Raw genomic sequence first — 57,345 nt, 5'->3', positions numbered from 1 at the left:
TTTCTGCTGCCCGGTCGAGATACGCGAATCCGATACGGCGCTGTCCAGATACAGCCAGACCGGGCGCGAGAATTCGGCCTGCTTGCGATCCAGCCTGATCACGTCGGGATTGTAGCGCGCGAACTGCATGGCGCGATCGTAGGTCCCCGCCGAAATGCCCGAGGACAATGCGCGGGACCGGAAAGACTGGACGAAACGCTGCAATCCGGCCTCGTCTCCCGGCGCGGCGGCAGGGATCGGGTCGGGCGTGACCGATCCGCCCGAACTGCCCGAATTGCTGGCATAGGGGCCGGCACAGGAAGCTATGGCGGAGATCATGGCCGCGGAAAGGATGAACCGTGAAAATGTCATGTCGTTTGCCTGTTCGTGACTGCTGCTGTTCTTATTGTGATCGAGTGTAACGAAACTGTGGTCAGTTGGATAGAGGCCGAAAGCGAATCGGCGGAATCCGTTCACTCATCGGCATTGCTGCCGTCACATCCTTTGAAAAACGGCTGCATCTGCGCGATGATCACCGCATTCTCCTGCAATGCGCGATCCATCAGGGCGCGTTCCTCCTCGTCGATCTCGTGCCCTTCGTCCAGCCGTTCCTGAAGCGTGCCGTATCCGGTGACGTCCAGCGGGGCCATCTCGGCCTGTTTCAGGATCGCGACGGTTTCGCGCACAGCCTCGGCCTCATCCTTGCCCGAGGCATAGCACATCAGTGCCGCGCCGGTCGAACCATCGGGAAGGCCGTCGCCCTTGCTGCGCCCGACCTCGACAAGCAGCGTGAAGACTTCCATCAGGGCTGTTCCTTCCATTTGGCGCGGGATAACCTTGACCGCAATTGACTACAGGAGGGACGGATGAGCAAGAGTTTGGCCCGCGTCAAGGCCGCGCTCGATACGGCGGGGGAAGCGGTCGAGATCGTGGAAATGGGAGAATCCACCCGTACCGCTGCCGAGGCCGCCGCGGCGGCGGGATGCGAGATCGACCAGATCGCCAAATCGATCATTTTCCGCGGCGAAATCACCGGGCATGTCGTCCTGTTCCTGACCGCGGGCGGAAATCGTGTCGATCCTGCCAAGGCAGCCCGGGTTGCCGGACAGCCTTTGGGCAAGGCCGACGCGGCTCTGATCCGGGCGGAAACGGGTTTCGCGATCGGCGGCGTGGCACCGGTTGGACATCTCAGACCTGTCGAGGCATGGTACGATCCGCGCCTGTCGGAATTCGACAGGGTCTGGGCGGCGGCGGGCACGCCACGCCATATCTTTGCAATTGCGCCGCAGCGGCTTGTGACGCTGGCCGGCGCGAAAGAGGCGGATTTCGTCGCCTGACAAGCGATTTCCGGATATCGAAGAAGGAATGCGAGATGCAGCAACCCATGATGACGCTGAATGACGGGCGGAAGATGCCTCAACTGGGATTGGGGGTCTGGAAGATCCCGGCGGAGGAAACCGCCGGTGTCGTGGCCGAGGCGTTCGGGAACGGTTACCGGCTGATCGACGGCGCCAAGCTTTACGGCAATGAAGAAGGGCTTGGGCAGGCGGTTCGCGACACCGATATCCCGCGCGAAGAGATCTTCGTCACCTCGAAGCTCTGGGCCGATCATCACGGGCGCGACAAGGCGTTGCGGGGCTTCGATGCCACGATGGAACGTCTTGGGCTGGAATATCTGGATCTCTATCTGATCCATTGGCCGGTGCCTGCACAAGATCTGTATGTCGAGACATGGCGGGCCTTGGTCGAATTGCGCGATTCCGGGCGCGTGAAATCCATCGGCGTCGCGAATTTCCACGAGCCGCATCTGCGCCGTCTGGTCGACGAAACCGGCACCGTGCCAGCGGTGAACCAGATCGAACTGCACCCGGCATTCGCCCAGACCCATCTGCGCGGGGTGAATAAAAACCTTGGCATCATTACCCAAAGCTGGGCGCCGCTGGGCCGGGGCGCGGATTTCGACGCCGTGTCCGGTATTGCCCGGCGGCTGGAGGCCACGCCCGGGCAGGTCATCATCGCCTGGCATCTGGCGCATGGCCTGTCGGTGATCCCGAAATCCAGCAATCCCGAACGTCAAAGGCAGAATTTCGCGGCGCTGGAATTGCGGTTGAGCGATGCGGATATCGCGGCCATCGACGCGCTCGACCGGGATAACCGCACCGGCCCGAATCCCGACGAATTCACCGGTTAGCGCAAGCCTCGCCCGCTCTGGAAACTGCCCTTTCTTCTTCTTTGTCCAAAGACCTCGGGGGTCGCCGGCGGGTCGCGCCGCTGGTTCAAGAGACCAGCCGGCGACGGGGCTGACCCCCTGCCTGTCGCCTGGATCAGCCCAGCAACCTGCATGTCAGCGGGCTGTTCGGCCGGGTAAGCGCCTCGATCACGTCGTAATGGTGGCGGCCCGGATCGATGACGCAGTCGGTGGCCGCGCCCAACCCGGCCCATATATCCGCCAAAAGCCGCGCCTGCCGCAGGAATTCGGGCCGCTCGGCGCCGCCGACCCATGTCGTGACCGGAATATCCGGGCATGGCGTCAGCAATGCGGGGCTCTCGCTTCGTGCCTCGGCCATGTCGATGGCCAGGACATCATTCATCGCGGTCCGCATCATCGCGCGCAGATCGGCAAGCGGAGAAATCGGCACGCATGCGGAAATGCGGGCCGCCACCCCGCCGGGCAGGGTGCCGTCATCGCAGATCATCCGCGCGGCCAGATGTCCCCCGGCGGAATGCCCGGTCAATGCGACAGGCCCGGCGATCCGTCCGGCCGCGTCGGAAATGACCGATGCGACCTGCCGGGTCATCTGCGCGATGCGCGCGCCGGGGGCAAGCGTGTAGCCGGGCATCAGCACCGCCCAACCCCGTGCCACCGGCCCGGCGGCCAGATGCGACCAGATCGCGGGACCGGTTTTCATCCAGAAACCGCCATGAATGAATACCGCCAGCCCCTTCGCCGTGTTCTCAGGCAGGAACAGATCGCCGCCGTCGATATTTTCCTGGCGCGCCGTCTTGCGAAAGGCGGCGGCCTCGGCCTCCCACCTTGCCGGGTAGTCGTTTCCGCCGGGAATATGCGCGGCATTCGCATAGGCGTCGTCCCAATCTTCAACCTGATACAGCATCCGCAGCCTCTTTCCGTTTCCGTTGAGTGTTGCCATTGTTATCACCCATATCAAGCCGGGCGAAATGGGGGCCGGTTTCGGTCATGGGCGGATTTCCGATGCCGGACCCATGACATGCGATGGATGGACCCGCCCGAGTCTTTCGGAACACAAGCCGGGATCTGCCCAATTTTGCAAAAAACCGATATGACGTTGCGACAAGGGACTTTCCATTAGCGAGTTCCCAAAGCAAGAATACGTGGTTAACGGGGCACTGCCATGATCAACAGATATCTTGCGCCAATCCTGATTGCATTTCTGCCGGTGTCCATCGGCTGGGCCGAAACGGACAATCTGCGGGTCGAATTCGTGACCGCCGAGAAAAAACCCCTGCTGCTCGATTTGCGGCTTTCGGGGACGATGGAAGCAAGTGACAGCGTCGATCTGGGATTCCGCCAAAGCGGGCGTATTACCGAAGTGCTGGTCGAAGAGGGGGATCATGTCGCGCAGGGCGATCCGCTGGCCCGGCTTGATTCGGTGCAGCAGGAACAGGGGCTGAACGTGGCCGAGGCCAGTCTTGCCGCCGCCCGTGCGACTTACGAACAGGCAAAACAGGCTGCCGACCGGGCAAACGCCATGCTGGAACGCGGTGTGGGAACGCGCGCGGCCCGCGATCAGGCGGCGCAGGCATTATCCGAGGCGGCAGGGGCGGTCGAGCGTGCCGAAAGCAGCGTCGATCAGGCGCGCCGGGCTTTGGACGAGGCGGTGCTGCGTGCGCCGGACGATTCGGTGGTGACGGGGCGCGATATGTCGCCGGGGCAGGTCGTGGGTGCGGCGCAGCCGGTGGTGTCGCTGGCCAGCGTGGGCGGACTTGAGGCGGTGTTCAACTCTCCGGATCATCCATTGCTGGACAGCGCGATGGGGGCCGAGGTCAGCCTGACCACGATCGACGTCGAAGGTCCGGAAATGACCGCGACCGTGACCGAAATCGCGCCGCTCGTCGATCCGGCCACCGGCACGGTCACGGTCCGCGCGAGGATCGAGAACGGCCCGGAAGGCGTGGCTCTTCTGGGTGCGGCTGTCCGCGGGCAATTGCGGGTGCATAGCGATAGCGGCATCGTGGTGCCCTGGACGGCACTGACCCGGCAGGGGAAGACGGCGGCGGTCTGGATCGTGGACGAGCAGGGAGAGGTCAGCCTTGCCCCGGTCGAAATCAGTCATTTCTCGGATCATGGCGTGTATCTGTCAGCCGGGCTCGAGCCTGGGCAGATCGTGGTCGGCGCGGGCTCGCAATTGCTTTACCCGGGACGCGTCGTGGAAGCCGCGGGGGGACAGCCATGATACGGATGACGGTACTGGCCTGCGCGGCGATGGTGGCGGCGTTTCCGGCCGCGGGGTTCGAATTGCCCGACTGGCTGGGCTTTCGCGGCGAGGCTGCGACCGAGCAGCCGCCGCGCCCGGTCGTCACCGAGATCGTCGAGGATCGCGGTGACGATGCCCGTTCGCTTCCCGGAACCATTGCCTCCAAGACTCAGGTGACGATGGCGTTTCAGACCCTTGGCCGGATGATATCGCGTCATGTGGAGCTTGGCGATGCCGTCGAGCAAGGCGCGCTTCTGGCGGAATTGGCGACCGAGGATCTGGCGGCCACCACCCGCGCCGCCACTGCCGCGGTCGATGCCGCAGAGGTGCAGCTTTCCACCGCCCGGACCACGCTGGAGCGGACACAGGCGCTGGCCGGGCGTGGTGTTGCGTCGGACGCGCAGCTTGAACAGGCGCAGCGGGCCATGGCCGCCGCGCAGGCCACAGCCGATCAGGCGAATTCGGAGCTGATCCAGGCGCAGGATGCCGAGGGCTTTGCCAGAATGACCGCGCCCTTCGCCGGAGTGGTCAGTGCGGTTTACGAGGCGCCGGGTGCGGTGGTCGACGCAGGTGGCCCGATCCTCCAATTATCGGCGGAAGACGGGCGCGAGGCATTGCTTGACCTGCCTGAATCCGCGCTTGCGGCATTGCCGGACAATGCCGTGTTCACCATCTGGCAACGCAGCGCGCCGGAACGGACCGTCACCGCGACGCTGGACCGGATCGAGCCGCTGGCGGATATCGCGACCCGCACCAGAAGGCTGCATCTGACATTGCCGGCGGATGCGCCTTTCCGGCTGGGCACGCTGATCCGGGCGCGGGTCGGCACACCGGGCGAGCCTGCACTGACGCTGCCCGACGCGGCGATCTTTCAGCAGGACGGTCAGCCGCATGTCTGGCGGGTCAGCCGTAAAGGAGAGATCGGGCAGGTTCAACCGGTGCCGGTGGGCATCGGACTCAGTTATCGTGGCCGGGTTCTGGTCACGGATGGGCTTGCCATCGGCGATGAGGTGGTCATCCGCGGCGTGAATTCGCTGGAACCCGATCAGAAGGTGGGACGGAGGGTCGAACCGTGAGCCGCTTCAATCTTTCGGACTGGGCGCTGCGTCACCGCAGCTTCGTGTGGTTCCTGCTGGTTCTGTCGCTGCTTGCCGGGGCGATCAGCTATATGAATCTGGGCCGCGAGGAAGATCCGAATTTCACCATCAAGACCATGGTGATCTCGGCCGCGCTGCCGGGAGCGAATATCGAGGATACCCTGAAGCAGGTCACTTCGCGTATCGAAACCAAGCTGGAGGAGCTGGACGAACTGGATTTCACCCGCTCGGTCACGATGCCGGGGCAGGCGGTGGTCTATGTCGAATTGCTGCCGACCACGCGCGGCCCCGAAGTGCCCGAGATCTGGCAGCGCGTGCGCCAGATGATGTCCGATATCCAGTCGGAATTTCCGCAGGAATTTCAGGGCTTTCAGTTCAATGACGATTTCGGCGACGTTTTCGGCAATATCTATGCGTTCACGAGTGACGGCTTCACGCTGCGCGAAATGCGCGACCGGGTCGAGACGATCCGCAAGCGCGTCGCGGCGCTTCCGGCTGCCGGCAAGACCGAGCTTCTGGGCGTGCAGGACGAACGGATATATCTTGAATTCTCGACCGCGCGGCTGGCGGCGCTTGGCCTGAATCAGCAGCAGGTCATGGAGACGCTGGCCAATCAGAACGCGATCGCCCCTTCGGGCGTCGTGCAGGACGGCCCCGAGCGGGTCCTGGTCCGTGTCGGCGGGCAGTTCGATGACGCCGATTCCATCTCTGCCGTCAATCTTCGCGTCGGCGAGCGGTTCTTCAATCTGGGCGATGTGGCGACGATTACCCGGGGCTATGAGGACCCGCCCGAAGCTCTGTTCCGCTACAAGGGACAGTCCGCGATAGGTTTGCAGATCGGGATGCGCGAGGGCGAGAATATCCTTGAATTCGGCAAGGAGCTTGATCTTCTGATGGACGGTGTGGCCCGCGACCTGCCGGTGGGGATCGAAATGGCAAAGGTCGCCGATCAGCCGCATGTCGTCGACGAGGCCGTAGGTCATTTCGTGCAGGCCCTGGCCGAGGCGGTGATCATCGTCCTGATCGTCAGCTTCGTCAGTCTTGGTTTCCGGGCCGGGTTCGTCGTGACGCTGACCATTCCGCTGGTTCTGGCGATCACCTTTGTCATACTTGAGCTCTACGGCATCACCCTTCAGCGGATCTCGCTGGGCGCTCTGATCATCGCGTTGGGCTTGCTGGTCGATGATGCGATGATCGCGATCGAAACCATGATCTCGCGGCTTGAGGTCGGGGAATCCCTTTCCAGGGCGGCAAGCTATGCATGGACCTCGATCGCCTTCCCCATGCTGACCGGCACTCTGGTCACGGTGGCGGGGTTCATTCCGATCGGCCTGAACAATTCGGCGGCGGGTGAGTTCACCTTTTCGCTGTTCGTGGTCATCGCGGTATCGCTTCTGATCTCGTGGATCGTGGCGGTGCTTTTCGCGCCGCTGCTGGGCGTGACCTTCCTGAAGGAAAATCTCGCGCATCATCAGGAACGGAAGGGCTGGCTGCGCCGGGGGTTCCACCGGCTCCTGCGGGCGGGAATGCGGTTCAAATGGGTGACCATCGCTGTCACTCTGGCGATATTCGGGATCTCGCTATGGGGCATGCAATTCGTCGAACAGCAGTTCTTCCCCGATTCCGACCGCACCGAAGTGCTGGTCGATATCGGCGAGCGGCAGAACGCCTCGATCACCAAGACCCGCGAGGATATGGATCGTCTGGAAGCGCATCTTGCCGATAATGAGGACGTGCTGTTCTGGACCTCCTATGTCGGGCGGGGCGCGCCGCGCTTCATCCTGTCGATGGATGTGCCCACGCCGGGGCCGCATATGGGCCAGATCGTCATTCAGACCCCCAGCGCCGCCGCCCGCGACAGGGTCAAGAACATGCTGAACGACCTTGCTGTCACGGATTTCCCGGGCGTCGATATCTATGTGAAGAATCTCGAGATCGGGCCGCCGGTGGGCAAGCCGGTGCAATATCGCGTCAGTGCCCCCGGTACGGATCAGGCCCGCGATGCCGCGCGGGGACTTGCCGCCGTGCTGGCATCCGAGCCGCGCCTGCGCGATATCGCGCTGGACTGGAACGAGCCCGCCCGCGTGATCCGGCTCGAGGTCGATCAGGATCAGGCGCGCAAGCTTGGCGTGTCGGGGCAGGATATCTCCGAGGCGCTTTCGGCGGTGTTCTCGGGCAAGACGATAACGCAGTTGCGGGACGATATCTTCCTGATCAATGTCGTGGCGCGCGGCGTCGATACGGACCGGCAATCGCTGGATTCGATCCGCAACCTTCAGCTTCAGACGGGATCGGCCGGAAATATTCCGCTGATGTCGGTCGCCAGCCTCGAATACGATACCGAGCAGCCCCTGATCATGCAGCGCAACGGTCTGCCGACGGTGACCGTCAAGGCGGCGATCAATGGTGCCGATCAGCCCGCGACGCTGGTGCAGGCATTGGATGGCGCGGTGTCGGATTATGCGGCCACGCTGCCCGAAGCGGTCAATATCGAAATAGGAGGCTCGGTCGAGACCTCGGGCGACAGTCAGGAGCCGATCGCGGCGGTCGTGCCGGTCATGCTGCTGATCATGGCGCTGCTGGTCATGGCGCAGATGCAAAGCATCCGCCTGTCGCTGATCGTCTTTGCCGCCGCGCCTCTGGGGCTGATCGGCGTCGTCGCCGTATTGGTGCCCTTCGGCGTGCCGATGGGTTTCGTCGCGATCCTTGGGATATTGGCGCTTATCGGCATCCTGATCCGCAATTCGGTCATCCTCGTTCACGAGATTCAGGTGCTTCTGGAAAAAGGCAGGTCGAAATGGGATGCGGTATTCGAGGCATCGGACAGCCGCGCCCGGCCCATCCTGCTGACAGCGGCGGCGGCTTCGCTGGCGCTGATTCCGATCGCCCGGCAGGTGTTCTGGGGACCGATGGCATTCGCCATGATGGGCGGCATCATCGCGGGTACGCTGGTGACGCTGATCTTCGTTCCGGCGCTTTACTGCGCCGTGTTCGGAGTGCGCCAGCCAGAGGCAGAGGCCAAGTGATCGCCACCAGCCTTCTTCTTCACCCAAATATCCCGGGGGCGGGTGGTACGCCACTGGTTCGAAAACCACCCGGCGACGAGACAGCGCCCCCAACCATTAGCGGGCCGCAGATAATTCGGTGGCTGCGGTCACGCCGGGGATGCTCTAGCCAGATCCCGGGCGCTTGTCGGAAAGGCGGATAATGGTGCTTTGAAGCCTTTGGGCCAGCGGGGTCAGTACGCGGCGGCGCAGGCTCAGCAAGTAATAGGGCGAGACGCGGATGTCATGCGGCGTCCGCAGCACCGAGAAACCCGCATTGATGGGCGGATGGGTCAGCATCCGGGCCAGTTCTTCGGATAGCGGCGAAACCGCGTCGCTATTTGACAGATAGGCGATCGTGAACAGCAGCGACGCGCTGTTCACGACCCGTGTGGGTTCCGGGATCCCGACGCCTGCAAATGCCGCCAGAGTGGCCTCGCGTATCGGGGCGCCGCGGGTCTGCATGATCCATTCATATTCCAGAAGCTGCGTCAGCGTGACCGGGTCATGCCGTGTCATCGGATGACCTGCCCGGACCAGAAACCGGACCCTTTCGCCCGACATTTCACGAATGTTGAAATCCTTGCTGTCGAATTCGGGCAGGATGCGGGCAAGCGCCAGATCCATTTCGCCCGCGGCCAGATATGTCAGCAATTCGCGCGACGGCTGCACGTCGACGGTGATTTCGGCCTTGGGTGATGTCGCCTTCACCTCGCGGATGGCCGAGACCACGATGTCGACGGCCGGGCCGGTCACCGCGCCGATCCGGACCGATCCCGCCTCGCCGCCTTTCATTTCCCGGATATCGCTGGCCATGCTGCCATATTCCCGCAGGATGGCCTGCGCGCGTCGCAGGACCGAAAGCCCGATCTCGGTCGGCTCCATGCCCTTGGGTTGCCGCAGGAACAGTCTGGCGCCGATCTTCTGCTCGATACCCGCAAGCATGCGCGAGGCCGCCGGCTGGGTCATGCCACAGGCTTCAGAGGCCATCTGAAGCTGTCCGTGCTGCGCGATCTCTTGAATCAGGCGCAGCTGGACAGGTTTCAGGAGTGAGTGGGTGTTGGGATATGACATATCAAACAAGGTATGTGGATTGCAGGTTTTGGCATTTTACAGTCAAGACGACGTTTTGGTAAAGCAATCCGTGTACCGCGATTTCCGGCGGTCATTTTGTCAGATAAAGAAGTCTGCCAATCAGGGAGGTTACCATGAAATTCAAGATCGCAGCGGTTGCGCTGTCGCTTGGCATGTCCGGGTTTGCGTTCGGGGCCATGGCTGAAACAATCGGCATCGCCATGCCCACCAAGTCATCCGCGCGCTGGATCGACGATGGAAACAACATGGTCAAGCAGTTCCAGGAGGCCGGATACGAGACCGACCTGCAATATGCCGAGGACGATATTCCGAATCAGCTTGCCCAGGTCGAGAACATGATCACCAAGGGCGTCGACGTGCTGGTCATCGCCGCCATCGACGGCACCACGCTGTCGAACGCATTGGCGAATGCGGCGGCCGCCGATATCAAGGTGATCGCCTATGACCGCCTGATCCGCGATACGCCCGATGTCGACTATTACGCGACCTTCGACAATTTTCAGGTCGGCGTGCAACAGGCCAACACGGTGGTGCAGGGCCTCAAGGAACGTTTTCCCGATGTGAAGCCGTGGAATGTCGAATTGTTCGGCGGAAGCCCGGACGACAACAATGCCTATTTCTTCTATGATGGCGCGATGTCGGTATTGCAGCCGATGATCGACTCGGGCGAGATCGTCATTCCGTCCGGTCAGATGGGCATGGACACGGTGGGGACGCTTCGCTGGGATCCGGCGACCGCGCAGTCGCGGATGGATAACCTGCTGTCGGCCAACTATACCGACAAGGAAGTGCATGGCGTGCTGTCGCCTTATGACGGCCTGTCCATCGGTATCCTGTCCTCGCTGAAAGGCGTCGGCTACGGTTCGGGCGATCTGCCGATGCCGATCGTCAGCGGTCAGGATTCCGAGGTGCAGTCGGTCAAGTCGATCATCGCGGGCGAGCAATATGCGACGATCTTCAAGGATACCCGCAAGCTGGCCGAAGTCACCGTCGACATGGTGAATGCGATGCTGGAGGGTGAAGAGCCCGAGATCAACGACACCGAGACCTATGACAACGGCGTCAAGGTCGTGCCTTCCTATCTGCTGGAGCCGGTGGCAGTGGATGGATCGAACTGGGAAGAGGTCCTGATCGGTTCGGGCTATTACACCGAAGACCAGCTGAAATAATCCCGATCTGCGGAAAGAAGCCATTGCAGGCCGCCCCCTTTCCGGGCGGGCGGCCTGCGCAGGTACAGCCAGCACCGGAGTGAAGGCATGACCGCGCTTTTGGAAATGCGCAACATCACCAAGACCTTTCCGGGCGTCAGGGCATTGGACAATGTCAGTCTGACCGTCCGCGAAGGAGAGATACACGCGATCTGCGGCGAAAACGGCGCAGGAAAATCAACGCTGATGAAGGTGCTTTCCGGGGTCTATCCGGCCGGCAGCTATGACGGCGAGATCAGCTATGACGGCAAGCCCGCCGAATTTCGCGATATCCGCGAAAGCGAGGAACTGGGCATCATCATCATCCATCAGGAGCTGGCACTGGTTCCGCTTCTGTCGATCGCCGAGAATATCTTTCTGGGCAATGAGCGCGCGGCGAATGGCGTCGTCAACTGGCGCGAGACGTTCCGGCAGACCGAGGGGCTTCTGGCCAAGGTCGGCCTGCGCGAGCCTCCGGGCGTGAAGGTGGACAGTCTCGGCGTGGGCAAGCAGCAGCTTGTCGAGATCGCCAAGGCCCTGTCCAAAAATGTGCGCCTGCTGATCCTGGACGAGCCGACAGCCGCGCTGTCGGAATCGGACAGTCAGGCGCTGCTGGATCTTCTGCTGGAACTGAAGGGGCAGGGCGTCACCTCGATCATCATCAGCCACAAGCTGAACGAGGTACGCAAGATCGCCGACAGTGTCACCGTGATCCGCGACGGCGCGACGATTTCGACCATCGATGCCCGGCAGGGCGATTTGACCGAGGACAGGATCGTCCGCGATATGGTCGGGCGCGACATGGCGAACCGTTATCCCGATCGCGAGCGACGCGCGGGCGAGATCGTGCTTGAACTGAAGGACTGGAACGTCTTTCACCCACTTCATGCCGACCGTCAGATGATCCGGGATCTGTCAATGGAGGTCAGGGCCGGAGAGGTGGTCGGCATTGCCGGGCTGATGGGTGCAGGCCGGACCGAGCTTGCGATGAGCGTATTCGGGCGCAGCTATGGGCGGAATATTTCCGGGCAGGCGCTCATGCATGGAAAGCCGGTGGACCTGTCCACTGTGGACAAGGCGATCGCCGCCGGGCTCGCCTATGTGACCGAGGATCGCAAGACGCTTGGCCTGATCCTCGAGGAAACCATCCGCCGCAATACCATCCTTGCAAATCTGGACGGGGTTGCGAATGGCGGCATCGTCGATGAGAACCGCGAAACCGCAGTCGCCGAGAAATATCGTGCCGCGTTGAACATCCGCACGCCGGGTGTGTTCCAGAAGGTCATGAACCTGTCGGGCGGAAATCAGCAGAAGGTCGTCCTGGCCAAATGGCTGTTCACCGAGCCGGAACTGCTGATCCTGGACGAGCCGACGCGGGGGATCGATGTCGGCGCGAAATATGAAATCTACAATATTATCAACGATCTGAGCGCTGCGGGCAAAGCCGTGATCATGATCTCGTCGGAAATGCCCGAACTGCTGGGCATGTGCGACCGGATCTATGTCATGAACGAGGGCAGATTCGTGGGCGAACTGCATGCAGAAGACGCCTCGCAAGAGCGGATCATGTCGCTGATCGTCAGGGAGTAGGAAATATGGAACAGGCCAGCAAGGCGCCGGGGATCGGCAGTTACATTTCCAGGCATATCCGCGAATACGGGCTGCTCTTTGCCCTGATCGCGATCATGCTGTTCTTCGAAATCGTGACCGGGGGCACATTGCTGCGGCCGGTCAATATCACCAACCTGTTCCTGCAGAACAGCTATATCATCATCATGGCGCTGGGCATGCTTCTGGTGATCGTGGGCGGCAATATCGACCTGTCGGTCGGGTCGGTCATGGGCTTCATCGGTGCATTGGCCGCTGTCATGGTGGTCAGCATGAAGCTGCCCGTGGGTGTGGCGATGATCGTCTGCCTTGCGGTGGGTGCCGCGATTGGCGCGGTGCAGGGCTATTTCGTCGCCTATTGGAAAATTCCGTCATTCATCGTGACGCTGGCGGGGATGCTGGTTTTCCGGGGATTGTCCCTGTGGCTGCTTGCCGGGCAATCCATCGGCCCCTTCCCGCGTAATTTCCAGATGATCTCGACCGGGTTCATTCCCGATCTTTTCGGCCCGGACAAGCCCAATATCCTTGCCATTGCGGTTGGTGTGACGACCGTTCTCGTGCTGATCTGGCTTGCGCTGCGCAACCGCGCCCGCAATGCGCGCTATGGGATCGAGGATGAGCCTTGGGGATTGTTCCTCCTGCGTAACGCGATCATCTCTTTCGCGCTGCTTTTCGTGACCTGGAAACTGGCCTGGTTCCGGGGCCTGCCGAATGTGCTGATGCTGATGGTGGTCCTGACGGTCATCTATGTTTTCCTGTCGGAACGCACGACCATGGGGCGGCGCATCTATGCCGTGGGCGGCAATGCGAAGGCCGCGAAACTGTCGGGGATACGGACCGAGCGGCTGACCTTCCTGACCTTCGTCAATATGGGATTGCTGGCGGCGCTTGCAGGGCTGGTCTATGCCGCGCGGCTGAATACGGCCACGCCCAAGGCGGGCTTCGCCGTCGAACTCGACGTGATCGCCGCGGTCTTTATCGGCGGCGCCTCCATGGCGGGCGGTTCGGGCAAGATCGTCGGCGCGGTGGTCGGGGCGTTTATTATGGGTGTCATGAATAACGGCATGTCGATCCTTGGCATCGGCATCGATTATCAGCAGGTGATCAAGGGGCTGGTGCTTCTCGCCGCGGTATTCTTCGACGTCTACAACAAGAACAAAGAGGGCTGAAACATGCACCTGTCCCAGATCCGCCTGAACGATGGAACACGCGCAGTCGTTCTGCGCGAGGGCGAGAGGGCGCATGTCGTCCGGGATACGGCCAGCACCTATGACCTCGCGCTGGCGGCAATCGCCGCTGGTCACGCGCTAAGCGAGGAAATCGCCGCGCGTGGCCTGGGCGGGCCGGTCGATCTTGCCGCCGCCTTGTCCGAGGGGCGCGTGCTTCTGCCGCTGGATCATCCCGATCCCACCCATATGCATCTGACCGGGACGGGGCTGACCCATACCGGCTCTGCCTCGGCGCGGGATTCGATGCATCATGGCGTCGATCCGGACGCATTGACCGACAGCATGAAGATGTTCCGCATGGGCGTGGAGGGTGGAAAACCCGCCAATGGCGTGGCCGGTGTGCAGCCCGAATGGTTCTACAAGGGCAATGGTCATGCGGCGACCGCGCCCGGGGCGGCGCTGCTTTCTCCGGAATTCGCGTTGGACGCCGGCGAAGAGCCCGAGCTTGCAGGGCTTTATATCGTCGCGCCCGACGGCCGGCCGTTCCGGCTGGGCTTTGCGCTTGCGAACGAGTTTTCCGACCATGTGACCGAGCGTGGCAATTATCTGTGGCTGGCGCATTCCAAGCTGCGCCCGGCAAGTTTCGGCCCCGAAATCCTGATCGGCGATCTGCCTGATCATATCGATGGCGAGTGCCGGGTTCTGCGTGACGGCGCGGCGATCTGGGAAAAACCGTTCCTGTCGGGCGAGGCGAATATGTCGCACAGTATCGCCAATCTGGAGCATCATCACTTCAAATACGATCTGTTCCGGCAACCGGGCGACGTGCATGTGCATTTCTTCGGAACCGCGACGATTTCCTTTGCGGATGGCATATCGGCCCAGCCCGGCGACATATTCGAGATCAGCAGTGCGCCTTTCGGCCTGCCGCTTCGCAATCCGCTGCAAATTTCCGCCGCCGGTCCTGTCCATATCGAAACGCTTTAAGGGCCTGTCATGAGCTTTAACCCCGCATCCTGGCCCCGCAGACTGCGTTCGCAGGAGTGGTATGGCGGCAATAGCCGCGATACGATCTATCACCGCGGCTGGCTGAAAAATCAGGGCTATCCGCATGATCTGTTCGACGGGCGTCCGATCATCGGCATCCTGAATACATGGTCGGACCTGACGCCCTGCAACGGGCATCTGCGCGAACTGGCCGAGAAGGTGAAGGCGGGTGTCTGGGAAGCCGGCGGTTTCCCGGTCGAGGTGCCGGTTTTCTCGGCCTCGGAAAACACATTCCGTCCTACGGCAATGATGTTCCGCAATCTGGCCGCCCTTGCTATCGAGGAAACCATTCGCGGTCAGCCGATGGATGGCGCGGTGCTGCTTGTCGGTTGCGACAAGACCACGCCAAGCCTGATGATGGCGGCGGCCTCGACTGATATTCCGTCCATTGTCGTGACCGGCGGGCCGATGCTGAACGGCTATTTCCGGGGCGAGCGAGTGGGTTCGGGCACCCATCTGTGGAAATTCTCGGAAGCCGTGAAGGCGGGCGAGATGACGCAGGAAGAGTTTCTGGAGGCCGAGCAATCCATGTCTCGGTCATCCGGCACCTGCAACACGATGGGCACGGCCTCGACCATGGCCAGCATGGCCGAGGCACTGGGAATGGCGCTTTCGGGTAATGCGGCGATCCCGGCCGTGGATAGCCGCCGCCGTGTCATGGCGCAGCTTTCCGGGCGACGGATCGTGCAGATGGTCAAGGACGATCTGAAGCCCTCGGATATCCTGACCAAACAGGCATTCGAGAACGCGATCCGCACCAATGGCGCAATCGGTGGATCGACCAATGCGGTTGTGCATCTGCTGGCGCTTGCGGGACGGGTCGGCGCGGATGTGACGCTGGATGACTGGGATCGTTGCGGGCGCGATGTGCCGACCATCGTGAATCTGATGCCATCTGGCGAATATCTGATGGAGGAATTCTTCTATGCCGGGGGTCTGCCGGTCGTCATCAAGCGGCTGGGCGAGGCGGGTCTGCTGCACAAGGATGCCCTGACCGTCTCGGGGTTGACGATGTGGGACGAGGTGAAGGATGTCGTCAACCATAACGAAGACGTCATTCTGCCCGCTGAAAGAGCCCTGACGCCACAGGGCGGCATTGCGGTTCTGCGTGGAAATCTTGCTCCGTCAGGGGCGGTACTGAAACCCTCGGCGGCCAGTCCGCATCTGCTGAACCATCGGGGGCGCGCTGTCGTGTTTGAGGATATCGACGATTACAAGGCGAAGATAAACGACGACGGCCTCGATATCGACGAAACCTGCATCATGGTGCTGAAGAATTGCGGGCCGAAAGGCTATCCGGGCATGGCCGAGGTCGGGAATATGGGCCTGCCGCCCAAGGTGCTGAAAAAAGGCATCACCGATATGGTGCGGATATCCGATGCACGCATGTCGGGCACCGCCTATGGCACCGTGGTTCTGCATACCAGCCCCGAGGCGGCGGCGGGCGGCGCTTTGGCCGTCGTGCGGGATGGTGACATGATCGAACTGGACGTGCCGAACCGCCGCCTGCATCTCGAGATCAGCGATGATGAATTGGCCGCGCGACTGGCGGAATGGCAGCCCATGCATGAACGGCCCGCCAGCGGCTATGAATGGCTGCATCAGCAGCATGTCACCGGCGCGGATACCGGCGCCGATCTTGATTTCCTGAAAGGATGCAGGGGCAATCCGGTCGGAAAGGACAGTCATTGATGAAAATCGCTCTGGTCGGTATCGGCAAGATCGCTGTGGATCAGCATGTGCCCGCAATCGCCGCCAGCCCCGATTGGGAACTGACGGCGACCGTCTCGCGCAGCGGCAGGGTTAATGGCATCGAGGCGTTCACCGGGATTTCGGAAATGCTGGCCGCGCGCCCGGATATCGAAACCGTCAGCCTTTGTCTTCCTCCGGTTCCCCGCTTTGCCGTGGCGCAAGAGGTGCTGCGGGCTGGACGGCATCTGATGCTGGAAAAGCCACCCGGTGCAACTTTGTCCGAGGTGCATGCGCTTGAGCGATTGGCGCAGGCGCAGGGTGTCAGCCTGTTTGCGACATGGCATTCCCGCATGGCTTACGGCGTGGCCGGGGCGAAGGCATGGCTTGCCGGGAAACAGCTGCACCGGGGCCGTATCATCTGGCGCGAGGATGTGCGGAAATGGCATCCCGGGCAGGACTGGATATTCGAGGCCGGGGGTATGGGCGTGTTCGATCCGGGCATCAATGCCCTGTCCATCCTGACCGAGATCCTGCCGACACCCCTGCATCTGACCGGCGCCGAGATGGATTTTCCCGCGAACCGTCAGGCTCCCATCGCCGCGCGACTGGATTTTGCCCAGAATATTCAGGCCGATTTCGACTTCCGGCAGGAAGGTCCGCAGACATGGGACATGGAGTTCGAGACAAGCGGCGGCCATCTGGCCCTGCGCATGGGCGGCAATATGCTTGAGATCGACGGCAAGGAAACCGCAGGTGAAAGCGATATCATGGGCGAGTATCCCGCGCTTTACGCCTGCATGACGGAACTGGTGCGGGATCGGCGCAGTGATGTGGATCTGTCGCCGATGATGCTGGTCGCCGACGCGTTCACCCTTGGCCGCCGCAATATCGTTGACGCGTTCGAGTTCTGAAAGGAAGCGCATGGCAGAAATCCATGATGAGCGCATCTGCGAATTGGGCGAGGGACCGCTATGGCATCCCGAGCGCGGGCAATATTTCTGGTTCGACATTCTCGGCTGCAGATTGTTGTCACGAGATCAGGGGTTTGCGCGGGAATGGCGGTTCGGGCAGATGGCCTCGGCTGCGGGCTGGGTGGATCGCGATCATCTGCTGATCGCGCATGAGCAGGGGCTGGGTCTGCTGGATCTTACCAGCGGCGAATTGGAGCCGGCCGCCGCGATCGAGGCGGATTGCCCTGAAACCCGCTCGAATGACGGGCGCGCGGATCGGCAGGGCGGCTTCTGGTTCGGCACGATGGGCAAAGGAGCGGAACCGGGCGCGGGGGCGGTTTACCGGTATTACCGGGGGGAAATCCGCCGCGTGGTCGACCGGATCACGATCCCCAATGCGATCTGTTTTTCTCCGGCCGGGGAAACCGCCTATTTCGCCGACACGAAAGAGCAGAAAATCTGGACCCAGCCGCTGGATCCGCAGGGTTGGCCCAGGGACGAACGCAGGCTTTTCCTTGATTGCGGCCCGCTTGGTCTTAGCCCGGATGGCGCGGTCACCGACTGTGAAGGCGCGCTTTGGGTTGCATGCTGGGGCGCGGGGGCGGTCATTCGCTTCGGGCCGGATGGGCGGCAGAAGGACAGGCTTGGGGTCGGCGGCAGGCATTCCAGTTGCCCGGCATTCGGCGGCGCGGAGCTGGACGAGATGCTTGTCACCACTGCACGCGAGGGGATTGAGCATCCCGACGCCGCGCAGGGCGTGACCTATCTGGTCCGGCCCTCCGTGAAAGGGCTGCCGGAACCACGAGTGATATTGTGAGCGTCCGGACTGTCTGCACACTGCCGGACGGGCGCGATATAGAAACCATCGAGATCGAGGCGGGCGGGCTAAGCGCCCGGGTCCTGACGCTTGGGGCGATCGTGCAGGATTTGCGGCTGGACGGTGTGGATCATCCGCTTGTCCTCGGCTCTCCCTGCGTTGAGGATTACCTTGGCCCTACGCGCTATTTCGGCGCGATCGCGGGGCGTTTCGCCAACCGTATCGGGGGCGGCAGATTTCATCTGGACGGCAAGGAGTACAGTACCGACCGGAATTTCATCGGGCGTCACACGCTGCATGGTGGGCATGACGGCGCGGCTCTTCAGAACTGGCGGATCGCCTCGGTCGCGCCGGACAAGGTCAGCCTGCGGCTGCATCTGCCCGATGGTCATATGGGATTTCCGGGAAACCTGCATGTGCAAGCCGATATCGGGTTGACCGTGGATTCCCTGATTATCGGGATCACGGCCGAAACGGATGCCGCGACGCCGTGCAGTTTCGCCCATCACGGCTATTTCGACCTTGATGGCGGCGGTGATATCCGTAAGCATTCGCTGATGATTCACGCCGAGACCTATCTTCCCACCGATGACGAGCTTATCCCGACGGGCAGGATCGCCCCGGTCGCGGAAACGCCTTTTGATTTCCGCGATCTGCGCAGGATCGGCAGCGCGGGCTACGACCATAATTTTTGTCTGTCCGACCGGCAGCAGCCGCTTCGCCCGGTTGCGCTTCTGGTTGGCGAAAGCGGGCTTGGGATGCAGGTCGAGACGACAGCCTGCGGCTTGCAGCTTTATGACGGCGCCGGGATCAAAAGCGTTGCGGGACTCGAGGGGCGCATATATGGGCCTTGGGCCGGAGTCGCGCTTGAAACGCAGCATTGGCCCGACGCGCCGAACCGGCCTGGTTTCCCGCCCGCGATTCTGAGACCGGAAGACCGGTATTCCGAAACCACCATTTACAGGTTCATCCAATGACTGCCCGATTGATCGCCATCGACTGGGGCACCAGCTCTTTCCGGGCGTGGCTGCTGGGCGATGATGGCGGAGTCATTGAGGAAATTCCCTCGGGGCCGGGCATCATGGCGGTCGCGGAGGGAGGTTTCGAGGATTGCTTCTCGACGCTGCTTTCCCCTTGGCTTTCGCGCTGGCCGGATCTGCCGGCCATTGCCTCGGGGATGATTACCAGTCGCAATGGCTGGGTCGAGACGCCTTATCTGCCACTGCCGCTTGATGCAAACGGGCTGGCCGCCTCGCTGCTGCGCCATGTCACGCAGGATGGGCACGAAGTTCATTTCACCGCTGGTGCCGTGAAAAACCCGGATCACGGCGTGCCGGATGTCATGCGCGGCGAAGAGGTCGAAATCTTCGGTCATCTGGCCGGGCAAGAGCATGCGGATGGCCTGTTCATCCTGCCGGGCACGCATAACAAATGGGTTCATGTCGAGAATGGCGTGCTGTCCGATTTCCAGACCTGCATGACCGGAGAGATTTTTGCCCTGCTTTACAAGGACTCGATCCTTGGGCGACTGGCCACGGATGATCCGGCCGACCCGGCTGCGTTCGGGCGCGGAGTTGCGGCTGGCCTGTCCCGGGGCTCGCTGATGTCGCGGCTGTTTTCCGCCCGTTCGCTGGCCCTGATGGGGCGTCTGGAGGGCGGGGATGTCGGCGATTACCTCTCGGGTCTGCTGATCGGGGATGAACTGGCGGTCCGGCTGCCGCTTCCCGATGAGCCTGTGACGATCATTGGTCGTGGCGATCTGGCGCAACGATATGCTCACGCCATGGCACAGGCCGGAGCTACGGCGGTCGTGGCGCCGCCCGGCATGGCGCGGGCCGGGCTATGGGAAATCGCGAAACTGGCAGGATTGGTTGAATGATGGATTGGAACAAGGCTTTTACGAGTTGCCCGCTGGTGGCGATCCTGCGCGGCATCAGGCCGGAAGAGGTCGAAGATGTGGCCGAAGCCCTGATCGGTGCCGGCTTTACCCAGATCGAGGTTCCGCTGAATTCTCCCCGTCCGTTCGAGAGCATCTCGCGTTTTGTCCAATATTGTGGCGACAGGGCTGTGATAGGTGCGGGCACCGTTCTGACGCCCGGGCAGGTGAGCCAGGTCGAAGAGGCGGGGGGACGCCTGATCATCGCGCCCAATTTCAACCCAGATGTGGCTGTGGCCGCTGCGGATCGGGGACTGATCTATGGTCCCGGCGTGGGAACGGCGAGCGAGGCGTTTTCGGCGATTGCGGCCGGGGCGGCGTTTCTGAAGCTGTTTCCGGCAGAGATGATCCCTCCGGCTGCCGTCAAGGCATTGCGGGCGGTTCTGCCGCAGGAATCCCGTTTGCTGCCGGTCGGGGGCATAAATCCCGATACGATGGCCCCATACCGACAGGCCGGTGCCGATGGGTTCGGCCTGGGTTCTGCGTTGTATAAACCGGGGATGCCCACGGCAGAGATCGGCGAACGGGCGGCAAAATTTATTGCGGTGTGGTCATCGGATGGATCGGCCTGACCCCACCCGGAACAGGTCACGCCGAATCGGAAATGCCGGTTATTTGCGTCCCGCGATGGCCGGGGGCGCTGCCCCCGGACCCCCGAGGTATTTACCGCAAAGAAGAAGGGGAGGAGGGGAAGTGAAGCCGGGCAGGCGCGACATGCTCTAATCCTGAAGCGTGCAACCTTGAATCTCGGTGGCGCCGTCCGGGGAGATTACCGTAATCAGAAGGTGCGAGGGATCAAGATCGAATGGTTTGCCGGATGGCGGCACGAAATCGGCTGTCGCGCGGGTGCCCTTGGCCTCTGGTTCAAGCTGTGCCGACGATACCCAGACATCCGGCCGCTCCTGCAACTCCATGGCTGCGAGTTCGATCCGGGCAACTGGCAGCAATACGCTAAGCTGGGTGCCATCCTCGATATTGCGGGTTGTACAGACCGGCCTGACAGAAGATGGGCGCGGCATTTTCTCGAGCGCATGGGTGATTTCGGGCGTGGGCGTTTCGCCGGGGGCAGGGGCCTGCAGTTCAAGATAGGCAGGCACGCAGATTTTCTCGCATACACCGAATTCGACAGCGGCGGTCAGTTCGACCGGGCTGGCGGGATCCTTCGGCCGGGCAGTGAAGGGCAGCACCAGCAAATCGTGATAGCCAAGCGTCGTTTCATCGCCCGAGATTATAGCCTCGGGCGCGGGCCAGTGCAGCGTGATTGCGGCCAGATTCGTGGATTCCTGCCAGTCGAATTCGGGCGGCAGCCCGCTATCCCCCGGCTTGCGCCAATAGGTCTTCCAGCCCGGTTCAAGTTGCAATTCAAAGGCAGAGATGCGGTTGCCGTCATTATCCGTCCAGCCGGGCAAGAGCCGTGCAGAACGGATCCCGGGCGGAAATTCGTCGGCGGAGGCGGTGATGCCGGTCAGAATCAGGCAAAGGGAAAGCAGGGAAAATCGGATCATGTGACTGAACTAGCGGCGATTGCGGCACAAATGAAGTCACAATAACGCGGGGGCTTGCATCCATGACACAGAGTGCTGATCTTATAAGGGATAAGGAGGCAAAATGACGAATAGCCCCGAACAGGATCCGCAGGCAAACCTGACAGGCAAGGTTCTTATTGCCATGCCGGGCATGAGCGATGCGCGGTTTCACCGCTCGGTCGTGTTGATCTGCGCACATTCCGCCGAAGGAGCAATGGGCCTGGTGCTTAACCGGCCCTTGCCCGAGATCGATTTTGACGATCTGATGCAGCAACTGGATATCAAAAGTGATGATGCGGCCCGCAGGATAGAGGTGCGCTTCGGCGGCCCGGTCGAACCGGGGAGGGGCTTTGTCCTGCACAAGGTGCCCGAACATGGCGAGGATCCCGATGGCCGTATGCGGATTGCGGGCGGGCTGGCGATGACGACGACCCGAGATATTCTGGAAGAGCTCGCGCATGGCAAGGGTCCGGAACCTGCCGTGCTTGCCTTGGGCTATGCCGGCTGGGGGCCGGGGCAGCTTGAGGATGAAATGCTGCGCAATGGCTGGCTGCTGGGAGAGTCCGCCGATGATCTGATCTTCGGCGTGGATCATGATGACAAATGGCCGGCTGCTTTGCGGGTTCAGGGCATCGATCCGTCGCTGCTTTCCGCTTCGGCGGGGCGTGCCTAGGGCCGCGCGCTACTGTAGGTTGTGCCGGTAGAATCCTGATATCATTAAAACTGAACCTCCATTCTCTGCTTCGTATCTGCATAGGCGCTGGCGCTAGCCGGTTTCGCAGGGCCGTGCGCTGCGTTCCGGAATCAATACGCAATGTTACCTATCGTTCTGTGCTTGCCAATCGATCGTCACAAAGGCATTAATCGGCTTTATGGCGTTTTGTTGACCGCTTTGTGTAAACAGTAAGGTTTTTGAGATATGGCGTTTTACGAGTTATTCTTCAGCAACGGTCAGCTTGGTGATTTCAATACAGTCGATCCGTGGAGGGTAGTGCTCGATCCCGAGGGTGATCAGACATTGCGAATCAACGACAACCATCCGGGCGACCGGCTGGTGGATGCCGGCGCGATCGGTAATCTCGACGAGATCACCGGCTGGAAGCTGACCGTTCAGGGCGACGAAGGCCATCTGACCCCGGACACTACTGGAAACGATGTGATTCCAAGCTCACCCGTTATCGTCGAATATTCGACCGATGGCGGAGCGACATGGAACAGCTATACCGCTGGAATCGGTCATCCCGAGGTCACCTATTCCGCCCGGCAGGACGAAGAGCAATGGATGGCGCTGACCGCAGCGACCGACAACCAGGGCGATGGGCAGTTCGGCTTCATCGTTGCCGATGGTGGGGTGACGCCGGGACAGGAATTCACCACCGACGAGACCGCATTCGAGGCGCAGACCGGGGAATATGCATTGCCCTGTTTCACCGATGGGGTCATGATCTCGACTGCGGGCGGTACGGTCCGGGCCGGTGATATTGCCGTCGGCGACGAGGTTCTGACGCTTGATAACGGGCTGCAGCGGGTTCGCTGGAAGTCATCCCGAAATCTGACGGCGGAAGATCTGGCGGCGAATCCGAAGCTGCGCCCTATTCGGATCAAGGCTGGGACCCTTGGCAATCAGACCCCGGCATCGGACCTGCTAGTGTCGCCACAGCACCGGATTCTGGTCCGGTCGCGGATCGCGATGCGCATGTTCGAGACCGATGAGGTGCTGGTAGCGGCCAAGCAATTGCTTGCGATCGACGGGATCGAGATCGCCGATGATATCGAAACCGTTACCTATGTGCATTTCCTGTTCGACGAACATCAGGTTCTGTTCTCGAACGGAGCCTGGAGTGAATCGCTTTATACCGGACCCGAGGCGTTGAAGGCCGTCGGTCCTGCCGCGCTGGAAGAGATTTACACGCTGTTCCCCGAGCTGCGCGAGGGCGTATCCTGGCCCGCCGCGCGTCCGCTGCCGAATGGGCGTTTTGTCCGGCAACTGGCCAGTCGCCACGCCGAGAACAGCAAGCCGCTGGTTGCCTGATCCCTTGAAACGAAGCGCCGCGCCGGATCAGGCGCGGCGCATATTCTGAATTCCCATGACACGCGCCCGTTTGCGCGGATCGCTATCGAACAGGGAGGCAAGCTGTTCGGTGATTGCGCCCGCAAGCTGTTCGGCATCCGTGATCGTCACGGCGCGCGCGTAATAGCGGGTCACGTCATGGCCGATGCCGATTGCCAGCAGTTCGACGAGTTTCTTGCGCTCGACCATGGCGATCACGTCGCGCAGATGCTTTTCCAGATAATTCGCCGGATTTACCGATAGCGTGGAATCGTCGACCGGCGCACCATCCGAGATCACCATCAGGATTTTTCGCGCCTCGGTGCGCTTGACCAGCCGTTTATGCGCCCATTCAAGCGCCTCGCCATCGATATTCTCTTTCAGCAGCCCCTCTTTCATCATCAGCCCAAGATTGGGCCGCACCCGCCGCCATGGCGCATCGGCAGGCTTGTAGATGATGTGACGCAGGTCGTTCAGGCGTCCGGGATTGGCAGGGCGGTTCGCTTGCAGCCACGCCTCGCGCGCCTGCCCGCCCTTCCAGGCGCGGGTGGTGAAGCCCAGGATCTCGACCTTGACGCTGCAGCGTTCCAGCGTCTGCGCAAGAACATCCGCACAGATCGCCGCGATAGAGATCGGGCGTCCGCGCATCGAGCCGGAATTGTCCAGAAGCAAGGTCACGACGGTATCGCGGAACTCCATGTCCTTCTCGACCTTGAAGCTTAGCGGTGTGGTCGGATTGGCGACGACGCGGGCCAGACGCCCGGCATCCAGAACGCCCTCTTCCTTGTCGAATTCCCAGCTTCGGTTCTGTTGCGCCTGCAAGCGCCGCTGCAATTTATTCGCCAACCGGCTAACCGCGCCGCGCAGGGGTTCAAGCTGCTTGTCCAGATAGGCGCGCAGCCGTTCCAGTTCGGCGGGTTCTGCCAGTTCCTCGGCGCGGATATCCTCGTCCCATTGCTGGGTGAAGACCTTGTAATCGGGTGACGCCTCGCTGACTGGAGAGGGCAGGTCGGGGGGCGTTTCTGCCTCGGGCATCTCGGCTTCGTCGGTCAGTTGCTCTTCGGACTGGTCGTCCATGCTGACCTGAGCCTGCCGTTCGTCCTGCTGTTGTTCCTGACTGCGTTCGGGCGAGCTTTCGGCATCCTCGCCATCGTCCTGATCGCGGGACTGGTTGTCGCCGGATTCCTCGTCCTGCTCGGCGTTTTCGTCGGGATCGTCTTCTTCGGGCGCGTCCGGATCCTCACCCAGCTGATCGCCATAACCCAGATCGCTGATGACCCGGCGCGACAGCCGTGCAAAGGCTGCCTGATCGGCCAGAACCTCCTGCACATCGGCCAGCGTATCGCCCGCCTGCTGTTCCACGAATGGCCGCCACAGATCGGCGACATTTTGCGCGCCCCGGGGCAGGGCACGCCCCGTCGCCGCCTGCCGCAGGATATATCCCGCAGCCACTGACAGCGGCGCATCGGACGGGGCCTTGATATTCGCATAGCCCTTTTTCTCGGCATCGGCGCCGATCTTGTGATCGATATTGGACAATGCGCCGGGCATGTCGCGCGCGCCCAGCGCCTCGCAACGGGCGGTTTCCAGCGCTTCGTAGAGTTCCTTGGCCATCGGTCCGGCAGGGGCGAATTTCGAATGGGTTGCGGTGTCGTGATGACGCATCCGCATCGCAAGCGCATCCGCCGCGCCCCGCGCCAGAAGGATCTCGTCGCGCCCCATCCGGCGGCTGATCTGAGGCAGCCGCATCGTATCGCCCGAAACCCCTGCGGGATCGGCACTGAAGGTCACGTTCAACTCACGCTCATCCGCGAGGGCGCGGGTGGCCTCGGTCAGAGCTTTCTTGAACGGATCGGCGGGGTTGTCGGAGTTTTTCATCCGGTGTCCTAACGATATCTGGCCAGTTCCGGCAGTGTAGCGGGCAAGCGCCCGCCCGCACACCGCTTTATCAAAATCCTGCGCGTCACCCCGCCTGCGTCACCACACTCTCGGGCAATTCCTCGTCGAACAGGCGCTGGTAGAATTCGGCCACGGTCTGCCGTTCCAGCTCGTCGCATTTGTTCAGGAAGGTCAGGCGGAACGCATAGCCGACATTGTCGAAGATCCGTGCATTCTGCGCCCATGTGATCACCGTGCGCGGCGACATCACGGTCGACAGGTCGCCCTGCATGAAGGCTGTCCGGGTCAGATCGGCGAGTGTCACCATCTGGCCGATCACCTTGCGGCCCTTTTCATTATTGTAATTCGGGTTCTTGGCCAGCACGATCGCCGCCTCGGCATCATGGCTGAGATAGTTCAGCGTCGAGACCAGCGACCAGCGGTCCATCTGACCCTGGTTGATCTGCTGCGTGCCGTGATACAGGCCGGTGGTGTCGCCCAAACCCACGGTGTTCGAGGTCGCGAACAGCCGGAAATAGGGGTTCGGCGTGATCACTTCGTTCTGGTCCAGAAGGGTCAGTTTGCCGTCAGCCTCCAGCACGCGCTGGATCACGAACATCACATCGGCGCGCCCGGCGTCATATTCGTCAAAGACAATCGCGGTCGGGTTGCGCAGAGCCCAGGGCAGGATGCCCTCGTGGAAAACCGTGACCTGCTTGCCATCGACCAGTTTGATCGCATCCTTGCCGATCAGGTCGATCCGGCTGACATGGCTGTCCAGATTTACCCGTACGCATGGCCAGTTCAGACGCGCGGCGATCTGTTCGATATGAGTCGATTTGCCGGTGCCGTGATAGCCCTGCACCATTACCCGGCGATTATAGGCAAATCCCGCCAGAATCGCGAGCGTGGTGTCCGGGTCGAATTTATAGGTGCTGTCGATATCGGGCACGCGTTCGCTGCGGTCCGCAAAACCCTTGACCTTCATGTCGCTGTCCAGACCGAATACCTCGCGCAGGTCGATCTCTTCTGTGGGTTTGGCATTCATATCCAGCATCGCATTGGCCCTTTTCCTCGCATCCGCGCCTTGATTGCGCATTCCCCCGGCTTGTGCAAGCCGGGGATCGCCGGTGAAGCGCTTTGATTTTCCCAATGTCGCGCCGGAAAACCGGGAAGGCAAGATGTGCGGGCCTGGCGTCCGTCCGGTCCGGCGCGGGCTATCGGGCAAGCGCGGGCAGGGGATTGGGGGCAACAAAAAACCCGCCAGGCGCGATCATGCGCCTGACGGGCCGGGAAGCGTGGAAGATACAATGCGTCGGAGATATATTATGGAGCTATATATTCCCCGCGCAACTTGTTAAGTTTTTGTCAGAAATTATGGGTCAGGCTATCCGGAGCATTCAGGAACTCCGCCTGCGCAGTCATACCAGACAGGAATGAAAGCCCTAAGCCCAACGCCGTCACGGCAGCGAACAGGCCGCCGCGCCAATAGCCCGTGCCAAACAGCCGTGCGATGACATGCTGTTGACCGGCGCATTCGGACGTTGCGCCGACGGGCCAGCCGATGACATGCCTGTCGCCAAGGTTGATTTCGACCTGGCCGTCAGCGTGACGGCGAACGAATGTACCCTGAGCGAGTGCATGGGTACCGGTCTTAACGGTGCGATACATCGGGACCTCCTCTTCTGACCCCAAGTGAGTTCATGTCGGAGGGGCGGGACGGACCAGACGGCAGGGTGTGAAGGAAGCCCTTGCCGCCAACTCTCGTGTGACGCCTTCTGACACGAGAATTACAACAAAGTTTGTCGTGTTTTACAAGAAAAAAATCACGCCCATTTTAATCGTGATTGTTTTATATTATTTTCAGTTAGTTAATTGTTGTCCTGAAGCGTTTTCAGCAAATTTCCATGGTTTTTCCGTCGCCAAAGTAGGTGATTCGATCTGGTGTCGGGCCGGAATCGAAATCGCGCGGCATTCCAGGACCACTGTTTCCGGAGGGGCTTGTTACAAAAATGTCATAAAATCGTCGTGAAACGGTCATTGTCAGGGTCTAGGTCCGGGATCGCTAGAATTCATACCAATACAGGAAGCTGCCACATGAAACCCTTTGGTCTTACGGCAACGGCGTTGTCCGTAGTCGCATTGTCCGCAACCGCCGCCGCCGCCCGCGACCAGATCCAGATCGCGGGCTCTTCGACGGTGCTGCCTTATGCCACGATCGTCGCAGAAGCTTTCGGTGAGAATACCGATTTCCCGACCCCGGTCGTGGAATCCGGTGGTTCGTCCGCAGGCCTCAAGAAATTCTGCGAAGGCGTGGGCGAGAATACCGTCGATATCGCCAATGCCAGCCGCCCCATCAAGGAGAGCGAGATCGAAGCCTGTACCGCCAATGGCGTGACCGACATCATGGAAGTCCGCATCGGCTATGACGGGATCGTCTTCGCGAACCAGTCCAGCGGCCCCGATTTCGCCTTTACCCCGGCTGATTGGTTCAACGCCCTGTCGGCCAAGGTCGTCAAGGATGGCGCGATCGTCGACAATACCGCCGCCAACTGGAATGAAGTGAACCCGGAACTGCCGGAGCAGGCCATCCTTGCTTTCGTGCCCGGCACCAAGCACGGCACCCGCGAAGTCTTCGAAGAAAAGGTCATCCTTGCCGGTTGTGAGGAATCGGGCGCAATGGAAGTCTTTGCCGCCGAAATGGGCGATGAAGACAAGGCCGAGGAAGCCTGCATGACGCTGCGCACCGACGGCAAATCGGTTGATATCGACGGCGACTATACCGAGACCCTTGCCCGTATCGAAAGCGATCCCAACGGGATCGGCGTGTTCGGTTTGTCCTTCTATGAAAACAACACCGACAAGCTGAAAGTGGCGACGATGTCGGGTGTCACACCCTCCACCGAAACCATCGCTTCGGGTGAATATCCGGTTTCGCGCCCGCTGTTCTTCTATGTCAAGAAAGCGCATATCGGCGAGATTCCCGGCCTGAAGGAATATGCGGAGTTCTTCGTCGCTGATGAGCTGGCCGGGCCGGAAGGTCCTCTGGCGCAATACGGTCTGGTCGCCGATCCCGAATTGGCATCGGTCCAGGAAGCCGTGGCGAACGAAACCACGCTGTCCGAGTAATGAGTATCGCGGCGGCGCGGAACATTTCGCGCCGCCCGCTTTCTCCCTTACCCCTGACGCAAGGAAGATCAGATGCCGCTTTCATGGGCATTGCTTGTCAGTCTGGCCTTGGCCGTCGCCGGTTATGTCATCGGGCGCAGCCGGGCATTTGCCTCTGCCGGCACGGATATCCGCAAGCTGCATAGCCGGCCAGGCTATCACGGCGCCAGCGTTGCACTGACCACGCTGACCCCGGCCATCGTCGTGTTGATGCTCGCATCGGTTCTGCGCATGGCGAAGGTATTTCCCCCGGAGGCGACCGGTTTCGCCGGGCTGCTTGCGCTGGCGGCTTCGGTTGCCGGGCTTGGCTGGGGCGTGACGCGCATCAATACCGATTTTCGCGCCCGCAACGTGGTCGAAAAGATCGTGCAGGGCTTTTTGATATTCTGCTCGTCCATCGCAATTCTGACCACCGCCGGGATTGTGCTGTCGCTGATCTTCGAGACCGGACATTTCTTTCAGAAATACAGCTGGACCGAATTCTTCTTTGGCCTCAACTGGACCCCCCGCTTTCAGGGCAATTCCAATCTGGGCATCCTGCCTTTGCTGTGGGGCACGCTGTATATCAGTTTCATCGCGCTTGTGGTTGCGGTGCCGATCGGGATGTTCGCGGCCATTTACATGTCGGAATATGCCAGCAAACGCGTACGCGGCATCGCAAAACCCGCCATCGAGATTCTCGCCGGTATCCCGACCATCGTTTACGGCCTTTTCGCATTGATCACCGTAGGCCCGATGCTGCGCGATTACTTCGCGCAACCATTGGGGCTGGGAAGTTCCGGCTCTTCCGTGCTGACCGCCGGGCTGGTCATGGGCATCATGCTGATCCCCTTTGTCAGTTCGCTGTCGGATGACATTATCAATGCCGTGCCGCAATCCATGCGCGACGGGGCGCTTGGACTTGGCTCGACCCCGTCCGAGACGATCAAGCAGGTGGTCCTGCCCGCAGCACTTCCCGGTGTCGTGGGCGCGGTTCTTCTGGCCGCCAGCCGCGCCATCGGGGAAACCATGATCGTGGTGTTGGGTGCCGGGGCTGCCGCCAGACTGGGGCTTAACCCGTTCGAGGCGATGACGACGATCACCGTCAAGATCGTCAGCCAGTTGACCGGAGACAACGATTTCGCAGCGCCGGAGACCCTGGTTGCCTTCGCGCTGGGTCTGACGCTGTTCGTGATCACTCTGGGGCTGAACGTTGTCGCGCTTTACATCGTGCGCAAATACCGGGAGCAGTACGAATGACCGATATTCCCATGTCTTCCGAAGCTCAGCCGCGCAGCAATTCGCTGCTGTCGCAGGATGCCCGCACCCGGAAACGCAACGCTACCGAAAAGCGCTTTCGCATGTATGGCGTGATTGCCATCGGGATCGCGATGGCCGCGCTTGTCATCTTGCTGACCTCCATCGTTTCGGATGGAGCAGGCGCCTTCCGGCAAAGTTACCTGTCGATCCCGGTCGCGCTTGATGCCGAAACGCTGGATCCGAACGGTAACCGCGATCCGGCCGAAATGTCCAAGGTTCTGACCCTGTCCTATGGCAAGGTTCTGGACAAGGCGGTTGAAACCGCGGTTGCCGATAGCGGCATCGCAATCGAGGGACTGACGAGCTCGGATACCAGCAACCTGATCTCGAAAGAGGCCTCGGCCCAGCTTCGCAATCACGTGCTGGCGAACCCCGAGCAGGTTGGCCAGACAGTGGATTTCAACGTTCTGGTGAATGGCCGGGTGGATGGCTATTTCAAGGGGCGCGTCTCGATGGAAAGCGCTGCGAGGGATGCCAACACCTCGCCCCAGCAGCTTCAGCTTGCCGACGCACTGAAGGAGCAGGGCGAGTTGGTGACCCGCTTCAACTGGAATTTCATCACCAATCCCGACGCCTCGGACCAAAGGCCGGAAGCTGCGGGCGTGGGCGTGGCGATTATCGGCTCGGCCTATATGATGCTGGTGGTGCTGTTCCTTGCCGTGCCGATCGGTGTCGCCGCCTCGATCTATCTTGAGGAATTCGCGCCGCAGAACCGCTGGACCGATATGATCGAGGTGAATATCTCGAATCTTGCCGCGGTACCGTCCATCGTTTTCGGTATCCTTGGCCTTGCCGCCTTCATCAATTTCGTCGGGCTGCCGCAATCCGCGCCTATCGTCGGCGGGCTGGTTCTGACGCTGATGACGCTGCCGACGATCATTATCTCGACCCGTGCCGCGCTCAAATCCGTGCCACCCTCGATCCGGGATGCGGCGCTTGGTGTGGGCGCGTCCAAGATGCAGTCGATCTTCCATCATGTCCTGCCGCTGGCCATGCCGGGCATCCTGACCGGGACCATCATCGGGCTGGCGCAGGCTTTGGGTGAAACCGCGCCCCTGCTGCTGATCGGCATGGTCGCCTTCGTCCGGGAGTTTCCCGCAGCGCCCCCGGAGGGGCTGTGGGATCCGGCCTCGGCCCTGCCGGTGCAGGTCTATAACTGGACGCAGCGCGCCGATCCGGCCTTTATCGAGCGGGCCTCGGGCGCGATCATCGTGCTCCTGATCTTTCTTTTCTGCATGAACTTGCTGGCCATCTTCCTGCGCCGCCGGTTCGAGCGTCGTTGGTAATACGGCGAAAGGAGCATAAATATGTATGACATCAACCGAGCGGAGCGCGCCGTGACGCAACAGGATATCAAAATCTCTGCCAGCAAGGTTCAGGTCTATTATGGCGATAAACATGCCATCAAGGATGTGGATGTCGAGATCCTCGATAAGACCGTCACCGCATTTATCGGACCTTCAGGTTGCGGGAAATCGACATTTCTTCGCTGTATCAACCGGATGAACGACACCATCCCGATTGCCCGGATCGAAGGACGAATATTGCTGGACGGCGAGGACGTTTATGATCGCCGCGTCGATCCCGTGCAGCTTCGGGCGAAGGTCGGAATGGTGTTCCAGAAGCCGAACCCGTTCCCGAAATCGATCTATGACAATGTGGCTTACGGCCCCCGCATTCACGGCTTGTCCCGCAACAAGGCCGAACTGGATGAGATTGTCGAGAAATCCCTGCGCGGCGCGGCATTGTGGAACGAGGTCAAGGACCGGCTGCATGAACCCGGCACCGGATTGTCGGGCGGTCAGCAGCAGCGCCTGTGCATCGCCCGCGCCGTGGCGACCGCTCCCGAGGTGCTGCTGATGGATGAGCCATGTTCGGCTCTGGACCCGATCGCGACCAGCCAGGTCGAGGAACTGATCGATCAGCTGCGCGAGAATTTCTCGGTGGTGATCGTGACCCACTCGATGCAGCAGGCCGCCCGTGTCAGCCAGAAAACCGCATTCTTCCATCTGGGGAATCTGGTCGAATATGGAAGTACCGATGATATTTTTACAAATCCGCAGGATAGTCGGACCGAATCTTATATCTCGGGCCGGATTGGCTGACGCCCGGAGGAGGCAGGAATGATTAACCGCGACAAACATATATCTTCTGCGTTCGATCGCGACCTGGAGACGATTCAGGCTCAGGTCGTCAAGATGGGAGGCATGGTGGAGGTTGCTATCGCGGATGCGGCGACGGCGCTTGAAACCCGGGACGAGGAACTGGCGGAAGAGGTGCGCCGTCGCGATGCGGCCATCGACACGCTTGAATTGCAGATCAACGAGGATGCCGCCCGGCTGATCGCCCTGCGTGCGCCGACCGCCACCGATCTGCGCATGGTGCTGGCAGTGATGAAAATCTCGGCTTCGCTGGAGCGTGTGGGCGATTATGCCAAGAACATGGCCAAGCGGACCGATGTCCTGACCCAGATGCCGGTAATCGATGGCTCGGGCATGGCGATCCGCCGCATGTCCCAGGCGGTCAGCAAAATGCTTCAGGACGCGCTTGACAGCTATATCCGCCGCGATGGCGATCTGGCCGAGGATGTGCGTCAGCGGGATCTGGAGGTGGATCAGATGTATAACGCGCTGTTCCGCGAATTCCTGACCCATATGATGGAAGATCCGCGTAACATCACCGCATGCATGCATCTGCATTTCATCGCCAAGAATGTCGAGCGGATGGGCGATCATGCGACGTCGATCGCCGAACAGGTGATCTATCTCGTCACCGGTGATCTTCCGGATGACAGCCGGCCCAAGGCAAGCAGCGTGCCTGCCGATGTCGGAACCGGGACAGAAGAGGGCTAATCCATGACCAGTCAGACTCCTTGTGTCTTGGTCGTCGAGGACGAGGGTGCACAGCGGGAGGTGCTGCAATACAATCTCGAGGCCGAAGGTTTCGAGGTTGTCGTTGCCGATAACGGCGAGGATGCCCTGCTTCTGGTACTGGAAGAGCAGCCCGATCTGATGGTTCTGGATTGGATGCTGCCCAAGGTCTCGGGGATCGAGGTCTGTCGCCAGGTCAAGGCGGACCCGGCCACGCGCGGCATTCCGATCATCATGCTTTCCGCCCGCAGCGAGGAAACCGACCGGGTTCGCGGTTTGGAAACCGGCGCCGATGATTACGTCGTCAAGCCTTACTCGGTGGTTGAGCTGATGGCGCGGTTGCGCACGCAGCTTCGCCGCACCCGGCCCGCCACCATGGGCGAGCGGTTGAGTTTCGGCGATATCATCCTTGACGCGGCCGAGCATCGCGTCTTTCGCGGCGGTCTGCCGCTGCATCTTGGCCCGACCGAATTCCGCCTGCTTTCCACCCTGATGGAGAAACCGGGAAGGGTCTGGACGCGCGAGCAGTTGCTGGACCGGGTCTGGGGGCGCGATATCTATGTCGATACCCGCACCATCGATGTGCATGTCGGCCGGTTGCGCAAGGCTCTGATGTCCAATGGCGGCGACAATCCGGTCCGCACGGTGCGCGGCACCGGTTATGCGCTTGGCTGAAGCGAGGGCCGTACTCGTCGTGACAGGGCGGGTATGAAAAGTGCCGGGCTGCTGCTTCGGCCTTGTCAATTTATGTTTGCACCGGTTCCCTTGCAGATCGACAGTTTCTGTGCCGTATGACGGTCATGGTGGTTCGGTCAGATGGAAAGGGGAGCCATGCCGCATGGCAGTAAGAAATCCGGCTGCTGCGGTCCCGCCCGCCAGGATGACCCGGCCGAAGGGCGTGACATGGCGTTTCTCGCCCGCGCCAATGCCGTCAGGCAGGCCCCGGCAGAGACCAGCGAAGAGCTTCGCGCGAAGCTGCGCCCAATCCGTGGCGGTTTCTTCGAGATGGGCGCGCGCCGCTCGGCCTTTCCCGGCGATATGGACAGCCCACGCCGCAAGGTGAAGCTGAGCCCTTATCTCATCTCGCCCTTTGCGGTCAGCAATGCCGATTATGCGCGTTTCGCGGATGCGACCGGTTACCGGACGGTGGCCGAGGCGGAAGGCTGGAGCTATGTTTTCCATCTGCTGCTGAAGGATGCCCGGGCCCATGCGACCACGCCTCCGGGTCTTCCCTGGTGGCGCAAGGTCGAGCGTGCCTGCTGGTCGGCGCCCGAGGGGCCCGGCTCGGATCTGACGGGACGCGAGAACCATCCCGTGGTGCATATCTGCTGGTATGACGCATTGGCTTATTGCAACTGGTCCAGACTTGATCTGCCGACCGAAGCCCAATGGGAATGTGCGGCGCGCGGTGGTCTGGCCCGGAGGAAATTTCCTTGGGGCAATGAGATGACGCCGGATGGCGGCTTCGCGATGAATACATTTCAGGGCAGCTTTCCGACCCGTGACAGTGGCGAGGATGGCTGGATCGGCACCGCCCCGGTGGATGCTTTCGCGTCAAACGGGTTCGGGATGCATAATATGACCGGCAATGTCTGGGAATGGGCCGCCGACCGGTTCGGCCCGTTACCCGGCGGCGGACGCCTTCCGCCCATTGACCCCTGCGACCTGACCGCAATCGGCGAGCCGGATGCCCGCGTGCAGCGCGGCGGGTCGTATCTTTGCCATGTCAGCTATTGCGACCGTTATCACGTGCATTCCCGGACCCGGAACGATCCCGACAGTTCGACCGGGAATTGCGGCTTCCGGGTTGCCGCCAAGATATAGAGCATGCCGCGCCCGCCCGTTCCTTTCTTCTTCTTCTTTGCGGTAAATACCTCGGGGGTCCGGGGGCAGCGCCCCCGGCCATCGCGGGACGCAAGTAACCGGCGTTTCCGATGCGGCGCGGCACGCTCTGACGCTTCCACCATCATGCCGGTATGGTTCTGGCGATCCCGGTCAGGCGTTTTCGTTCTGGCGATCCGAAATGATCGCTCCTATCCGTTCGACCTGTATCCGGGCATGGCTGGCGATATCTGTTTCTGGCATGGTTTCGGATTGCGCCCAGCTGCGGATGGCATTGGCCAGTGCATGCGTGGTCATATCGGCCAGAAGCTCGGCGTCATGATGGCCGATCGCGCGTTGTCGCTGCCCGATGAGTTCCGCCAACTGAGCAGTAAGTGTTTGCAGCGATGCGTAAAATTGCGGCACCAGTTCGGGGCTGCGTTCCAGCAACGTATCGATCATCCGGATCGTATCGCGATTCAGGTAGCTGTCGCGCAGATGCCGGTCCAGCGCCTCGAACAGGGCCTTTATCAGCGGGCCGGTGCCTTGCCGGAACGATTCAGTGATATCCGGGCCGATTTCGGGCGACTTGCCGACCAGCGCCGCTTCCTTGTTCGGATAATAGTTGAAGAAGGTCCGGGGGCTGATGCCTGCCTCGGTCGCGATCATCTCGGTCGTGACCGCCCCATAACCATCCCGCACCGCAAGCCGCAGCATGGCGGACTGGATCTCGCGCGCTGTTTGCTGGCGGCGGCGATCACGAAGTGTTGAGCGGGCGGGCATAGGCCGATTTCTCCGATATTCAGGGAAAGCAAACATTGCACACAGTGCAGAATTGTGCAAGGAGATTGCAATACCGGCCCGTGCCGCGCGGGGCTGCTTCATGCTGGGGAATATCACGATGTCCGATTTTCTTGACTCGATCCGCCTTGCCGCCATTGCGCTTCTGGCTTTCGGCTCGGCCGCCATTGCGCAGGACGCTGCGCCGCCCAAGCAGGTTGGGGTAGTGGAAATTACCCGGCAGGCCGTGCCGATGGTCGCGACCCTGCCGGGACGCGCCGTTTCCGGCGCGGATGCGGCGATTCGGCCTCGGGTCGGCGGGATCATCACCGAGATCCTTTACAATCCGGGGCGGACACTGAAACAGGGCGATCCGATGTTCCGTATCGATGCGGCCACCTATGAAGCTGCGCTCAGCAGTGCCGAGGCGGACGTGGCGGCTGCCAAGGCGGCACTGATCGAGGCCGAGGCATCTTACGAGCGGACGGAACGGTTGCAGGGCTCTGGAACGACGCTTGCGCAGGTCGAGGCGGCACGGGCGACCATGGAGCAGGCGCGCGCCACGGTGCAATCGGCAGAGGCCGCCCTGCGTGTGGCGCAGGTGGAGCTGGACTGGACCACGGTCACCAGCCCGATCGACGGCATGGCCAGCGTGGCGCAGGCCTCGGTGGGCGATCTGGTGACGGCGGGTCAGGCGGATGCGCTTGCCACGGTGACGCGGCTCGATCCGATCGAGGTGGATATGTATGCGCCTTCCGCCCGGATGCTGGCGACGATCAACGATATCCGCAACGGCCGGCTGACGATGAGCGAGAAGCTGCAGGCAACACTGACGCTGGAAACCGGCCAGACCTATGAGGCTACCGGCGAGATGGTCGCGCCCAGTTTCAGCGTCTCGACCTCGACCGGCTCGGTGGATACGCGGTTCCGTTTCGACAATCCGCATTATCTGTTGTTGCCGGGCATGTTCGTGCGCGGTCAGGTCGAGCTTGGCACAGTCGAGGCGTTTCTGGTGTCGCAATCCGCCACGACCCGCGACCGCAGCGGCACGCTGACGGCATGGGTGGTCGAGGATGGCAAGGCGGTGCTGCGTGAATTGTCTGAAGAGGGAACATATCAGCACCATTGGATCGTGACCGACGGGGTGGAGGATGGTGACCTGCTTGCGGTCGACGGATTGACCGGATTGCAGGACGGTGCCGAGGTGACGACAGTGCCGGTCACCTTCGATGAAAACGGCGTGGTGCGCGAGGTGGAAAACCCAAAGGGCGATGATTCCGTGGCGGCCCCCGCCGACACTCCGGCGGCGGAGTAACCCGATGGCGCATTTCTTCATTCACCGTCCGGTTTTCGCATGGGTGATCGCATTCGTGACGATGCTGGTGGGCGGTCTTGGGCTATCCTCGCTGGCCATCGAGCAATATCCCCAGATATCACCCACAACCGTCCGAATAAGCGCCAGCTATAACGGCGCTTCGGCCGAGATCGTCGAAAGCTCTGTCACCACGGTTGTCGAGGACGCGATGACGGGGCTGGACGGGCTGATCTATATGACATCCAGTTCCTCGCCCGGCTCGGCCTCGATCTCGCTGACCTTCGACGATTCCGTCGATGCGGATATCGCGCAGGTTCAGGTGCAGAACAAGTTGCAGCTTGTGACCTCGCAATTGCCGGATATCGTGCAACAAACCGGGGTGAATGTTTCGCGCTCCACCTCGTCCATCCTGCTTGTCGGCGCATTGACCAGCAGCGATGGTCGCTATTCGACCGTGGAACTGGGAGATCTGGTTGCGCAGCGGATCGAGGATCCGGTCAAGCGGACACCGGGCGTCGGTTCCATCAGCACATTCGGGTCGGGTTATGCCATGCGGGTCTGGCTGGACCCGATGAAAATGACGCAATATCAGGTGACGCCTGCCGATGTGACCGCCGCCGTGGCAGAGCAGAATACCAACGTCACCGTCGGCAGCCTTGGTGCCCAGCCGACGATCGAAGGTCAGCGTCTGACCATGTCCCTATCGGCGCAGTCGCAATTCTCCAGCGTCGAAGAGTTCGAACGTATCCTGCTGCGGGTGGACCCGGACGGTTCGACCGTCTTTCTGGGCGATGTCGCGCGGATCGAGATCGGGCAGGAAAGCTATGGGGGCGAGTCGCGCTATAATGGAGCTCCGGCTGCGGGCTTCGGCGTCAATCTGGCCACCGGAGCGAATGCGGTCGACACGGCCGAGGCCGTGCGCGAGGTCTTGGCAGGTATCGCGCCTTCTCTGCCCGAGGGGGTTGATATCGTCTATCCCTACGATACCTCGCCTTTTGTCGAGGAATCGATCAATCAGGTCTATCATACGCTGGCCGAGGCTGTTCTGCTGGTCTTTCTGGTGATCCTTTGCTTCCTGCAAAGCTGGCGCGCGACGATCATTCCGGTAATTGCGATTCCGGTGGTGCTGCTTGGCACTTTCGGCGTGCTGGCCTTTGCGGGATACTCGATCAACACCCTGACCATGTTTGGGCTGGTACTGGCGATCGGGCTTCTGGTCGATGACGCCATCGTGGTGGTCGAAAATGTCGAGCGGGTGATGGAGGAAGAGGGGCTTGGCCCCGTCGAGGCGACCGAAAAGAGCATGAAGGAAATCACCTCGGCGCTGGTCGGCATCGTGATGGTTCTGTCGGCGGTGTTCCTGCCCATGGCCTTCATGACCGGTGCGACGGGTGTGATCTATCGGCAATTTTCGGTCACCATCATCACGGCGATGGTGCTGTCGCTGGGCGTTGCGGTCATCCTGACACCCGCCATGTGCGCCAGCCTGCTGCGCCCGCGTAATCACGACGGCGGCATTGCGCCTGCCCGCTGGTTCAACCGCAATCTCGACCGGGCCACGCGCGGCTATGGATCTGTCGTCACCCGGCTGGTCCGGCGGCCGTTCCGCATGCTGATTGTTCTGGTCGCCATCGGCGCGGGGGCGATGGCGCTGTATCAGAAGCTGCCCGGTTCGTTCCTTCCGGACGAGGATCAGGGCGTGATGCTGGTCATGGTCGAGACACCCGACGGATCGACGGCGACACAGACGCAGGCCGTTGTCGAGAAGGTCGAGGATTACCTGCTGAACGAGGAATCCGAGACGGTCGAGTCGGTCTTTGCCGCGCTTGGCTTCAGCTTTGGCGGCTCGGGCCAGAATACGGCGATGGTCTTTGCCAAGCTGCGTGATTACGACGAGCGCGAAGGCTTCGATGTCGCCTCGCTGGTCACGCGGGCCAATGCGCATTTCTTCATGACCAACCGCTCGGGTCAGGTCTTCTTCCTGCAACCGCCCGCCATTCCGGGCATGGGCGTGTCGTCCGGCTTCTCGATGTATCTCGTCGATCAGGCCGGGCAGGGACAGGAAGGGTTGTCGGCGGCTGCCGATCAGCTTGTCGCGATTGCGCAGGAAGACGGGCGCGTGACCAATCTGCGCGGCAATGAATCACCCTTCGAGACCTCGCTGCGGCTGGATATCGATCAACAGAAGGCCGCCGCTTTCGGCCTGTCGATTTCCGAGGTCAACGCGATGCTGTCGGTGATCTTTGCCGGGCGCGACGTCAATGATTTCGCGCTTGGCACGGAATTGCGTCCGGTCATCGTGCAGGGCGAAGCCGAAGCCCGTTCGCGCCCCGAGGATATCGACCGCTGGTATGCGCGGAACGATCAGGGCGAGATGGTCTCTTTCGGCGCATTCTCGACGCAGGCATGGGATCAGGAGCCGCAGGCGCTGTCCCGTTATGGCGGCACGCGCGCGCTGGAACTCAGCGGGGCGGCCGCGCAGGGTCTGTCATCGGGCGCGGCGATGGAAGCGATGGAGGAAATGGTCGCCGATCTCGATGGCGGCTATGGTTCGGCCTGGACGGGGCTGAGCTATCAGGAGCGGTTGTCTGGCAATCAGGCCCCGATGCTGTTCGCGCTGTCGGCCTTGGTCGTGTTCCTTGCGCTTGCGGCGCTGTATGAAAGCTGGACCGTGCCTCTGGCGGTGATGATGACCGTGCCGATCGGCATCCTTGGCGCATTGGCGGCGGCATTGATCTTCGGGCAGTCCAACGATGTCTATTTCAAGGTCGGGCTGCTGACGACAATCGGTTTGGCTGCGCGGAACGCGATCCTGATTGTGGAATTCGCGCAGGCATTGGTTGCGCAGGGCAAATCATTGCTGGATGCCGCAATCGAGGCGTCAATGATGCGGCTGCGTCCGATCCTGATGACGACATTCGCCTTCATGCTGGGCGTGTTGCCGCTTGCGATCGCGAACGGGGCCGGGGCAGGGGCGCAGAACTCGATCGGGATCGGGGTGCTGGGCGGCATGGCTTCCTCGGCGGTGATCGGGATCTTTCTGGTACCGGTTTTCTATGTCGCCGTCTTGCAGGGCGTGAAGCTGGTCACGCGTAAACGCAAGACCCGCGCCGGGTAAGAGCGTTGCGGGGCGTGACAGGTGCCGGCCGTGCAGTGCCAGTACACTGTGCGGCAATCTCCGGTCGCGAGATCGCAGATGGCCGAAGATAGAAAATGCCTGAGCATATTCCTGTCCGGCCGCATATGCGCCCCGTTACCGCGGGGCGCATTAAGACGTGGATCGTCCCCCGTTTCGATCGCCTATCGGTACATCAGTTCCGGCAGGAATGTCACAAGGCCGGGGAATACGGCGAACAGCGCGATTGCCGTCAGCAGGATCAGCAGGAAGGGAAGCGTATCCCGTGCCACCTCTCCGATGCCCTTGCCGGTCAGGGATTTCAGCACGATCAGGTTGAATCCCACCGGCGGCGTGATCTGCGCGCATTCGATGACGATCACCACGAAAATCCCGAACCAGATCAGATCGATTCCGGCAGCCTGAACCATTGGCAGCACCACAGAGCTGGACAGGACCAGAATCGAGATTCCCTCGAGAAAGCAACCCAATATCAGGAAGAATATCGTCAGCACGACGATCAGCATCGTGGGCGACAGATTCATGCTGTTCACCCATGATGCCGCCACGCGGGGGATATCGGCGAAGCCCACAGCGATGGACAGGCAGGCCGCGCAGGCGATGATGAACGAGATCATGCACGAAATTCTTGTCGCCGCCATAAGGCTGTCGATGAACATGCGCCGAGACATCGTTCCGTTCAGGAAAGACAGTATGAACGCCCCGAGAATGCCGATGGAGGCGGCTTCCGTAGGTGTCGCCAGCCCCCGATAGATCGAGCCGATGATGGCGGCGATCAGCAGCACCACCGGCAGCAGGTCGCGTGACGCCTTCAGTTTCTGCATGAAGGGCATGGTCGGAGGAACCTCGCCCCGCTTATCGGGATTCAGCTTTGCCCATATGGCGATATAGCCCGAAAACAGCAGGATCAGCACCAGCCCCGGAACAATGCCGGCAATGAACAGCCGTGCCACCGATTGCTGCGCGATGACACCGTAAACGATCATGATGATCGAGGGCGGGATCAGCAGACCGAACGTCCCGGCGCCCGCCAGCGATCCCACCATCATGCGGGAATCGTATTTGCGCTTGCGCAGTTCGGGAACGGTCATACGTCCCACCGTTGCGCAGGTCACCGCGGATGATCCCGACACCGCCGCCATGACGCCGCATCCGACAACATTGACATGCAGAAGCCCGCCGGGCAGGCGGGCCAGCCAGGGCGACAATCCCTGAAACAGATTGGATGACAGGCCCGAGCGCATCAGGATCTCGCCCATCCATACGAATAGCGGCAGCGCGGTCAAAGCCCAGTTCCAGCTTGCATCCCACATGGTCGAAGCCATGATCGAGCCTGCGTCCACCGGAGTGAAAAACAGGAACATGACCACCGACGCACTGAGCAGCGACAGCGCGATCCAGACGCCGCTGCCCAGAAACAGCAGCAGGCACAGCAGGAGGGCGACGAAAGAGGCGGTTGTGCTATCCATCACGTTACTCCGCCGTACTGTCGGTATTGGTTTCGTAATCCGGCCGATGCCCGGCCAGAACCAGCGTGGTCTGCTCGATGATGCCGATGCACATCACGGCCAGACCGAAGGCGATCCCGCTTTGCGGGATCCACATCGGTATCGCCAGCAGACCGGGGCTGAGTTCATTGATCCGCCAGGTTTCAAGCGTGAATTTCGCCATCTGGAACGCCGCAAAGGCGGTGATCACGATGCCGGTGGCGCAGCACCACAATTCCACTCCACGCTTGATCTTGCCGCCGGTCAGTTGCGCGACGATTTCGACCCGTACATGACCGCCATTCACGAATGTATAGGCCAGGCCCAGAAAGGTGGACGCGGCCATGCAGAAACCGGACAGTTCAGTCATCTCGACCGCGCGGCCCATCTGGCGGGCCACGATCTGCGATAAGGTTGCTACGGCAATTGCCGCAAGAAATGCACCCGCAGCATAGCCGCAAACCAGATAGAGCTTGTGAGCAATGGCTCTCAACATGAGTGTCTCCAATGTTGCCGGACAGGCCGCAGCCAGTGAAGGCCGGGATTACTCTTTGGAAGCCAGATAGTTATCCAGAACCTCGATGCCTTCGGGAGAAGCGTCCTTCTTCCATTCCTCCATCATCTGCTCGCCGATTTCCGCCATCTTCTCCTGAAGCTCGGGTGAGGCATCCGATGTCGTCATGCCATGCTCTTCCAGGTTTTTGATCTGTTCATCGGCGGCTTCCTGGCTGAGTTTCCAGGCCGTTTCCGTTGCATTTTTCCCGGCGGTGATCACCACTTCCTGCAATTCGGGATCCAGCTGCTGCAGGGCGCGCTCGTTGATGATGATGCCGTTCTTGTTATGCATCGAGCCGGTATAGGTGAAATAATCCGAATAATCCCAGCCCTGAATATCCGTGCCTGTCTGGGCCGAGGTGAACAGGGCCTCGATCAGCCCGGTCGAGAAAGCCTGCGGTACTTCGGCAAAAGGCAGGATCGTTGCCTGGAAGCCCAGCAATTCGCCCATGCGCTGCGTGGCGGGGGAATAGATGCGCAGTTTCACGCCTTCGAATTCGGAACCGTCGGTCACCTCGAAATTGGTGAAGAAACCCTGGCCCGGCCACGGCATATAACTGAGAACACGCATGCCTGATTCAGCGAATTTCTCTTCGAACCATGGTTTCGATGCCTCCATCAGCAGGCGCGCTTCGTCATAGTCATTCGCAACATTGGGCACGCTGTCCAGCGTGAACATGGGATCCTCGTTACCATAGACGCCAAAGCGGATCTCGCCCAGTTGCACCTGCCCGGTCTGCACGGCCCGGCGGATCGCGTCCAGTTTGATAAGCTCGTCATTCGGGCGCAGGTCGATGGTGAGTTCGCCATTCGTCTTGGTTTCGACCTCTTCGATGAATGTGCGGATCGTCTTGGTGAAGAAGCTGTCTTCGGGATAACCCGAGGCCATGACCCATTTGGTTTCTGCCGCCGCCGCCGAGGCGAGGCAGATCGCCGCTGTGGTCATCCCCAGTCTTGCGAAAATCTTCATGATATTCTCCTCTGTTGGATTGCATTATTGTTATATGCTCCGGTCAAGTCTAACGCGCGTCAGGCGGTTACGGGAATATTTGTTTCCCCGGTTTGCCTTGCATACAAGGCGGAACCCTCTGTGCTGCAAATCTGTGCAATAACCCGCCTGCGGGGACGCCTTTGCGCGAGCCGGGGCGCAGGGCGGTTTCGCTGTAAATCCGCTATTCCGCCTCCGTTCCGCCGCGATATCTCCTTCCTTGGTGTTGCGTAAACAGGCCGGGCGCTTCCGTCAGATGGTCTCGCCCAGCTTCGCTTTCGATATGACTTCCTCGATATCCCTATCGCTCAGCCCGTAATGTTCGCGGGCGAAATCGGCGGTGATATAGCCAAGCGCAAGGTCGCGGCGGATCAGTTCGGGCGCGCGTTCGGCCGGGGCGCCATAGCCCGCGCCGCCGGGCAGGCCCATCATCACCTTACGGCCATGCGGCACGAATTGCTTGCCCTTGCCGCGCATCGCAGTGCCGTCATCCTGCGCGATTGTCATCGGCGCGCCCGATCCGCCGCCGCGTCGTCCCCTTGCGGGGTGATCGACGCGGTCGAACATCGCCTGAAAGTCAAATTCGTGGCCTTCGCGTGCGCCGAGCTCGATATATTGACCCAGACCGCCGCGAAACCGGCCCGCGCCGCCTGAATCGGGCCGCAATTCCTTGCGCCAGAAGATCACCGGGCCGACCTGTTCGGTCGCCTCGACCGGCATGGTCATCACCCCCGATGGAAAGGCCGTGGCGTTCAGCCCGTCAAGCCCGGGCCGCGCCCCCGCGCCGCCGGAATTGAAAGCCAGTACCTCTGCCCGCAAGGCTTCATTTGGCGCGGGCGCGTCGCTGCGCGGGCGGGTTGAGACCTGAAAATTGCACAGGCTGCCTGCACCTTCGGCATGGACGGTCTCGGGCAGCAGCTTGTCAAGCGCGCCATAGACCGTATCCGGCACCATATGCCCGATGATATGGCGCAGCGCGACCGGCGCGGGATGCTGCGCGTTCACGATGCTGTTTTCGGGGGCGGTGATCTCGAAAGGCGCCAGCGAGGCGGCATTGTTCGGGATTTCCGGCGCGATGGCGCATTTCAGGGCATAGCAGGTATAGGCCTTGGTATAGACCAGCGGCACATTGATGCCCTTCTTGTCCACGCCCGATGTTCCAGCCCAATCGGCCACGATCCGGTCCTTTTCAATGGACAGGCTGACATGCAGATCGATCGGCTTGTCGAAACCGTCGATCTGCATATGTCCCGCCGCCTTGCCCGGTTTCAGGGCATTGATCCGCTCAAGCGTGGCGCGACGGGAATTTTCCATGATGAAGCGCGAGATGTCGGACAGGTCGGACAGCCCGAATTCCTGCATCATGTTGATCAGGCGGCGATGCCCGACCTCGTTGCAGGTGGCCAGCGCGTAGATGTCGCCGACCAGCATGTCGGGCGCGCGGACATTGCCCCGGATGATGCGGATCAGGGTCTGATCGACCTCGCCCCGCTCGATCAGTTTCATGACCGGCAGGTATAGCCCTTCTTCATAGACCGAGTTTCCATCGGCTCCGAAGCCGCGCCCGCCGATATCGACGACATGCGCGGTGCAGGCGAAGAAGCCGACCAGTTGCCCTTGATGGAAGGAAGGCGAGACCACGGTGATGTCATGCAGATGGCCGGTGCCTTCCCACGGATCGTTGGTGATATAGACGTCACCCTCGAACATGTTGTCGCGGCCGATGCGGCGGATGAAATGCGCCACGGCGTCGGCCATGGCGTTGACATGGCCCGGCGTTCCGGTGACGGCTTGCGCCAGCATCTCGCCCGCCTCGTTATAGACGCCCGCCGACAGATCGCCGGCCTCTCGCACACTGGTCGAGAAAGAGGTGCGGATCAGGGCCTGCGCCTGTTCCTCGACCACCGAGATCAGGCGGTTCCACATCACCTGACTGGCGACTTTTCCGACCTTAGACATTGGCGGCTCCTTTTTCGTCGCGTTGCGATGCGGTTGTCTTCACCCGGATGTCCAGACAGCCATCCGGCTGCGCGATCAGTTCCTGGCTGGAGGGCAGGACAATCGTCGTCTCGTCCTCGGTGATGACTGCCGGGCCGGTAACATGCTGGCCGGGCGCAAGGTCGTCGCGCTGCACCACCCCGGCCTTGAGCATCTGCCCCCGCGCGGCATCGAACAGATCGCGTTGCCCGCTGACCCGCGCCGCATCGCCCTCCGCGGCCGGTTCGACCGGATCCGAGATGTCCGGCTCGGTGAAGGCGTTGACGGCCCAGACGGTGATTTCCACGCCCAGCCCCTCGACCGGGCGGCCAAAGAGTTTGCTGTATTCTTCCTGAAAATGCGCCAGATAGCGTTCCGGATCGGGCGAGGATATATCCGCTTGGTCCAGCAGGACGGGAACTTCCCATCCCTGACCGGAATAACGCATGTAGATTTTATGCTCGGTTCTGATCTCGGCATTCGCATCGCAGCCGCGGACAAAGCTTTTTGCTTCCTCTTCCATCTCGGCGAATAGCTGTTTGACCGCGGTCGCATCGAAACCGTTCATCTTCATGAAGACCGAACGATTGGCCTCGAAGCTGAAGGGCGCGCGCAGGAAACCGATAGCCGAGCCGACGCCCGCCCCTTGCGGGACGAGGCAGCGTGTAATCCCCAGCTTCTCGCAAAGCCGTCCGGCGTGAAGCGGCGCGGCGCCGCCGAATGCGATCATCGTGTATTCGCTGATATCCTCGCCATTCTCGACGGCATGAACGCGGGCGGCATTGGCCATGTTCTCGTCCACCACCTCGGCCAGCCCCCATGCCGCCTCGGTCACATCCATTGACAGGGGCTTGCCCAGCGTTTCAGTTAATGCGCCGGCGGATTTGTCGGGATATAGAGGGATGGTTCCGGCGGCGAAATTGGCCGGATCCAGTTTGCCCAGCACCAGATCCGCATCGGTCACCGCGGGACGCATGCCTCCCCGCCCATAGCAGGCGGGACCGGGTTCCGATCCGGCGCTTTCCGGACCGACACGGATCTGGTTGAGCGCATCGACATGCGCAAGCGAGCCGCCGCCCGCGCCGATCTCGACCATGTCGATCACCGGGATTGAAATCGGCATGCCCGAGCCTTTCTTGAAGCGATAGCTTCGCGCCACCTCGAAAACCCGCGCGGTTTTCGGGACCTGCTTCTGAATCAGGCAGATCTTGGCGGTGGTTCCGCCCATATCGAAACTCAGCACCTTATCCAGCCCGTGCCGCGCGGCGATATCGGCGGCGAATACCGCGCCGCCTGCCGGACCGGATTCCACCAGCCGCACCGGGAATTCGGCCGCTGTGGCGATGTCGATGATACCGCCGCCCGAATGCATCAGGAAAACCGGGCAATCCGCGCCTTCATCCCGCAGGCGCTGCGCCAGCCGGGTCAGATAGGATTTCATCAGCGGCTTGATATAGGCATTCGCGATGGTGGTGTTGAAGCGTTCATATTCGCGCATCTGGGGCGAGACCTCGGACGAGATCGAAATCATCGCATCCGGCAGCTTACGCGACAGGATTTCCGCGATCCGGCGTTCATGCGCGTCATTTACATAGGAATGCAGCAAGCCGACCGCGATGCTTTCATAGCCTGCGGCGGCAAGATCATCGGCAAGCGCCTCGACCTCGGCCTCGTCCAGCGGGATCAGCACATTGCCGTCTGCATCCAGACGCTCGGTCACGACATGGCGGCGGTTGCGGGGCAGCAGAGGCTCGGGAAGGACAAGGTTCAGGTCATATTGCTCGAACCGGCTTTCGGTCCGCATTTCGATCACGTCGCGGAAGCCCTTGGTCGTGATCAGGGCGGTCTTGGCGCCGCGCCGCTCGATCAGGGCGTTGGTGGCCAAGGTTGTTCCGTGAATGATCTGCCTGATCCGGTTGGGCGCGATTCCGGCCTTGGCGCAGACGCGATGCATCCCCTCGACGATCGCGTCTTCCGGGGCGGCATAGGTGGTCAGCACCTTGGTCGAATGCCGCTCCGGGCCGATCTCCAGCACCACATCGGTAAAGGTGCCGCCGATATCGACGCCAAGACGTGTCACAGTTTTCGTCATCGCTTCCTCGTTGTCAGCTGTTCAGCGAGCTTAGGGCAGAAGAAGTATAATGAAAAAATTCTTTATTCTGATAAATACTATTCGAATATGTTATCCTGTGCCGCTTTCGGGTGGGAAAATGCGCTGCGCGATCTGAACCGCTTCCTTCAGCCATGTCGGCGCGGGATCCAGAAGGTAGCGGGCCGAGAACACCAGATCATCGGGGATCCACGGGTAATCGACACGCACCAGTTTCCCTTTGGTCAACACATCCTCCAGCATCGCGACAGGCAGGCATGCGACACCCAGCCCGTTCAACGCCATTTGCAGACAGGTCCCCATGTAAGACAAGGACATCAACCGCAGCCTCAAGCCCTGATTGCGGAAATGATCACCTATCTGCTTATAGGCCTGCGACGTCCGCGCATGGGCCAATATCGGCTGCGCGGCGAGTTCCCGTGCCGAGATGGGCCTGCCGCCCAGACGCAGGCCAGGCGCCGCGACCCAGCAATGCGCGCTTCTTCCCAGCTGCACGGTTCCTCCGGCCAACCGGTCGAAAGGTGCATTCTGGATCGTCAGATCCAGCGACCTGTCGAACAGCGCCTTGCTGAGATTCGCGCTCATGTCGACAGTCAGGTCGATATCGATACCGGGAAAGCGTTCCCGCATTTCCATCAGGAACCGGGACAGCCATGTATGTGCGATCAACTCGCTGACGCCAAGGCGCAGCATTCCCTCGAAGCGGGTATCGTCATCGACTGCCGCCAAAAATGCATCCGCCGCTTCAAGGATCGCCCGCGCCGGGTTCAGCAATGCCTCTCCTCGCGGGGTCAGGCGTACCGAACCGGCGTCGCGTTCCATCAGCCGCTGCCCGATATATCCTTCGAGCTGGGCGATGCGGTTCGAGATACTGGGTTGCGTCGTGTGCAAACGCTCGGCGGCGCGGCGGAAAGTGCCCAGATCGGCGACTTCGACAAAAGCCTCTATATGCTTGATATTCAGTTTGAAGCGTGACATTCCCGCGATCCTTCCAGCTTTCGGCCCCATATCAGGCAATTGCGAGCCCTGGCGGGCAGGCGCCCGACGGTTCAGAGCCGTCAGCATGACCGTGATCTTAGGGGCAGGGAGGCCGGCATGGAAGAAGCGACCCGGCATATCGCCGATATCCAGCGTACCGGCCGGAGAAATAATTCGCCCGGGGTAAGACTGCCCGGATACCCGGCACGCAGCATTCGGAGCCCGCGCAGTTTGATTTCGGTTGGGAAGAAACCTTTGAGCGAAAGCAGAAAATTCTGCACAACCTGCATTAACTGTTAAATCAGAAAGTACCTGACAGCATCGGATAATACTTGACTCAGGCGATCTAAACGTAGTGGTATTCAACCACTTTTACGAGGGGTATTTTATGTTGAAGAAGCTCGCTTTTGTCACCGTCGGAATCGCAACGCTTGCTGCCTGTTCCTTGGATCCTAAGCAATATGAATCGACTCCGGTAACGGTTGATACGCCGCAGGGTCAGGTTGTTTGCCAATTGTACACGAAAGACATCGTCAGATGGGATCGCTCGATCGATCGCCCGGAAAACATGTCTGTGAAAACTGCCGATGCATATTGTTTGCAAGAAGGCCAAAAAGAAAAGGCAATGTAATCGGACATCGAAACCGTCTGAAATCCGGATCCGCCCCGTTTTGTAAATGGGGCGGATTTTTTTTGGCTGCGGCCCGACGGCCCGACAACATTTCGCAGGGCTTATTTAAAACTACCGCTCATTTAAAAGCAGCGGTTCGTACTAACCGGTCAGTGCATCAGTTTGATAGCATCGCGCCGGGGATTATCTTTCCCGACCCGGGTTGGGGCCCCGGCGCGGCGGCATCAATGCGAATAATCCAGAGACGATCACGATTCCCGAGCCAAGGATGGTCCAAAGATCGGGCTGCTCCTGGAAGAGCAGGATTCCCGCGATCATGGCAAAGACCAATCGCGTATATCTGAATGGCGTCACCGCGGCGATCTCGCCTGTGCGCATGGCGATGGTCAGTGCCGTATAAGCAACCACGCCCGCGGTCGCGGCCGCAAACAGACATGTGGTTGCCTTGGCAGACGGCCATTCGGGCCAGGAACCGAAGGGCAGGGCGATCATCCCGGAAATGATGAGCATCAGAAACCCCGCGACACCAAGCTGACGATGGGACATCGATTGCGGTGCGGCTCTGGTCGCAAGATCCCGGCCCGCAAAGCCCAGTGTCGCGATCACTGCAAGCAGCGACAAAAGGCTGAACCCATCGGTTCCGGGACGCAGGATCATCACGACTCCGGCAAAGCCGACAAACACCGAAAGCCAGCGCCGAAGACTTACCTTTTCGCCAAAAAAGGCGCCCGCCCCCGCAATGACGACCAGTGGCGCCGCCTGAAGAATGGCCGAGGCGGTGGAAAGAGGGGTAAGGGCGATGGCCAACATGAAGAAAAGCCGCCCCGTTACCTCGAATGCCGAGCGCCACAACATCACCGGCGATAACATGGTTCTCGACAGCGGCCTTTCACCCACCCGCATGGCAAGGGCGGAAAAAGTCAGAAATCCAAGGATGCCGAAGGAGAGCAGCACCTGACCTATCGGCAGGCTTGCCGCCGCCTGTTTCAGGAACGCATCCTCAAGGGCAAAGCAGCCCATCGCCAGGATCATGAACATCGCGCCCTGAAGGTTCCAGGCAGAGCCGCCCCGACCGTGCGAACTGGTCATTCGTCACCTTCACCATAAGCGATATTTCGTTGCCATATCATCATGAATCACATCCCGGAAGGGCTTCCATCATTTGCGTGGAATCATATTGCGGCGATGACGCCCCTATAGGGATTTCACGGATCGATACCCGCGTCATCGGCTTGCGACGCTTCCCCGCCTGCCCGTCACGAAATCCGGGAACAACCGGCTCAGGCAGTTATCGCGTCACATCGATAGGTTTCGCGCCACCCCGGGCTTGCTGCTCAGAGCCCGGTCGCCTCGTCCAGCCCCAGCATGATATTCAGGTTCTGCACCGATGCGCCCGATGCTCCCTTGCCCAGATTGTCCAGAACCGCCACGATGGTCGCGCAGCCCGCGTCGCGATTTCCCTGAATCGAAATATGCATCAGGTTCGTGTCGTTGAGCTCGGTCGGCACAATCCTCGCACGGCTCTCGTCCATCGGCAGAACTTTTACGAACTGCGCGCTTTCATAATGACCGGCAAGCGCATCATGCAGATCCGCCATGCTGCGCCGGTCGTCCAGATGCAGCGGAAGCTGCACGGCCATGCCCTGCGCGAAATTCCCGACCGAAGGCGCAAAGACCGGCTGCACAGTCAGCCCGCCCCAACGCATGATCTCCGGAAGATGCTTGTGGCCCTGCGTCAGCCCATAAACGAAATGCGCCGGAGCCTCGCCGCGCTCATATTCCGCGATCAGGCTTTTGCCGCCGCCGGTATATCCCGAAACGGCGTTGATCGAGACCGCTTCGTCCGCCGGGATCAATCCTGCCGCGACCAGCGGCGCGATGATCGCGATCGAGCCGGTGGAATAGCAACCGGGATTGCTGACCAAACGGGCCTGTGCGATCCGCGTGCGGTTCCCGGGAGCCAGCTCGGGAAAGCCGAACTCCCAGTCGGGATCCACCCGGTGAGCGGTCGACGCGTCGATCAGCCGTGTATCCAGATCAGAGCACAGCCTGACGGCTTCGCGCGCCGCATCGTCCGGCAGGCACAGAATCGCCACATCTGCCGCGGCAAAGGCTTCGCGCCGCGCATCGGGGTCCTTCCGGCGCGCCGGGTCGATCTGGATCAGGCGAATATCATTGCGCGCTTCCAGCCTTTCGCGGATCTGCAAACCCGTCGTGCCGGCTTCGCCGTCGATAAATACATTATGCGCCATGCCCGGACCTCCGTTGGAACGTTCCGCTTATAGGCATAACCCGACGCCATCACAATCATTCAGATCGAGCAGATTTCCGATCGGGTAAGGAACCGTTTCTCGCGTCCGTTATCCAGGCTGAACATTCCTCCCCGCCCGGGCACGACATCGATGATCAGATCGGTATGTTTCCATGCCTCGTACTGGCTGGCCGAGATATAGAATGGCGCCCCTCCGATTTCGCCCAGTTTCACATCGCGTTCGCTGACCTTGAATTCATCCTGCGGATAACACATCGGGGAAGACCCGTCGCAGCAGCCTCCGGACTGATGAAACAGCACCGGGCCGTGATCCGCCACGATCTCATCAATCAGCTGAAGCGCCTCGGATGTGGCAGTGACTGTGGACATCTTGCGCCTCCTTCTCCACGCTCCGTTCGCCGGTGCGAACAGGATTTTCAGGTATTTATGCAAAGAAGAAGCCCGCCGTTTTTCTTCTTCTTTGCACAAATACCTCGCAGGGGGTGCGGGGGCTGCGCAAGCCCCCGCTATGGTTCTCAGAAGAAGCCCAGTTTCTTCGGGCTGTAGCTGACCAGCATGTTCTTGGTCTGCTGATAGTGATCCAGCATCATCTTGTGCGTTTCCCGCCCGATACCCGACTGCTTGTAGCCGCCGAAGGCCGCATGTGCGGGATAGGCGTGATAGCAATTGGTCCAGACGCGGCCCGCCTTGATCGCGCGGCCAAAGCGATAGCAGGTATTGGCATCCCGGCTCCAGACGCCGGAACCGAGTCCGTAAAGCGTATCATTGGCGATGGAGAGCGCCTCTTCGTGATCCTTGAAGGTGGTTACCGACACGACCGGGCCGAAGATTTCCTCCTGGAAAACCCGCATCTTGTTATTGCCCTTCAGGACCGTCGGCTCGATGTAATAGCCCGAGCTCAGGTCGCCGCCCAGATCGGCGGCCTTGCCGCCGGTCAGCACCTCGGCGCCTTCCTGACGGCCGATATCGAAATAGCTGAGGATCTTTTCCTTCTGCTCGGAACTGGCCTGCGCGCCGATCATCGTATCCGCCTCGCGCGGGTCGCCCTGTTTGATGGCCTTTACCCGGGCCAGGGCGCGGTCCATGAATTTATCATAGATCGATTCATGGATCAGGGCGCGTGACGGGCAGGTGCAGACCTCTCCCTGATTGAGCGCGAACATCACGAAACCCTCGATCGCCTTGTCGAAGAAATCATCATCCTCGCGGGCCACGTCGTCAAAGAAGATGTTCGGGGATTTGCCGCCCAGTTCCAGCGTCACCGGGATCAGGTTCTCGGAGGCATATTGCATGATCAGCCGGCCCGTCGTCGTCTCGCCGGTAAAGGCGATCTTGGCGATGCGGGGGTTCGATGCCAGCGGCTTGCCGGCCTCCAGCCCGAAGCCGTTGACGATGTTCAGCACGCCCGGAGGCAGCAGATCGCCGATCAGGTCGGCCCAGACCATGATCCCCGCCGGGGTCTGCTCGGCCGGTTTCAGCACCACGCAGTTCCCCGCCGCCAGCGCCGGGGCCAGCTTCCAGCAGGCCATCAGCAGCGGAAAGTTCCACGGGATGATCTGGCCGACCACGCCCAGCGGCTCGTGGAAGTGATAGGCAACGGTGTCGTCATCGATCTCGGACAGGGCGCCTTCCTGTGCGCGCAGAACACCGGCGAAATAGCGGAAATGGTCGATGGCGAGCGGCAGGTCGGCGGCCATTGTCTCGCGGATCGGCTTGCCGTTATCCCATGTCTCGGCGGTGGCCAGCAGTTCCAGATTCTGCTCCATCCGGTCGGCGATCTTCAGCAGCACGGCGGAGCGTTCGGCCGGGGCAGTTCTGCCCCATTTGTCCTTGGCGGCATGGGCCGCGTCCAGTGCCGCCTCGATATCATCGGCGTTCGAGCGCGCGATTTCGCCGATTTCGCCGCCGGTGATCGGGGTGGTATTGACGAAATACTTGCCCGATTTCGGCGCGGCCCATGTCCCGCCGATGAAATTGTCATAGCGCTTGGCGAAGGGCATCACGCCCACGCCCTTGAATTCATGCGTCTGATCGTTTGGCATTGTCGTCCTCCTTTGACACATCCCGGACTCCCCATCCGGGTATGCGGGCAGGATTGGAGAAGCAGGGGCCTCAGGCAATCGCCCGCGCGGTGACACTGTCCCGAGTTGTCTCACCAGTGAGACAGTCGTGGTTATTTTTCGCCCAGTTCCAGCCGGGCCATGCGCCGGTACATGGTCGCGCGGCCGATCCCAAGCGCACGGGCCGCCGCCGAGACATTGCCACCCGCACGTGCCAATGCGCGGGCGACTGCGGCGCGTTCTGCCTTGTCGAAACCGGACAACTCGTCTTCGCGCCCCAGCAGGTCGGCGGCGGGGCGGGGGCGGATCGCGCCTTCCCGCTCAAGCCCCAATGCCCGCCGGGCCGCGCGGGTTGCGCCGATGGCAAGATCGTCCTTGTCCACCGCCAGAAGCGTGGCCGCGCCCGTGCCGTCACCGGCTATCCCCTCGCCTGATGCCACCACGATCCGGGCATCGGGGAAGCTGGCGTGGAAGAAGATCGCCTCGATCGCGCGCGCGGTCTGGGCGACCTGCGCCGAGATCAGCCGGTTATAACGCTCGGTCTGGTCCGCGCGGGCAGAGCTGACATCGAGCGCCGCAAGCAGGCGGCCATCCGGCCCCCAGATCGGCGCGTCCATGCAGGACATGGCGGTGTTTCTGGTATGAAAATGTTCGTTCCGGTGAATCGTGACCTGCCGCTCCTCGACAAGACATGTGCCGATGCCGTTGGTTCCCTGAACCGCTTCGGACCAGTTGACGCCCTGCCATAATCCCCATTCCCGGAACTGGGCCGCATCCGCGTCATTCACCCGCTGATCCAATACGACGCCTTCGGCATCGGTCAGCAGGACATTGCAGCCCGAGAGACAGACGAGATTGTAAAGCTGGTCGATCTGCGGGCCGGCGACATTCAGGAACTGCTCCATGGACTGACGGCGGATGGCGAGTTCGGAACATGACAGCCGTTCCGGGCGGTGCCTGTCGGCCGGATCCAGGCCATGTTTCATCATCGACCGCCGCCATGACGCGGCAAGGGCGGATGTCGCAGAATTGGATCGCGATTGCTCGGCCACAATATCGGCGTGGCTTCGACTGGTCATGATTCTCCTCCCGGTGGGAAGAGTATAACAAATCCTGCGGGAAACCTCTGCGATTTTTGTCTGGAGCCGTTCAGGGCAGCTTCGCCGGCATCCTTATGCCAGCGATTTCGAACCCATCGACAGGAATTTCTGCCGGCGATCACTGATCAGTTCCGCAGCTGTCTTGCCCGCAAGCTCTTCGAGCATGGCCTGAATTCCTGTGCCGACCGCTCCGATCGCGGCGCCGGGATCGCGTTGAGCGCCGCCCAGAGGTTCAGAGATGATCCTGTCGATCACTTCGAGTTTCTTCAGATCCTGTGCGGTCAGGCGCAGCGCCGTCGCTGCATCGCGCATCTTCTCCGCATCCTTCCACAGGATCGACGCGCAGCCCTCTGGCGAGATGACCGAGTAGATCGAATGTTCCAGCATGGCGATCCGGTTGGCGGTCGCGAATGCTACCGCCCCGCCCGAGCCGCCTTCGCCTATGATGACGCTGACCAGCGGGACGCCGATTTCAAGGCATTTCTGCGTGCAGCGGGCAATGGCTTCGGACTGGCCGCGTTCCTCGGCCCCCTTGCCGGGATAGGCGCCGGGCGTGTCCACGATGGTGATGACCGGCAGACCGAAGCGATGCGCCAGATCCATCAGGCGGATCGCTTTGCGATAGCCTTCCGGCCGGGCCATGCCGAAATTGTGATGGATGCGTGATTGCGTATCATGGCCTTTTTCGTGGCCGATCACCACGCATGGGGCATCGTTGAAACGTGCCAGCCCGCCCATCACGGCATGGTCGTCGCCGAATGCGCGGTCACCGGCCAGCGGTGTGAATTCGGTGAACAGCATCTCGATATAATTGCGGCAATGCGGCCGGTCGGGATGCCGGGCAACCTGCGTTTTGCGCCATGGATCCAGGTTCTTGTACAGATCCCTCAGCAGATCACCGGCTTTCTTGTCCAGCGCGGCCGCCTCTTTTTCGACATCCACGGCATCTTCCGATTTCCGGGCCATGACGCGAAGTTCTTCGGCCTTGCCCTCTACATCGGCCAGCGGTTTTTCGAAATCGAGATAGACCATGCGCAATATGCTCCGGGCTTGTTCGCTTTGCGCCCCCTATATGCGGGCAGGGCGGGCGAATTGCAACGCGGCGAATGTGATCCGGGCCCAGCGTGGGGCAGAGTGGCAGGCTGCCGCTCTTGGCAAAGGTTTTGCACGAGGTTATCTGTTCCGCATGTGGCGGAAGATTTTTTCGACAATGTTTTTTCTGTTGCTTGGCTTCGCGCCAATTCAGGTTGCGGTGCATTCCGCCGATATGTCTTTCGCACAGATGCAGCAGGATGTAATGCCCGAGATGTCGGGTCAGTCGATTACGCCTCATGATCATGTCGCCACCGATGACGGGGCACGTGATTCGATGAGCGATCATAATTCTCATCGAATCAAGTGTCCGACCAGCAGCAGTAGCTGTTGCATGTGGAATTGCCCGGGATTGACGGCTGACGAGGCCGTTCCCGTCGCGGAGCTTGCGGCAGGAATTCATGATTTGCCGCCAGCGGCGGTTGCGCGCGGGCTGTCTTTGCCGGTCAACGATCCGCCGCCGAAACTCCTGTCTCTCTGAAGTCCCGCGTCCCTTGTGACGTGTATTTCCCAGGAATTTCAGACGGGAACGGAAATTCCCGTTTCTATCGGAGACAGATATGACCGATTTTACCAGACGCGGCTTGCTTGCCGCGAGCGTTGCAGCCACTGCGGCTGCGCAATTTCCGCGCATGGGCATGGGGCAGACACCCAAGACGGGCCCCACGACGCGCCTTGCCGCCACCAGCCGAGTGCTTGACATAAATGGCCGGGCCGCGACGGTATGGGGCCTTGAAGGTCCCTCGGGGCAGGGTCTGACGCTTGATCCCGGACAGAGATTCAGGGTCGATCTGACGAATGACCTGCCCGATCCGACCCTGATTCACTGGCATGGCCAGATCCCGCCGAATAAGCAGGACGGCGTGCCCGATATGCCGATGCCCGCATTGAAGCCCGGCGAAACCCGAAGCTATGATTATGCCGCGCTTCCAGGGACCTTCTGGATGCATGCGCATATCCCCATGCAAGAGATGAGGCTTCTTGCCGCGCCCCTGATCGTGCGCAGCGAAGAGGATCTTGCAGCGGATCGTCAGGAAGTAGTGATGTTCCTGCATGATTTCGCCTTCAAATCACCGGCAGAGGTGCTTGAGGAGATCGCGGGCGGGCATGCCCGGAACGGCGGCCATCATGGCGGGATGCCGATGGAGGAGCAGCCGCCGATGTCTGGTATGGACCACGGCCGGATGGAGGTGCCCGGAACGGCGGCGAAAGAAGAACATGACATGCCCATGCAGGGGATGAACATGCAGGACATGGATCTGAACGACTATGACTGGGATGCCTATCTCGCGAATGACCGCACATTGTCCGACCCCGAACTGGTGCGGGTCGAGCGTGATGGACGGGTACGTCTGAGGGTGATAAACGCTTCGGCCGCGACGGTTTTCTGGATCGATACCGGTGAGATCGAGGCATCGCTGGTCGCGGTGGACGGTCATGCGGTGGAACCTGTCACCGGGTCGCGGTTTGGCCTTGCCATGGGGCAGCGGCTGGATCTGGATCTTGATCTGTCCGGCGCCGGAGTCTGGCCTGTCCTTGCGTTGCGGGAAGGCGCGCGCGAGCGTACCGGGCTGATCCTTGCCACAAGCGAAGCCCGGGTGACGAAGCTGGATATGCTGGCGGCAGAGGCCGCGCCGGCCTTTGACGTCGATCTTGCCCAGGAAACACGGCTGGTCGCACTTGCGCCGCTGCCCGCTCGCAAGGTGGACCGCAACCATATGCTGATGCTTGGCGGCTCGATGCAGCCATATCGCTGGACCATCTCGGGCAAGACCTGGGGCGAGCATATCCCGGTCGAGGCGCAATCCGGCGAGCGTGTCGAGATCACGTTCCACAATATGTCGATGATGGGGCATCCGATGCATCTGCACGGGCATGTCTTTCAGGTGGTCGAGATCAATGGGCAACGGATCAGTGGCGCAAGGCGCGACACGGTTTATGTGCCGCCGATGGCGATGGTGACGGTCGCGCTGGATGCGGGCGAGGCTGCGCGGTGGATGCTGCATTGCCATCATATGCCGCATCTGGAAACGGGTATGATGACGGAATTCGCGGTTGCGTCAGCCTGAGTCTGGTCAGGGCCGGATCTCGACACTGGTGCCGACGGATGCCGCAGCGAAAAGCTCGGCGATTTCGGTGTTCGAGACGGCGATGCATCCGGCGGTCCAGTCGCCCGG

Annotated in this window: 51 protein-coding genes (2 of these 51 running past the window's edge); 29 read left to right on the top strand and 22 right to left on the bottom strand. The window is 61.1% G+C overall.

Annotation, left to right across the window (positions count from 1 at the left end):
• Together D3P04_RS18825 and D3P04_RS18820 are read right to left on the bottom strand one after the other, a co-directional pair.
• Positions 1–351 carry the beginning of a lytic murein transglycosylase gene (locus D3P04_RS18825; RefSeq protein WP_119751412.1) on the bottom strand. 906 nt of this gene lie to the left of the window's left edge, so only the first 351 of its 1,257 coding nucleotides appear in the window; the start codon lies at positions 349–351; the stop codon falls past the left edge of the window.
• Positions 352–452: 101 nt separating this feature from the next.
• A complete protein-coding gene (locus D3P04_RS18820; RefSeq protein WP_232845086.1) occupies positions 453–782 on the bottom strand; it encodes a hypothetical protein in 330 nt (109 codons plus the stop codon).
• 63 nt (positions 783–845) lie between these two features.
• Here D3P04_RS18820 and D3P04_RS18815 point away from each other — a divergent pair, with 63 nt between their 5' ends.
• Positions 846–1,316 (top strand): YbaK/EbsC family protein, encoded by a 471-nt coding sequence (locus tag D3P04_RS18815; protein ID WP_119751410.1) that lies wholly within the window; start codon positions 846–848, stop codon positions 1,314–1,316.
• 35 nt (positions 1,317–1,351) lie between these two features.
• Positions 1,352–2,170 carry an aldo/keto reductase gene (locus D3P04_RS18810; RefSeq protein ID WP_119751409.1) on the top strand — a complete coding sequence of 273 codons (819 nt, stop codon included), beginning with the start codon at positions 1,352–1,354 and terminating at the stop codon, positions 2,168–2,170.
• A 133-nt stretch (positions 2,171–2,303) separates the two neighbouring features.
• On the opposite strand, the gene D3P04_RS18805 is transcribed toward D3P04_RS18810, so the two are convergent.
• Complete coding sequence (locus D3P04_RS18805) at positions 2,304–3,092, bottom strand: alpha/beta hydrolase (RefSeq protein ID WP_119751408.1); 789 nt, start codon at positions 3,090–3,092, stop codon at positions 2,304–2,306.
• Positions 3,093–3,350: 258 nt separating this feature from the next.
• Here D3P04_RS18805 and D3P04_RS18800 point away from each other — a divergent pair, with 258 nt between their 5' ends.
• Genes D3P04_RS18800 through D3P04_RS18790 form a run of 3 tightly spaced genes read left to right on the top strand, consistent with a single transcriptional unit; the run spans position 3,351 to position 8,556 of the window.
• A complete protein-coding gene (locus D3P04_RS18800; RefSeq protein WP_119751407.1) occupies positions 3,351–4,412 on the top strand; it encodes an efflux RND transporter periplasmic adaptor subunit in 1,062 nt (353 codons plus the stop codon).
• The gene (locus D3P04_RS18795) at positions 4,409–5,509 is read left to right on the top strand and encodes an efflux RND transporter periplasmic adaptor subunit (protein ID WP_119751406.1); all 1,101 of its coding nucleotides are present in this window, start codon (positions 4,409–4,411) and stop codon (positions 5,507–5,509) included. The genes D3P04_RS18800 and D3P04_RS18795 overlap by 4 nt, the downstream gene beginning before the upstream one ends.
• Entirely contained in the window at positions 5,506–8,556 is a 3,051-nt protein-coding gene (locus D3P04_RS18790; RefSeq protein WP_119751405.1) for an efflux RND transporter permease subunit, read from the top strand. Before D3P04_RS18795 ends, D3P04_RS18790 begins: the two co-directional genes overlap by 4 nt.
• A gap of 144 nt (positions 8,557–8,700) precedes the next feature.
• On the opposite strand, the gene D3P04_RS18785 is transcribed toward D3P04_RS18790, so the two are convergent.
• Entirely contained in the window at positions 8,701–9,648 is a 948-nt protein-coding gene (locus tag D3P04_RS18785; protein WP_119751404.1) for a LysR family transcriptional regulator, read from the bottom strand.
• A 134-nt stretch (positions 9,649–9,782) separates the two neighbouring features.
• On the opposite strand from D3P04_RS18785, the gene chvE reads away from it, so the two are divergent.
• The 10 genes from chvE to D3P04_RS18735 all read left to right on the top strand — a co-directional run bounded on the left by chvE (position 9,783) and on the right by D3P04_RS18735 (position 20,647).
• On the top strand, positions 9,783–10,838 hold the full coding sequence (chvE, locus tag D3P04_RS18780; RefSeq protein ID WP_119751403.1) for a multiple monosaccharide ABC transporter substrate-binding protein: 1,056 nt from the start codon (positions 9,783–9,785) through the stop codon (positions 10,836–10,838).
• A gap of 87 nt (positions 10,839–10,925) precedes the next feature.
• Positions 10,926–12,446, top strand: a complete 1,521-nt coding sequence (gene mmsA, locus D3P04_RS18775) for a multiple monosaccharide ABC transporter ATP-binding protein (protein ID WP_119751402.1) — start codon at positions 10,926–10,928, stop codon at positions 12,444–12,446.
• 5 nt (positions 12,447–12,451) lie between these two features.
• On the top strand, positions 12,452–13,633 hold the full coding sequence (gene mmsB / locus D3P04_RS18770) for a multiple monosaccharide ABC transporter permease (RefSeq protein WP_119751401.1): 1,182 nt from the start codon (positions 12,452–12,454) through the stop codon (positions 13,631–13,633).
• 3 nt (positions 13,634–13,636) lie between these two features.
• The gene (gene araD1, locus D3P04_RS18765; protein ID WP_119751400.1) at positions 13,637–14,620 is read left to right on the top strand and encodes an AraD1 family protein; all 984 of its coding nucleotides are present in this window, start codon (positions 13,637–13,639) and stop codon (positions 14,618–14,620) included.
• 9 nt (positions 14,621–14,629) lie between these two features.
• Complete coding sequence (gene araD / locus D3P04_RS18760) at positions 14,630–16,372, top strand: L-arabinonate dehydratase (RefSeq protein WP_119751399.1); 1,743 nt, start codon at positions 14,630–14,632, stop codon at positions 16,370–16,372.
• A complete protein-coding gene (locus D3P04_RS18755) occupies positions 16,372–17,283 on the top strand; it encodes a Gfo/Idh/MocA family protein (RefSeq protein ID WP_119751398.1) in 912 nt (303 codons plus the stop codon). The genes araD and D3P04_RS18755 overlap by 1 nt, the downstream gene beginning before the upstream one ends.
• Before the next feature lie 10 nt (positions 17,284–17,293).
• Complete coding sequence (locus D3P04_RS18750; RefSeq protein ID WP_119751397.1) at positions 17,294–18,139, top strand: SMP-30/gluconolactonase/LRE family protein; 846 nt, start codon at positions 17,294–17,296, stop codon at positions 18,137–18,139.
• On the top strand, positions 18,136–19,116 hold the full coding sequence (locus tag D3P04_RS18745; protein WP_119751396.1) for an aldose epimerase family protein: 981 nt from the start codon (positions 18,136–18,138) through the stop codon (positions 19,114–19,116). Before D3P04_RS18750 ends, D3P04_RS18745 begins: the two co-directional genes overlap by 4 nt.
• Positions 19,113–20,018 (top strand): 2-dehydro-3-deoxygalactonokinase, encoded by a 906-nt coding sequence (locus D3P04_RS18740; RefSeq protein ID WP_119751395.1) that lies wholly within the window; start codon positions 19,113–19,115, stop codon positions 20,016–20,018. Before D3P04_RS18745 ends, D3P04_RS18740 begins: the two co-directional genes overlap by 4 nt.
• Entirely contained in the window at positions 20,015–20,647 is a 633-nt protein-coding gene (locus tag D3P04_RS18735; protein WP_119751394.1) for a 2-dehydro-3-deoxy-6-phosphogalactonate aldolase, read from the top strand. Before D3P04_RS18740 ends, D3P04_RS18735 begins: the two co-directional genes overlap by 4 nt.
• A 147-nt stretch (positions 20,648–20,794) precedes the next feature.
• On the opposite strand, the gene D3P04_RS18730 is transcribed toward D3P04_RS18735, so the two are convergent.
• Positions 20,795–21,580 (bottom strand): protein-disulfide reductase DsbD domain-containing protein, encoded by a 786-nt coding sequence (locus D3P04_RS18730; protein ID WP_119751393.1) that lies wholly within the window; start codon positions 21,578–21,580, stop codon positions 20,795–20,797.
• A gap of 103 nt (positions 21,581–21,683) precedes the next feature.
• Here D3P04_RS18730 and D3P04_RS18725 point away from each other — a divergent pair, with 103 nt between their 5' ends.
• Positions 21,684–22,274 carry a YqgE/AlgH family protein gene (locus tag D3P04_RS18725; protein ID WP_119751392.1) on the top strand — a complete coding sequence of 197 codons (591 nt, stop codon included), beginning with the start codon at positions 21,684–21,686 and terminating at the stop codon, positions 22,272–22,274.
• 246 nt (positions 22,275–22,520) lie between these two features.
• A complete protein-coding gene (locus D3P04_RS18720; RefSeq protein ID WP_119751391.1) occupies positions 22,521–23,633 on the top strand; it encodes a Hint domain-containing protein in 1,113 nt (370 codons plus the stop codon).
• Positions 23,634–23,660: 27 nt separating this feature from the next.
• Here the strand turns inward: D3P04_RS18720 and cobT are convergent, their stop codons facing one another.
• From cobT to D3P04_RS18705, 3 genes are all read right to left on the bottom strand, one after another.
• Positions 23,661–25,529: a cobaltochelatase subunit CobT gene (gene cobT, locus D3P04_RS18715; RefSeq protein ID WP_119751390.1), complete on the bottom strand. Its 1,869-nt coding sequence runs from the start codon at positions 25,527–25,529 to the stop codon at positions 23,661–23,663.
• Positions 25,530–25,614: 85 nt separating this feature from the next.
• The gene (gene cobS / locus D3P04_RS18710) at positions 25,615–26,586 is read right to left on the bottom strand and encodes a cobaltochelatase subunit CobS (RefSeq protein ID WP_119751459.1); all 972 of its coding nucleotides are present in this window, start codon (positions 26,584–26,586) and stop codon (positions 25,615–25,617) included.
• Positions 26,587–26,897: 311 nt separating this feature from the next.
• Complete coding sequence (locus tag D3P04_RS18705) at positions 26,898–27,200, bottom strand: hypothetical protein (protein ID WP_119751389.1); 303 nt, start codon at positions 27,198–27,200, stop codon at positions 26,898–26,900.
• A 426-nt stretch (positions 27,201–27,626) separates the two neighbouring features.
• Here D3P04_RS18705 and D3P04_RS18700 point away from each other — a divergent pair, with 426 nt between their 5' ends.
• From D3P04_RS18700 to D3P04_RS18670, 7 genes are all read left to right on the top strand, one after another.
• Positions 27,627–28,658: a substrate-binding domain-containing protein gene (locus tag D3P04_RS18700; RefSeq protein ID WP_119751388.1), complete on the top strand. Its 1,032-nt coding sequence runs from the start codon at positions 27,627–27,629 to the stop codon at positions 28,656–28,658.
• A gap of 72 nt (positions 28,659–28,730) precedes the next feature.
• Positions 28,731–29,936 carry a phosphate ABC transporter permease subunit PstC gene (gene pstC, locus D3P04_RS18695; RefSeq protein ID WP_119751387.1) on the top strand — a complete coding sequence of 402 codons (1,206 nt, stop codon included), beginning with the start codon at positions 28,731–28,733 and terminating at the stop codon, positions 29,934–29,936.
• Complete coding sequence (gene pstA, locus D3P04_RS18690) at positions 29,933–31,282, top strand: phosphate ABC transporter permease PstA (RefSeq protein WP_119751386.1); 1,350 nt, start codon at positions 29,933–29,935, stop codon at positions 31,280–31,282. The genes pstC and pstA overlap by 4 nt, the downstream gene beginning before the upstream one ends.
• 21 nt (positions 31,283–31,303) lie before the next feature.
• Entirely contained in the window at positions 31,304–32,101 is a 798-nt protein-coding gene (gene pstB, locus D3P04_RS18685; protein ID WP_119751385.1) for a phosphate ABC transporter ATP-binding protein PstB, read from the top strand.
• Between the two features lie 18 nt (positions 32,102–32,119).
• Positions 32,120–32,848 carry a phosphate signaling complex protein PhoU gene (phoU, locus tag D3P04_RS18680; protein WP_408634394.1) on the top strand — a complete coding sequence of 243 codons (729 nt, stop codon included), beginning with the start codon at positions 32,120–32,122 and terminating at the stop codon, positions 32,846–32,848.
• Positions 32,849–32,851: 3 nt separating this feature from the next.
• Entirely contained in the window at positions 32,852–33,541 is a 690-nt protein-coding gene (gene phoB, locus D3P04_RS18675) for a phosphate regulon transcriptional regulator PhoB (protein ID WP_119751384.1), read from the top strand.
• 156 nt (positions 33,542–33,697) lie between these two features.
• Positions 33,698–34,690: a formylglycine-generating enzyme family protein gene (locus tag D3P04_RS18670; RefSeq protein ID WP_232845084.1), complete on the top strand. Its 993-nt coding sequence runs from the start codon at positions 33,698–33,700 to the stop codon at positions 34,688–34,690.
• 171 nt (positions 34,691–34,861) lie between these two features.
• Here D3P04_RS18670 and D3P04_RS18665 read toward each other — a convergent pair whose 3' ends face one another.
• On the bottom strand, positions 34,862–35,470 hold the full coding sequence (locus tag D3P04_RS18665; RefSeq protein ID WP_182912933.1) for a TetR/AcrR family transcriptional regulator: 609 nt from the start codon (positions 35,468–35,470) through the stop codon (positions 34,862–34,864).
• Between the two features lie 118 nt (positions 35,471–35,588).
• On the opposite strand from D3P04_RS18665, the gene D3P04_RS18660 reads away from it, so the two are divergent.
• A complete protein-coding gene (locus D3P04_RS18660) occupies positions 35,589–36,782 on the top strand; it encodes an efflux RND transporter periplasmic adaptor subunit (protein WP_119751455.1) in 1,194 nt (397 codons plus the stop codon).
• A gap of 4 nt (positions 36,783–36,786) precedes the next feature.
• Positions 36,787–39,900, top strand: a complete 3,114-nt coding sequence (locus D3P04_RS18655) for an efflux RND transporter permease subunit (protein WP_119751383.1) — start codon at positions 36,787–36,789, stop codon at positions 39,898–39,900.
• 182 nt (positions 39,901–40,082) lie between these two features.
• On the opposite strand, the gene D3P04_RS18650 is transcribed toward D3P04_RS18655, so the two are convergent.
• From D3P04_RS18650 to D3P04_RS18625, 6 genes are all read right to left on the bottom strand, one after another.
• Positions 40,083–41,387, bottom strand: a complete 1,305-nt coding sequence (locus D3P04_RS18650) for a TRAP transporter large permease (RefSeq protein ID WP_119751382.1) — start codon at positions 41,385–41,387, stop codon at positions 40,083–40,085.
• 4 nt (positions 41,388–41,391) lie between these two features.
• The gene (locus D3P04_RS18645) at positions 41,392–41,901 is read right to left on the bottom strand and encodes a TRAP transporter small permease (RefSeq protein WP_119751381.1); all 510 of its coding nucleotides are present in this window, start codon (positions 41,899–41,901) and stop codon (positions 41,392–41,394) included.
• A 48-nt stretch (positions 41,902–41,949) separates the two neighbouring features.
• Positions 41,950–42,930 carry a TRAP transporter substrate-binding protein gene (locus D3P04_RS18640; protein ID WP_119751380.1) on the bottom strand — a complete coding sequence of 327 codons (981 nt, stop codon included), beginning with the start codon at positions 42,928–42,930 and terminating at the stop codon, positions 41,950–41,952.
• A 270-nt stretch (positions 42,931–43,200) separates the two neighbouring features.
• Positions 43,201–44,907 carry a hydantoinase B/oxoprolinase family protein gene (locus D3P04_RS18635; RefSeq protein WP_119751379.1) on the bottom strand — a complete coding sequence of 569 codons (1,707 nt, stop codon included), beginning with the start codon at positions 44,905–44,907 and terminating at the stop codon, positions 43,201–43,203.
• On the bottom strand, positions 44,900–47,017 hold the full coding sequence (locus tag D3P04_RS18630; protein WP_119751378.1) for a hydantoinase/oxoprolinase family protein: 2,118 nt from the start codon (positions 47,015–47,017) through the stop codon (positions 44,900–44,902). The genes D3P04_RS18635 and D3P04_RS18630 overlap by 8 nt, the downstream gene beginning before the upstream one ends.
• A 90-nt stretch (positions 47,018–47,107) precedes the next feature.
• Entirely contained in the window at positions 47,108–48,013 is a 906-nt protein-coding gene (locus tag D3P04_RS18625) for a LysR family transcriptional regulator (RefSeq protein ID WP_182912932.1), read from the bottom strand.
• Positions 48,014–48,401: 388 nt separating this feature from the next.
• Between D3P04_RS18625 and D3P04_RS18620 the strand changes: the two genes are divergently transcribed.
• Positions 48,402–48,644 carry a hypothetical protein gene (locus D3P04_RS18620; RefSeq protein WP_119751376.1) on the top strand — a complete coding sequence of 81 codons (243 nt, stop codon included), beginning with the start codon at positions 48,402–48,404 and terminating at the stop codon, positions 48,642–48,644.
• Positions 48,645–48,827: 183 nt separating this feature from the next.
• Here the strand turns inward: D3P04_RS18620 and D3P04_RS18615 are convergent, their stop codons facing one another.
• From D3P04_RS18615 to D3P04_RS18590, 6 genes are all read right to left on the bottom strand, one after another.
• Positions 48,828–49,733: a DMT family transporter gene (locus D3P04_RS18615; protein WP_220475369.1), complete on the bottom strand. Its 906-nt coding sequence runs from the start codon at positions 49,731–49,733 to the stop codon at positions 48,828–48,830.
• A 245-nt stretch (positions 49,734–49,978) separates the two neighbouring features.
• Positions 49,979–50,896 carry an N-acetyl-gamma-glutamyl-phosphate reductase gene (argC, locus tag D3P04_RS18610; protein ID WP_119751375.1) on the bottom strand — a complete coding sequence of 306 codons (918 nt, stop codon included), beginning with the start codon at positions 50,894–50,896 and terminating at the stop codon, positions 49,979–49,981.
• A 59-nt stretch (positions 50,897–50,955) separates the two neighbouring features.
• On the bottom strand, positions 50,956–51,285 hold the full coding sequence (locus D3P04_RS18605) for a DUF779 domain-containing protein (RefSeq protein WP_119751374.1): 330 nt from the start codon (positions 51,283–51,285) through the stop codon (positions 50,956–50,958).
• A 146-nt stretch (positions 51,286–51,431) separates the two neighbouring features.
• Positions 51,432–52,958 carry an aldehyde dehydrogenase gene (gene adh / locus D3P04_RS18600; protein ID WP_119751373.1) on the bottom strand — a complete coding sequence of 509 codons (1,527 nt, stop codon included), beginning with the start codon at positions 52,956–52,958 and terminating at the stop codon, positions 51,432–51,434.
• 131 nt (positions 52,959–53,089) lie between these two features.
• Entirely contained in the window at positions 53,090–54,055 is a 966-nt protein-coding gene (locus D3P04_RS18595) for a helix-turn-helix domain-containing protein (RefSeq protein ID WP_232845083.1), read from the bottom strand.
• Between the two features lie 93 nt (positions 54,056–54,148).
• Positions 54,149–55,108, bottom strand: a complete 960-nt coding sequence (locus tag D3P04_RS18590) for an acetyl-CoA carboxylase carboxyltransferase subunit alpha (protein ID WP_119751372.1) — start codon at positions 55,106–55,108, stop codon at positions 54,149–54,151.
• Between D3P04_RS18590 and D3P04_RS18585 the strand changes: the two genes are divergently transcribed.
• Positions 55,107–55,649 (top strand): hypothetical protein, encoded by a 543-nt coding sequence (locus tag D3P04_RS18585; protein WP_147391959.1) that lies wholly within the window; start codon positions 55,107–55,109, stop codon positions 55,647–55,649. The two genes, D3P04_RS18590 and D3P04_RS18585, sit on opposite strands and share 2 nt — an antisense overlap.
• Before the next feature lie 79 nt (positions 55,650–55,728).
• Positions 55,729–57,237 carry a multicopper oxidase family protein gene (locus tag D3P04_RS18580; protein ID WP_119751370.1) on the top strand — a complete coding sequence of 503 codons (1,509 nt, stop codon included), beginning with the start codon at positions 55,729–55,731 and terminating at the stop codon, positions 57,235–57,237.
• 6 nt (positions 57,238–57,243) lie between these two features.
• Here D3P04_RS18580 and D3P04_RS18575 read toward each other — a convergent pair whose 3' ends face one another.
• Positions 57,244–57,345, bottom strand: the end of a protein-coding gene (locus D3P04_RS18575; RefSeq protein WP_119751369.1) for a L,D-transpeptidase family protein. Its footprint extends 447 nt past the window's final position; 102 of the gene's 549 nt are visible here — the last part of the coding sequence; the start codon falls outside the window, past its right edge; its stop codon occupies positions 57,244–57,246.

Origin of the sequence: Paracoccus onubensis (assembly GCF_003591515.1) — a bacterium.
Taxonomy (GTDB): domain Bacteria; phylum Pseudomonadota; class Alphaproteobacteria; order Rhodobacterales; family Rhodobacteraceae; genus Paracoccus; species Paracoccus onubensis.
The sequence above is the reverse complement of the archived record's forward strand: the minus strand, read 5'-3'. Positions and strand labels throughout refer to the sequence as shown.

Excerpts from the sequence above, each read along its gene's own strand:
- D3P04_RS18820 (WP_232845086.1), bottom strand. The coding sequence starts at position 782 with ATGGAAGTCTTCACGCTGCTTGTCGAGGTCGGGCGCAGCAAGGGCGAC.
- D3P04_RS18815 (WP_119751410.1), top strand. The coding sequence starts at position 846 with ATGAGCAAGAGTTTGGCCCGCGTCAAGGCCGCGCTCGATACGGCGGGG.
- D3P04_RS18810 (WP_119751409.1), top strand. The coding sequence starts at position 1,352 with ATGCAGCAACCCATGATGACGCTGAATGACGGGCGGAAGATGCCTCAA.
- D3P04_RS18805 (WP_119751408.1), bottom strand. The coding sequence starts at position 3,092 with ATGCTGTATCAGGTTGAAGATTGGGACGACGCCTATGCGAATGCCGCG.
- D3P04_RS18800 (WP_119751407.1), top strand. The coding sequence starts at position 3,351 with ATGATCAACAGATATCTTGCGCCAATCCTGATTGCATTTCTGCCGGTG.
- D3P04_RS18795 (WP_119751406.1), top strand. The coding sequence starts at position 4,409 with ATGATACGGATGACGGTACTGGCCTGCGCGGCGATGGTGGCGGCGTTT.
- D3P04_RS18785 (WP_119751404.1), bottom strand. The coding sequence starts at position 9,648 with ATGTCATATCCCAACACCCACTCACTCCTGAAACCTGTCCAGCTGCGC.
- chvE (WP_119751403.1), top strand. The coding sequence starts at position 9,783 with ATGAAATTCAAGATCGCAGCGGTTGCGCTGTCGCTTGGCATGTCCGGG.
- mmsA (WP_119751402.1), top strand. The coding sequence starts at position 10,926 with ATGACCGCGCTTTTGGAAATGCGCAACATCACCAAGACCTTTCCGGGC.
- mmsB (WP_119751401.1), top strand. The coding sequence starts at position 12,452 with ATGGAACAGGCCAGCAAGGCGCCGGGGATCGGCAGTTACATTTCCAGG.
- araD1 (WP_119751400.1), top strand. The coding sequence starts at position 13,637 with ATGCACCTGTCCCAGATCCGCCTGAACGATGGAACACGCGCAGTCGTT.
- araD (WP_119751399.1), top strand. The coding sequence starts at position 14,630 with ATGAGCTTTAACCCCGCATCCTGGCCCCGCAGACTGCGTTCGCAGGAG.
- D3P04_RS18755 (WP_119751398.1), top strand. The coding sequence starts at position 16,372 with ATGAAAATCGCTCTGGTCGGTATCGGCAAGATCGCTGTGGATCAGCAT.
- D3P04_RS18750 (WP_119751397.1), top strand. The coding sequence starts at position 17,294 with ATGGCAGAAATCCATGATGAGCGCATCTGCGAATTGGGCGAGGGACCG.
- D3P04_RS18740 (WP_119751395.1), top strand. The coding sequence starts at position 19,113 with ATGACTGCCCGATTGATCGCCATCGACTGGGGCACCAGCTCTTTCCGG.
- D3P04_RS18735 (WP_119751394.1), top strand. The coding sequence starts at position 20,015 with ATGATGGATTGGAACAAGGCTTTTACGAGTTGCCCGCTGGTGGCGATC.
- D3P04_RS18730 (WP_119751393.1), bottom strand. The coding sequence starts at position 21,580 with ATGATCCGATTTTCCCTGCTTTCCCTTTGCCTGATTCTGACCGGCATC.
- D3P04_RS18725 (WP_119751392.1), top strand. The coding sequence starts at position 21,684 with ATGACGAATAGCCCCGAACAGGATCCGCAGGCAAACCTGACAGGCAAG.
- D3P04_RS18720 (WP_119751391.1), top strand. The coding sequence starts at position 22,521 with ATGGCGTTTTACGAGTTATTCTTCAGCAACGGTCAGCTTGGTGATTTC.
- cobT (WP_119751390.1), bottom strand. The coding sequence starts at position 25,529 with ATGAAAAACTCCGACAACCCCGCCGATCCGTTCAAGAAAGCTCTGACC.
- cobS (WP_119751459.1), bottom strand. The coding sequence starts at position 26,586 with ATGCTGGATATGAATGCCAAACCCACAGAAGAGATCGACCTGCGCGAG.
- D3P04_RS18705 (WP_119751389.1), bottom strand. The coding sequence starts at position 27,200 with ATGTATCGCACCGTTAAGACCGGTACCCATGCACTCGCTCAGGGTACA.
- D3P04_RS18700 (WP_119751388.1), top strand. The coding sequence starts at position 27,627 with ATGAAACCCTTTGGTCTTACGGCAACGGCGTTGTCCGTAGTCGCATTG.
- pstC (WP_119751387.1), top strand. The coding sequence starts at position 28,731 with ATGCCGCTTTCATGGGCATTGCTTGTCAGTCTGGCCTTGGCCGTCGCC.
- pstA (WP_119751386.1), top strand. The coding sequence starts at position 29,933 with ATGACCGATATTCCCATGTCTTCCGAAGCTCAGCCGCGCAGCAATTCG.
- pstB (WP_119751385.1), top strand. The coding sequence starts at position 31,304 with ATGTATGACATCAACCGAGCGGAGCGCGCCGTGACGCAACAGGATATC.
- phoU (WP_408634394.1), top strand. The coding sequence starts at position 32,120 with ATGATTAACCGCGACAAACATATATCTTCTGCGTTCGATCGCGACCTG.
- phoB (WP_119751384.1), top strand. The coding sequence starts at position 32,852 with ATGACCAGTCAGACTCCTTGTGTCTTGGTCGTCGAGGACGAGGGTGCA.
- D3P04_RS18670 (WP_232845084.1), top strand. The coding sequence starts at position 33,698 with ATGCCGCATGGCAGTAAGAAATCCGGCTGCTGCGGTCCCGCCCGCCAG.
- D3P04_RS18665 (WP_182912933.1), bottom strand. The coding sequence starts at position 35,470 with ATGCCCGCCCGCTCAACACTTCGTGATCGCCGCCGCCAGCAAACAGCG.
- D3P04_RS18660 (WP_119751455.1), top strand. The coding sequence starts at position 35,589 with ATGTCCGATTTTCTTGACTCGATCCGCCTTGCCGCCATTGCGCTTCTG.
- D3P04_RS18655 (WP_119751383.1), top strand. The coding sequence starts at position 36,787 with ATGGCGCATTTCTTCATTCACCGTCCGGTTTTCGCATGGGTGATCGCA.
- D3P04_RS18650 (WP_119751382.1), bottom strand. The coding sequence starts at position 41,387 with ATGGATAGCACAACCGCCTCTTTCGTCGCCCTCCTGCTGTGCCTGCTG.
- D3P04_RS18645 (WP_119751381.1), bottom strand. The coding sequence starts at position 41,901 with ATGTTGAGAGCCATTGCTCACAAGCTCTATCTGGTTTGCGGCTATGCT.
- D3P04_RS18640 (WP_119751380.1), bottom strand. The coding sequence starts at position 42,930 with ATGAAGATTTTCGCAAGACTGGGGATGACCACAGCGGCGATCTGCCTC.
- D3P04_RS18635 (WP_119751379.1), bottom strand. The coding sequence starts at position 44,907 with ATGTCTAAGGTCGGAAAAGTCGCCAGTCAGGTGATGTGGAACCGCCTG.
- D3P04_RS18630 (WP_119751378.1), bottom strand. The coding sequence starts at position 47,017 with ATGACGAAAACTGTGACACGTCTTGGCGTCGATATCGGCGGCACCTTT.
- D3P04_RS18625 (WP_182912932.1), bottom strand. The coding sequence starts at position 48,013 with ATGTCACGCTTCAAACTGAATATCAAGCATATAGAGGCTTTTGTCGAA.
- D3P04_RS18620 (WP_119751376.1), top strand. The coding sequence starts at position 48,402 with ATGTTGAAGAAGCTCGCTTTTGTCACCGTCGGAATCGCAACGCTTGCT.
- D3P04_RS18615 (WP_220475369.1), bottom strand. The coding sequence starts at position 49,733 with ATGACCAGTTCGCACGGTCGGGGCGGCTCTGCCTGGAACCTTCAGGGC.
- argC (WP_119751375.1), bottom strand. The coding sequence starts at position 50,896 with ATGGCGCATAATGTATTTATCGACGGCGAAGCCGGCACGACGGGTTTG.
- D3P04_RS18605 (WP_119751374.1), bottom strand. The coding sequence starts at position 51,285 with ATGTCCACAGTCACTGCCACATCCGAGGCGCTTCAGCTGATTGATGAG.
- adh (WP_119751373.1), bottom strand. The coding sequence starts at position 52,958 with ATGCCAAACGATCAGACGCATGAATTCAAGGGCGTGGGCGTGATGCCC.
- D3P04_RS18595 (WP_232845083.1), bottom strand. The coding sequence starts at position 54,055 with ATGACCAGTCGAAGCCACGCCGATATTGTGGCCGAGCAATCGCGATCC.
- D3P04_RS18585 (WP_147391959.1), top strand. The coding sequence starts at position 55,107 with ATGCGCAATATGCTCCGGGCTTGTTCGCTTTGCGCCCCCTATATGCGG.
- D3P04_RS18590 (WP_119751372.1), bottom strand. The coding sequence starts at position 55,108 with ATGGTCTATCTCGATTTCGAAAAACCGCTGGCCGATGTAGAGGGCAAG.
- D3P04_RS18580 (WP_119751370.1), top strand. The coding sequence starts at position 55,729 with ATGACCGATTTTACCAGACGCGGCTTGCTTGCCGCGAGCGTTGCAGCC.